Here is a 54694-nt window from a genome sequence, read left to right as displayed (position 1 = left end):
TGGTGCCGAACTCGCGCCGCCGCGGGTCGCGCGCCTCGACCATCAGCACCTGATCGTCGTCGCGGATGATCCGGCCGTAGCGCGACAGGTCCTGGGTGGGGTTGAGCAGCACCGAGAGCGGCGAATCGTTGATTGGCCAGCGCTGCACCTGGCGCACGTCATAGTCGATGAAGGCGAGCGCGCGGCCGTCGCCGACGATCAGGATGTTGGCGCCCTGATAGTCGAAGCGGATCCGGCCCGGCCGCTTGACGGTGAGCGTGCCCGAGAGGCTGCGGCCGCGCCGGTCGGTCTGGGTGAAGCTGGCGGTCATCGTCTCGACCGCGCGCAAATGGGCCTGGACTTGGGCAAGCCCGGTCTGGGGTGCCTGCGCGGCGAGCGGTGCCGGAGCGGCGGTGAGCGCAAGCGGCGCGGCCAACAAAGCGAGAGCGCGAAGGCGCATCATAGTTCCTTCTTCGAATCCGGGATCGGCGCGCATGTGGAGCTTTTCGCTTGAATGTCCAGTGAACCCGGCGGTTCCCTGCGCTCAGGCCAGCGGCCGGCCCTCGGTATCGACCAGCACCTCGCGGCGGCCGACATGGTCGGGGGCGCTCACCACGCCCTCCTTCTCCATCCGCTCGATCAGCCGGGCGGCATTGTTGTAGCCGACGCGGAGCTGGCGCTGGAGATAGGAGGTCGAGGCCTTCTGGCTCTCGGCGACGACCTGGATCGCCTTGCGGAACAATGCGGTCTCGGCGTCGTCCTCGCCGGTCGGCTGGCCCTCGAACATATAGCCGCCATCCTCGGGCTCCTCGGTCACGGCCTGGATGTAGGAGGGCCGGCCCTGGGTGCGCCAATGGTCCGCCACGGCGCGCACCTCCTCGTCGGACACGAACGGGCCGTGGACGCGGGCGATCTGCTTGCCGCCGGGCATGTAGAGCATGTCGCCCTTGCCGAGCAGCTGCTCGGCGCCCTGCTCGCCCAAAATGGTGCGCGAATCGATCTTGGAGGTGACGGCGAAGCTGATCCGCGTCGGCAGGTTCGCCTTGATGACGCCGGTGATCACGTCGACCGACGGGCGCTGGGTGGCCATGATCAGATGCATGCCGGCGGCGCGGGCCTTCTGGGCGAGGCGCTGGATCAGGAACTCGACCTCCTTGCCGGCGGTCATCATCAGATCGGCAAGCTCGTCGACGACGACGACGACCTGCGGCAGCACCTCATAGTCCAGCTCCTCCATCTCATATTGGGGCTGGCCGGTCTCGGCGTCGTAGCCGGTCTGGACCCGGCGGCCGAGCGGCTGGCCCTTCATCTTCGCCTCGCGCACCTTGGCGTTGAACGAGGACAGCTGCCGGACGCCGACCGAGGCCATCATCCGATAGCGGTCCTCCATCTGCTCGACGGTCCATTTGAGCGCCCGGATCGCCTTGGCCGGCTCGGTGACGACCGGCGCCAGCAAATGCGGGATGTCGTCATAGACGCTGAGCTCCAGCATCTTGGGGTCGATCAGGATCATTTTGCACTGCTCGGGCGTCAGCCGGTAGAGCAATGACAGGATCATGCAGTTGAGGCCGACCGACTTGCCGGAGCCGGTGGTGCCGGCGACGAGCAGATGCGGCATCGGCGCGAGATCGGCGACGACCGGATCGCCAGCGATATTCTTGCCGAGGATGATCGGCAGCGAGGCGACCTGATCCTCGAAGGCCGGGCTGCCCATCAGCTCGGACAGCACCACCGATTCGCGCTTGGCGTTGGGCAGCTCGATGCCGATCACCGATCGGCCCGGGATGGTGGCGACGCGCGCCGAGAGCGCCGACATATTGCGAGCGATGTCGTCGGCGAGCTGGATGACGCGGCTCGCCTTGATCCCGCTCGCGGGCTCCAGCTCGTACATGGTGACGACCGGTCCGGGGCGGACCTCGACGATCTCGCCCTTCACCGAGAAATCGTCGAGCACGCTCTCCAGCAGCCGGGCGTTGCGCTCCAGCGCCGCCTTGTCGAACACGATATTGACCGCCGGCGGCGCCGGATTGAGCAGGTCGACCGAGGGCAGCGTGTAGCTGTCGCCGAGCGCGAGCGAGGGCTGGCGCTCGCGCAACGGACGGCGCGGGGCGCCTCTTTCGGGTTCGGCGATCAGCGGCGCGCGGGGCGCGGCGGCGGGCTCGACCGGCGCACGGGGCGACCGGCGGGCGACGGCCGGGGCCGCCTCCTCCCTTTCACCGCGCCGCAGTCGCCGGGCCGCCAGCCAGGCGCGCTCTTCGCCGGTGAGACCGAGGCCGTAGAGCCAGGCAGTGAAGCCGCCGGCCGCGAACAGCACGACCAGGGCGATGCGGAATGGCTCGACGATGCCGGATTCGCCCAGCTGCGCCAGCCCCATCTCGATCGCCGAAGCAAGGCCGAGGCCGAGCGCCCCACCCCAGCCGGCCGGCAGCCCGCTGACCGCGCCGCCGACCATCAGCCCGGCGGCAAGGCCGACCAGCAGCGCGCCGAACAGAGTGAGGAAGAGCGAGCGGCCCCAGCGGCCGGCCGGCCCGCCGCGCAGCATCCTCAGGCCAAGCGCGAAGGGCAGCGGCAGCATCAACGCGACCGGCAGGCCGAACAGGCTGAGCAGAAGATCCGCCGTCCAGGCGCCCGGCACGCCCATCCAGTTGCCGACCGGTCCGGCGGCGGCGGTGTTGGGCGACGGGTCGCTCGGCTGGTAGCTGACCAGCGCCACCAGCGCGGCGAGCGCGACGATGATCAGCGCCAGGCCGCCGAGGAAGCTGCCCGAGCGGCGCGCGGCGGCGCGGCCGCCCTCACGCAGCCGGTCGAGCCGTCCGCCGCTCTCGTTGCGGGCTCTGGTCGCCATGTTCGTGCCCCAAATGTTCCCCTGACGCCCTAATGCGCCCGCGCGGACTCCCGGGTCAAGCGCTTGGCGGCGAACCGCAGCGGGGATAGGGGAGAGGGCATGCGGCGGACGGACGTGATCATACTCGGCGGCGGCCTGGTCGGCCTGACTCTTGCCATCGCGCTCGACCGGCATGGCGTTTCCACCGTCGTGATCGATCCCGGCGATCCCGCCAAGCAGGTCGCGCCCAGCTATGACGGCCGGGCGACGGCGGTGTCGAGCTCGTCCTGGCGGATGCTGGAGGCGATCGGCGTCGCCGAGCGGCTGGCGGGCGAGACGCGGGCGATCGGCGCGATCCGGGTCAGCGACGGGCTGAAGCCGGGCGGCATAGTGTTTGAGCCCAGGGACGCCGACCCGCTCGGCATCATGGTCGAGAACCGGCTGCTGCGCGCCGCATTGCGCGAAACCGCGCTGGCCGCCGGGCGGCTGACTTTGCTGATGCCGGCCATGCCGGTGCAAGTGGAGCGCGACGCTGCGCGCGCGCGGGTGACGCTGGCCGATGGCGAGATCGTCGCGGCGCCCCTTGTGGTCGGCTCGGAGGGGCGCAATTCCCCGTCGCGCGAACAGGCCGGCATTGCGCTGGCGCAATGGCGCTACGATCATGCCGCGATCGTCGCCACGGTCGCCCACGAGCGCGACCATGAGAGCGTCGCCTGCGAAATCTTCTATCCCGACGGGCCGTTCGCGATCCTGCCGATGCCGGACGCTGAGGCTGGCGAGCACCGCTCGGCGATCGTCTGGTCGGTGTCGGCGCGCGACGGACCCGCGGTGAAGGCGCTGCCGGACCGGGCGCTGGCGCACGAGATCGAGAAACGGATGGGCGGCTTTCTCGGGCAGGTGACGCTGGCGGGCCCGCGCTTTTCCTATCCGCTCGGCTTCCATCATTCGGCGCGGATTACGGCGGAGCGTTTCGCGCTCGCCGGCGACGCCGCGCACGGCATCCATCCGATCGCCGGCCAGGGGCTCAACCTCGGCTTTCGCGACGCGGCGGCGCTGGTCGAGGTGCTGGTCGAGGGCGCGCGACTCGGCCTGGACCTCGGCGACGCCCAGCTCATGGCGCGCTACGAGCGCTGGCGCAGCCTCGACACCTTGATGGTCGCAATGGCGACCGACAGCCTGACCCGGCTCTACGGTATGCCGGGCCGCGCCGCCTCGGCGGTGCGCCGGCTCGGCATGGCGGCGGAGAACCGGATCGGGCCGCTGAAGGACAGGCTGATGGCGGAGGCGCGGGGCGAATCCGGCGATCTGCCGCTGCTGCTGCGTGGCCTGCCGATCTGACCTGCGCTTCGGTCTGGCTCCACGCGCCGTTCGTCCGACCTACTCTTCGAAGTGGCCCGTGGCGTCACGATCGCGGTCGTATCGTCTCGTGAGCGGAAACGGGGGCAGCCAGGACTCGCGACGGACGATCCAGCTTTCATAGCTTGGCATCAGCTGGTCCGGGGCATCCAGGGATCCCAGATTCACTTCAATTTCGTCCGCGCTGCGTGCAAAAACGGAGGAGCCGCAGCGGGGACAGAAAAAACGCCCGGCATAGTCGCATGTTTCGCCCTCGATCGTCACCGCATCCCGAGGGAATATCGCGGAAGCGTGAAAAAGGGCGCCGTGATGCTTGCGGCAGTCGAGACAGTGACAAAGGCCGACCCGGTATGGGAGCCCCGACGCTACGATCCGGACGTTGCCGCACAGGCAACCGCCGGTGAACCGGTCCATGCTGCGTCCTCTCTGGTATCTTCACCGACCTCGCGCTCGATCTTCTCCCCGGCGCCGCTGTGGCGCACCATCAGGAAGGTGCCGGACCAATCGCCGGGGATCGTCCAGCGGCCCTGAATCTCGTCGCCGCCGGGCTGGACGATGCCTTCATAATGCGGGGTCGGCCGGTCGAGATCGTCGTAGAGCTTGACGAAACGAACATTGACGCCGTCCCGGCTGCCGTCGATCACCGCATGCTGAGTGCCGTCGCCCGGCTCGAAAAACTCGCGCGGCTGGACGATGACGCCGCTGATCAGCCCACCGGCGTCGTGGATGGTGGCCTCGAAGGTATTGGGCGGGAACTGGGCCGGATAATGATACATGCCGGTCCACCTGCCGCTGAGATCGGTCTCGCCGCCGCTCATTGCCCAAAGCTCACTGCAATGTTTCCGGCCCGTCCGCGCCGCCGGGCGCCATGCGCTGGAACTGCATGAACTGAACGAGCAGGTCGGCCCGGACAGGAAGATCGGCCGCCTCCAGCAGCGCCTGTTTCGAGCTCACGTCGAGCGGCGCGATCTGGGCGATGCCGTTCACCAGCATCTCGTCGTCGAGCTTGCCGACCGATTCCCAATTGACCGCGTAGCCGAGCGAATCGGCATAGGCACGGGCCTCGCGCTCGATCTCGGCGCGCTGGACGATACCGAGCACGTCCTCGCCGCCTTCGAAGCCGGAGCGATCGGCGTCCACCTGGCGGTAGGGCGTCTCGACCCGCGCCTCGCGCGCGATCCGGAAGCGGCTGAGGCCCTCGAGGACGATATTGTAGCGGCCGTCCTCCAGCTCCTCGCAGGCGTCGATCCGGCCGATGCAGCCGATGTCGAACAAGGCCGGCGTGGTGTCGTCATCCGGGCCCGGCCGGGGCTGGATCATCGCGATCAATTTGTCGCTGGCCAGCGCGTCGCGTACCATCGCCCGGTAGCGCGGCTCAAAGATATGCAGCGGCAGCTGGCTGCCGGGAAAGAGCAAGGCCCCGGCGAGCGGGAAGATCGGCACGCGAAGAAGCGCGCCGTCCACTAGGGCCTGCCCTTGGGGCTGGAGATGGTCGGGATCGTCCGGAGAAGCCGGCTTCCCCGGACGACCGCAAAGCGGCGGGCTGTCCTTTGCCGCCCGGACGTCGTTGTTCGTCGGTTACGATGAACGTTCATCGCTCCCTCCTCTCGCCTAGCCGGACAACAAATGCCAGCCCGTCACGACCGTCTCCAGCCCCAAGGGCAGGTTCTTAGCCGAACAGGATCGCGGAAAGCCGCCGCCGCTGCGCCGCCGCCCATGGGTCTTCAAGGCCCGTCGCTTCGAGCAACTGGAGCAATCGCTGGCGCGCCGCGCTCTCATTCCACTCCCGGTCGCGGGCGATACTTTCCAGCAGCTGATCGGCGGCGCCGTCGCGATCGCCGCGCGCCATCAATGCGCCGGCAAGATCATAACGCGCCTGATGGTCGTCGGGATCGGCGGCGATCCTGGCCCGCAGTTCGGCATCGTCGCCGGCCGGCGCGATCTCGGCCACCGCCAGCGCCGAGCGGGCACGGGCGACCGCCGGGTCCTTCGCGGCGGCTTCGGGCAGCGCGTCCAGCGTCGCGCGCGCCTCGCCCGCCTGGCCGGCGGCGATCAGCGCGCGCACAAGGCCGGCGACGGCTTCGGGATTCTCGGGCGCCATGTCGATGATCTGCTTGAAGATGTTCGCCGCCCGCTCGGCATCGCCCTCGCCCAGCACCTGCTCGCCCATCGCGATCAGCGGCTCGATCTCGGCTTCCAGTTGCTGCGCCTCGCCCTGCACCGGGAGCTGCGCGAGCAGCTGGTCGATCGCGCCCTTGAGCTGGCTCTCGCTGCGCCCTGTGCTCAGGTCGGCGACCGGCTGGCCCTGGAACATCGCATAGACGGTCGGGATCGATTGGACGCGAAGCTGGGCGGCAAGGAACTTGTCCTTGTCGGCGTCGATCCTGACCAGCCGGACGCCCTTGTCGGCATAGTCCGCCGCGACCTTCTCCAGGACAGGCCCGAGCTGCGTGGAGAGGCTGCTCCGCGCCGACCAGAAATCGAGGATGACGAGGTTGGTCATGCTCGGCTCGACGACGTCGCGCCGAAAGGCCTCGGTCGCCGCGCGCTCCGTCTCGCTCATGCCCAGCGTCGCCATGTCTTCAAATCTCCTTGTCCCGCGCCCTATGTGGGATGCGGGGGTGCTCTGCCAAGCCTTGGGGCTTGCCGGGTTGAAAGGCCCATGCTAGCAGCCCGCGCCTTACCCGGACCGGCCCCGCCGGTCACGCCGAGAGCGGGCGTAGCTCAGGGGTAGAGCACAACCTTGCCAAGGTTGGGGTCGAGGGTTCGAATCCCTTCGCCCGCTCCAGCGCGACACGCGCAGATCCAGCGAAAGCAAGCAGCCCTGTGGTGCGCCCGGCAGACGCGGTCGATCAGCGCGCTTGATTGCCGACCGGCGCGGCGGCCGGTGCCGGCTGGGCCTGAGCGGGCGGCGCAGCCTGTGCCTGAGCCGGTGCCAGCCGCGGCTCCACCAGCGCCGCCGTCTCTATCGCATCGAGCGCGCGCCGCGCGGTCACATAGCGTCGCGCGCGCATGATCCAGTCGCGGCCATGCTCGCGGCCCGGCATGCGCAGCACCTCGGCGAGCGCGACCTCGGCCTGGCCGGCTTCGAGCCGGCTGGTGGCGCGACGCAGCCGCTCGGCCGGCTCCGGCGAGGGCGTATTCTCGCGCCGCACGGTGATCAGGCTGCCGAGCTCGACCATGAAGGCGTCCCACCAGCCCTGCTCGGGGCCGGCGCCGATCAGCGCCGGGCCGATCTCCTGCAGCCCGACCTGCAATTCCTGCAGCGTCACCGGCTCGCGCGCCGCGGCGATGATCATCCCCACCGCCTGCGGCTGGCTCTCGCCGAAACGCTGACGGAGCAATGCCTCCAGGAAGCCCAATGAGACGCCGCGATCAATCGCGCGGCGCGCGGCGAAGGCGACGAGCAGCCCCTCCGCCCGATCGGCGTCGCCGCTCGCCGTCCGCGCCTCGCTGCCGACCTGGCCGAGCCTTTGCTCCAGCGCCGCCACGCGGCGCGCGATCTCGGGGTCGATGACGATCGGCGTCTGGCCCGACGGCGCGACGGCCGGCGCGGCCCGCTGTGGCGTGGGCGCGGTCGTCTCGGGCTGCGGCGCGGCCATGACGACCGACGGCGGCTCGGGCGCGATGCCGAGCACGCGCGCCCCGGCTTCCCAGCGGGAAAGCAGCCAGCCCATCGCGCCCAACCCGAGCAGGAAGCAGAGCAGAGGCACGCCGAGCCAGACCAGCCAGCGGCGGCGCGGCGGCTCCTCGGCGGCGGGCGGAACGGGATCGTAGACGGCGGGCATCAGTCTTCCTGCGCCACTGTCTGGCACAGCTTGGCGGCAAGGGCCAGCAAGGCATGGTCGCGGGGCTCGGCCGCGACCGCCACCTGCCGCCAGCCGCTCCCGGCCGCGCGCGCGGTCCGCGGGCTGATCGCGGCCACTGCGATGCGGGACCGATCGCCCACGAGCGCGCCGAACAGGCGCGCGGCGCGGGCGGAATGGAGCAGCGCCACCGCGTCTCCCGCCAAAGCGGCTTCCGCGTGCGGCGGGAGCGCTTCGACAGCCTGGGCTTCATAAACGGGAATACGGACGATCCGCATCTCGGCCGGTTCCAGCGTGACATGATCCGCGCCGCAAGGGTGAAGCGCGCGCGCGATCCCCCCAGCCTCCATCGTCATCAGCAGGGCGACGCCATCCTCGGGGCCGATCCGCACATCGGTGAAACCGGCGTCGCTGGCTGCCGCCGCGGTCGCCTCGCCCACCGCGTAACAAGGCAGGCCGAGAAAGGCGGAAAGACCGGCCCCGGCGCGCCGCGCCGCATTGGCGCTGGTCAGCATGATCGCGTCGAACTCGCCGGCGGCAGGCGGCTCCCAGGCAAGCGCGTGCACCGTGAATAGCGGCGCGACGATCGGGTACAGGCCCAGCGTTTGGGCGCGCGCGGCGGTTTCGTTGGCGCCCGGCTGCGGCCGAAGGATGAGGAGCGGAAGCGTCACCGGCCGAACATCGCGCGCAAGGCCGGGCTGGCCCGGACGAGCAGGTCGCTGGCGAGATCAGCCGGTGTTGCGCCATCCGCCAGACGGATCGATCCGACGCAGACCTCGCGCCCGTCCGCGCTCAGAATTTCGGCGTCGAGCCGCACCGCGCCGCTATCGATCTCGGCGCGGGCGGCTACGGCGGAATGGCAATCCCCTCCCAAAGCGGCGAGCAGGGCGCGTTCCGCGTGGACGCAGCGGCTGGTCGCCTCATCGTCGATCGCGGCGAGCAATGGCCGCAGGTCCGCGCGCGCCGCCAGCATCTCGACCCCGATCGCGCCCTGCGCCGGCGCCGAAAGCAGATCATCGAGCGGCGCGCCGTCCGCGATGCCGAGCCGGTCCAATCCCGCAGCGGCGAGCAAGATCGCCGCGATCTCGCCCCGCGCGACTTTGGCCAGCCGCGTCTGGACGTTGCCTCGGATCGGCACGATGCTGAGGTCTGGCCGCCGCGCCAGCAGCTGCGCGGCGCGGCGCGGCGAGGAGGTGCCGACCACTGCGCCGTCAGGCAGATCGGCAATCCGCCCCGCCCCGATCAGCCGGTCGCGCGGATCGGCGCGCGGCAGCATCGCGGCGATGGCGAGGTCGTCCGGCCGGATCGTCTCGACATCCTTCATCGAATGGACCGAAACATCGGTCCGCCCGTCGAGCAGGGTCTGATCGAGTTCCTTGGTCCACAAAGCCTTGCCGCCAATCTCGGCGAGCGGTCGGTCCTGCACGACATCGCCGGTGGTGGTGATCGGCACGATCTTGATCGCCGCCTCATCCCAGCCATGCGCGGCGCGGAGCGCAGCCGCGACCATCTCCGCCTGCGCCAAGGCGAGCGGCGAACCGCGGGTGCCGATGCGCAAGGGTCGGTCGGGTATCCGGGTCATGCCGCGCTTGTGCTAGACGCACAGCGGGTGGCAGGGAAGCGGTCGTGAGCCTGATCCTCGGCATCGAATCGAGCTGCGACGAGACCGCGGCGGCGCTGGTGACGTCGGACCGGCGCATCCTCGCGCACCGGCTGGCGGGGCAGGCGGCGGCGCACGCGCCTTATGGCGGCGTCGTGCCGGAGATCGCGGCGCGCGCCCATGTCGAGATTCTGCCGCGGCTGATCGAGGAATCGCTGGCCGAGGCGGGGGTGTCCCTCGGCGACGTCGACGGCATCGCCGCGACCGCGGGCCCAGGGCTGATCGGCGGCGTGATGGTGGGGCTGGTGACGGCGAAAGGGCTGGCGCTGGCGGGCGGCAAGCCGCTGGTCGCGGTCAATCATCTCGAGGGCCATGCGCTGTCGCCTATGCTCGCCGATCCGGACCTCGCTTTCCCCTATCTGCTGCTGCTCGTGTCGGGCGGCCATTGCCAGCTGCTGCTGGTCAAGGGCGTCGGCGATTACCGCCGCCTGGCGACGACGATCGACGACGCCGCCGGCGAGGCGTTCGACAAGACTGCGAAATTGCTCGGCCTCGGCCAGCCCGGCGGGCCGGCGGTCGAGGCGGCGGCGCAGGCCGGCGATTCCGGCGCGGTGCCGCTGCCTCGGCCCCTGGTCGGCTCGGGCGAGCCGCATTTTTCCTTCGCCGGTCTGAAAAGCGCGGTGCTGCGCGCCAAGGAAAGCGGCCGCCATGCCGACGCCGACATCGCCGCCTCCTTCCAGCAGGCGGTGGTGGATTGCCTGGTCGATCGCACCCGGCTCGCGCTGGCGGCGGCGGACGAGGCGAGTGCGCTCGTCGTCGCCGGCGGCGTCGCGGCGAACCAGCGCATCCGCTCGGCGCTGCAGGCGCTCGCGACCGATCATGGCCTGCTTTTCGTCGCGCCGCCGCTCTGGTTGTGCACCGACAATGCCGCGATGATCGGCTGGGCCGGCGCGCTACGTTACGAGGCCGGCCTCACCGATCCGCTCGACGCGCCGGCCCGCGCCCGTTGGCCGCTCGATCCCGAGGCCGAACGGGCGCGGGGCGCGGGGGTGAAGGCATGAGGATCGGCGTCATCGGCGGCGGCGCCTGGGGGACGGCGCTGGCCCAGGTCGCGGCGGCCGGTGGCGAAGAGGTCTTGCTCTGGGCGCGCGAGTCGGAGGTCGTCGTATCGATCAACGCGACCCGTGAAAACACCCTGTTCCTGCCCGGCCTGACTCTCTCGCCGGCGATCCGTGCCGTGGCCGATCTCGCCGATCTTGCCGATCGCGATGCCTTGCTGGTCGTGACCCCGGCCCAGCATCTGCGTGCGGTGCTCGCCGGCCTGCCGCCTTCCGACGCGGCATTGGTGCTTTGCGCCAAGGGGATAGAGGCCGGCAGCGGCCTGCTGATGCACGAGGTCGCGCACGAAGCGCGGCCGCAAGCGCCGCTCGCCGTGCTGTCCGGGCCGACGTTCGCGCATGAGGTGGCGGCCGGGCTGCCGGCGGCCGTGACCCTGGCGAGCGCCGACGCCGCGCTGGCGGAGCGACTGGCGGCGCGCCTCGCCCGGCCGCATTTCCGGCCCTACCAGTCGCTCGACGTGCCCGGCGCCGAGGTCGGCGGCGCGGTCAAGAACGTGCTCGCCATCGCCTGCGGCGTGGTCGAGGGGCGCGGGCTGGGGCTGAACGCCCGCGCCGCTTTGATCTCGCGCGGTTTCGCCGAGATGACCCGCTTCGGCCTCGCCAAGGGCGCGCAGATCGAGACGCTCGCCGGCCTCGCCGGGCTCGGCGATCTCGTCCTCACCTGCTCGTCGGAAAATTCGCGCAATTTCAGCCTCGGCAAAGGGGTCGGCGCCGGCGGGCGCGCCGCCGATCTGCTTGGGCAGCGGCGCACGGTGGCGGAGGGCGCGGCGACAGCGCCGGTGCTGGCCGAGGCGGCGGCGAGGCTCGGCGTCGACATGCCGATCGTCGATGCGGTCAATGCGCTGCTGTCGGAAAGGGTTTCGGTGGACGCGGTTGTCGAGCGCCTGCTGGCGCGGCCGCTCAGGAGCGAGGGCGTCTGATTGTCAGCCCGCAGCGACGAGCGTGAGCCCGGCAATGAGGACGACCAAGCCGGCGAGGAGCCAGATCCACCGGGGCGGCGGCCATGACATCCAGAAGATGGTGTCGCGCAATCGGCCCATATCGCTTCCCCCGGCCCGCTCAGAAATCCCAGGCGATGCCTTTGTTCTCCCAATCGCCATAGCGGGTCGGCTCGCGCCCCTTGGGCCCGCCGCTCTCGTTCGAGGCTTCGGCCGGCGCTGGCTCGGGCACCGGCGGGCTTTCCGAGAGATAGTCGGGCGCTTTCACGTGCGGCGGGCGCGATCCGGGCTTCATTCCCGGACGTTTCGGCGCAAGAGAGGCTGATGGCAAGACCGCGCACCCGATCCGCCCCGCGCATGGCCGACCCGCCCGGCGTTCCGGCGCGGCGCGCGGCGCTGCGCCTGATCGATGCGGTGCTGCGCCAGGGCCTGCCGCTCGAGGCGGCGCTGGACCGCGCTGCCGCCGATCTCAAGAAGCCCGAGGATCGCGGCCTCGCGCACGCCATCGCGGCCGAGGCGCTGCGCCGCCTTCCCGATCTCGATGCGCTGATCGATCGCGCCACAGCGAAGCGGCTGCCGGACGATGCCAAGGCGCGCACGACGCTCCGGATCGCGCTCGTCCAGGCGCTGGCGATGGGGATGCCTCCCCACGCCGCGATCGCCACCGCTTTGCCCCTGGTCGATGGCGGACCGCGCCGGCTGGTCCATGGCGTGTTCGGGACGGTGATGCGCAAGGGCTGGACGCTGCCCGATCCGCCGCACCTGCCCGAAGGCGTGGCCGCGCGCTGGCGCGACGCATGGGGCGAAGAGGTGGTCGAGGCGGCACGCTGGCTGATCGCCGCCCCGCCGCCGGTCGATCTCTCTTTCCCGGCCGCGCCGGGGGACAGTCTATTGACTGTCCCCGCCTCGAAGGGGGCACCGAATATGGTGTCCCCCCAGGGCTTAAGCCTGCTGCCTGGCCATCTCCGCCTGCCCGCAGGAACCCGCGTGCCGGACATCGAGGGCTATGCGGAGGGCGGCTGGTGGGTTCAGGACATCGCCGCCTCGCTTCCGGCGCGGATGCTCGGGCCGGGCGATGGCCGGACCGCGCTCGATCTGTGCGCCGCGCCGGGCGGCAAGGCGATGCAGCTCGCCGCCGCCGGCTGGCGGGTGACCGCGGTGGATGCGTCGGAGAGTCGTCTTGCGCGACTTTCCGCCAATCTGGCGCGGACCGGGCTGGAGGCGGAGATCGTCACGGCTGACGTCATGACGTGGACGCCGCCGGGCCCGATCGACGCGATCCTGCTCGACGCGCCCTGCTCGGCGACCGGGATCTATCGTCGCCATCCCGACGTGCTGCACCGCGTCCGCCCTGCGGCCATCGCCGCGCTGGCCGGGATGCAGCGCGCGATGCTGGCCCGCGCCGCCCGTTGGCTCCGGCCCGGCGGCGGCCTCGTCTACGCGGTCTGCTCGCTCGAGCCCGAAGAAGGCGAGCAGGTGATCGAAGCCTTCCTCGCCGCGACCCCGGGCTTCCATCTTGCCGACCAACGCCGCGTCCTGCCCGGCGAATGGCTGGATGAGGGCGGCGCGGACGGCTTCTTCACGGCACGGCTCGTCCGCGATTAGCGGGGGATAACTCCGCCCTTTTCTTGCGGGGCGACTCGCGGCGTCATAGGGTTAACCCGTGCAGCAGCCGGTCCGCATCGCGCCTTCGATCCTCTCGGCCGATTTCGCCCTTCTCGGCGAGGAGGTCCGCGCGATCGACGCCGCCGGCGCGGACTGGATCCACGTCGACGTGATGGACGGTCATTTCGTGCCGAACCTGACGATCGGCCCGGCGGTGGTGAAGGCGCTGCGCCCGCACACGGCCAAGCCGTTCGACGTCCATCTGATGGTGTCGCCGGTCGACAACTGGCTGGAGCCGTTTGCGGAGGCCGGCGCGGATACGATCACCGTCCATCCCGAGGCGGGGCCGCATCTCCACCGCACGATCCAGCGGATCAAGGCGCTCGGCAAGCGCGCCGGCGTCTCGCTCAATCCGGCGACGCCGGCCAAGGCGCTCGATTATGTGCTGGAGGAGGTCGATCTCGTGCTGGTGATGAGCGTCAATCCCGGCTTCGGCGGGCAGGGGTTCATCGATAGCCAGCTCGCCAAGATCGAGGCGATCCGCAATCGGATCGACAAGCTCGGCAAGGCGATCGACCTCGAAGTGGACGGCGGCGTGGATCGCGAGACCGCGCCCCGCGCCATCGCCGCCGGCGCCGACGCGCTGGTGGCCGGCACCGCGACCTTCCGGGGCGGGCCGGACGCCTATGCCGCGAACATCGCGGCGCTGCGCGGGCCATGAGCCGGATGGACCCGGTCGAAGTCGACGACGGCGAGACCGAGATCGCGCCGGGCCGCAGGCTGATCCGGGTCGACGACGCCGGCCAAAGCTGGTTCGGCCGGATGGGCTACCGGCTCCAGCGCTTCATGTGGCGCACGCCGATCCATCAGGTGCGGCTGCGCGGCAAGATGCCGTTGCGGCTCGTCGCGGTGCCGAAGGATCCGGTGGCGGGCGACAAGGCGCGCGGCGAGGCCTTGCTGGCCGGCCGTTTCGTCTGGCGGGACGGGGAGCGGGGGCTCGACGAGCTGGATTTCGCCGACGCCAGTCTCCCCGCCGATCTGGTCGATCACCTCCAGTCCTTTGCCTGGCTGCGCGATCTGGCCGCCGCGGCCACGCGCGAGCACGGCATGAAGACGGCCGAGGCGGTGATGCGCCGCTGGCTGGCCGTGCATGGCGAGCAGGTGTCGGAGCCGGCCTGGCGCGCCGATCTCGCCGGCCGGCGCACGCTCTTCTGGCTCGCTTACGCCCCCTATATCCTCTCGGCCCGCGATCCGGTCTATCGCTCGGCGGTGTTGCGCGCGCTTGCCCGCGGCGCGCGCCATCTGGAGCGGACGGCCGACCGCGCGCCTCTCGGCGTCGGCCGGATCGCCAGCTGGGCCGGGGTGATCGCTTCGGCTTTGGTGCTCCAAGGCGGGCCGGCGCGGCTGGCGTCGGGCGAGGCCGGCCTGGCGCGCGCGCTTCGCCTCTCGCTGCACGACGATGGCGGCCTGATCAGCCGCTCGCCGATCCAGCAGGTCGATCTTGTCGAGACTTTGGGCCAGCTGCGCGCCGTCTATTTCGCCGCCCGGCGCGACGTGCCGGGCTGGCTCGGCGAGGCGCTGGGCGCCGCCGCGGCGGCCTTGCTCGCGGCGACCCTCGGCGACGAGGCGCTGTCGAGCTGGCAGGGCGGCAACATGGCCGATCGCCGCCGCGTCGCCGCCGCGCTGGACGCGGCCGGCGGCGAGGTGAGGCCGCTCCGGCGCGCGCGGGGCTGGGGCTATCAGCATCTGCAAGCGCGCACGACTGTCCTCGTCTTCGATGCCGCTCCACCGCCGCCCAAGCGCGCGCTCGCCGGCGGCGCGGCCTCGACCCTGGCGTTCGAACTCAGCGACGGCCCGCACCGGCTGATCGTCAATTGCGGCGGAGAAGGGACGGCGCGCGGCGCGTTGCCCATGGAACTCGCTTTCGCGCTCAGGACCACCGCCGCATGCTCGACGCTGACGCTGGGCGACAAGAACTCGACCGCGATCCACGAGGATGGCTCACTGGGCAAGGGCGTGGGCGAGGTCGAGGCGTCGCGCGACGACACCGGCGGCGCGCCGCGCGCCGAGGCGTGTCATGACGGCTATGCGCGGCGCTTCGGCCTGGTCCACGAGCGGCGGCTTGCCCTCAGCGCCGACGGCCGCCAGCTTTCCGGCGAGGACCGGCTGTTTCCCGCGGCGCGGCGGCGGCGGAAGTTGGACGTCATTCCGGTCGCGGTGCGCTTCCATCTCCACCCGGCGGTCGAGGCGATCACCACCGCCGACGGCCAGGGGGCGTTGCTTCGCCTGGCTGGCGGCGGGGTCTGGCAGTTCCGCTGCCGCGGCGGCCGGCTGGAGATCGAGGACAGCGTCTGGATCGACGGCGCGGCCCGCCCGCACGCCACCCTGATGCTGGCGATCGCGAGCGAAGCGCCGGCCGACGGCATGACCATCTCCTGGGAGCTGGCGCGGGCGCGCTGATCAGTTCGGGCGTCGGATCAGGTTGGTCTGGCCCGGCGGAACATGATCGATGACGATGATCCGTACCGGCTCCGCGCCCACGACCTGAGCCTCATGCCATTGGCCGATCGCTTCGATCACCGCCTCGCCAGGCCCGAACTCGCGGACCAGTCCCGCCTCCTCGTAGCGGACCCGAAGCCGGCCGCTCTCGACGATCGCATAGCGCGGCCAGGGATGGCGGTGCATCGGCAATGCGCCGCCGGCCGGAATTTCGGTGCGCGAAATCACGACCTCGAGCGCGGGCGCCGGCATGGCGATCGGCTGACCGGTGATTGTCGAGGAGGCGCGATTGAGAATGGTGGTTTGCGGTGGCGAAGCCTCCTGGCCGGCGGCCGAGACCGCGACCGGCAGCGCCATCAGCAAATATGTGGCGCCTAGCATCTTGCTCATCGTCCTCTCCCTCGACATGGCTCGTCGCTGCTTTGAAGGGACGAGAAGTGACCGAGGTCAAGATCAGGCGCGCTTTGCTGTCGGTGTCGGACAAGACCGGGCTGGTCGAGTTGGGCCAGGCGCTTGCGCGCCATGGCGTCGAGCTGGTTTCTACCGGCGGCACCGCCAAGGCGCTGCGCGAGGCCGGTCTCGATGTGCGCGACGTCTCCGATCTCACCGGCTTTCCGGAGATGATGGACGGGCGGGTGAAGACGCTTCACCCAAAGGTCCATGGCGGCCTGCTTGGCGTACGCGACGATCCGGCCCATGCGGCGGCGATGGCCGAGCATGGCATCGGCGCGATCGATCTGGTGGTCGTGAACCTCTATCCCTTCGTCCAGACCGTGGCGCGCGGCGCGGATCGCGACGCGATCATCGAGAATATCGATATCGGCGGACCGTCGATGGTCCGCTCGGCGGCGAAAAACCACGCCTTCGTCACCATCGTCACCGATCCGGCCGACTATGGCGATCTGATCGCGGCGCTGGATGCGAATGACGGCATGACGTCACTCGATCTTCGCAAACGACTGGCAGCGAAGGCTTTTTCGGCGACCGCGACTTATGATGCGATGATCGCGAGCTGGTTCGGCTTCGCCGACCAGCGCCAGCTTTTCCCGGAAACGCTGCCGCTGATCCTGAAGCGGGGCGCCGAGTTGCGCTATGGCGAGAACCCGCACCAGCAGGCGGCCTTTTACGCCCATGTCGGTCCCGCCGCACCCGGCATCGGACAGGCCGCCCAGGTCCAGGGCAAGGCGCTCAGCTACAACAATTACAATGACGCCGATGCGGCGCTGGAGCTGGTTGCCGAGTTCCGCGACGCGCCCCCGACCTGCGTCATCGTCAAGCACGCCAATCCGTGCGGCGTCGCGACCGCCGCGACGCTGGCCGAGGCCTATCGGGCCGCGTTCGAATGCGACCCCGTCTCCGCTTTCGGCGGTATTATCGCGCTGAATCGGCCGCTCGACGGCCAGACCGCTGAAGCGATCGCCGCCATCTTCACCGAAGTCGTCGTCGCACCCGATGCCAACGAGGCGGCGCGCGCCGTCTTCGCGGCGAAGAAGAATCTGCGCCTGCTGCTCACCGGTGCGCTGCCTGATCCGGAGCGGGGCGGGCTGGCCATCAGGTCGATCACCGGCGGCTGGCTGGTCCAGTCGCGCGACAATGGCCGGATCGATCCGGCGGCGCTGCGCGTGGTGACGAAGCGCGCGCCGACCGCGCAGGAACGCGCCGATTGCCTGTTCGCCTGGACAGTCGCCAAGCATGTGAAGTCGAACGCGATCGTCTATGCGAAGCATGGCGCCACCGCCGGGATCGGCGCCGGGCAGATGAACCGGCTCGAATCCGCCCGTATCGCCGCCTGGAAGGCGAAGGAAGCGGCGGAGAAAGCGGGCTGGAGCGCCCCGCGCACGATCGGCTCCGCGGTTGCCTCGGACGCCTTCTTCCCCTTCGCCGACGGGCTGCTGGCCGCTGCGGAGGCGGGCGCGACGGCGGCGATTCAGCCGGGCGGCTCGATCCGCGACGAAGAGGTGATCGCCGCCGCCGACGCAGCGGAGCTCGCGATGCTCTTCACCGGCATGCGCCACTTCCGCCACTGACCCTGAGGCAAAAGAAAGGGCGATTATATACTTTGCAAACACGGACAGGTTTTGCTATGAGAATCGGGCAAGGAGCAAGCCCGAATGTCCGTTCTTTCCCGCCCTGAATTTCACGACGAAGCCAAGGCTTTCGAGCACCTAGAGCGCATCATCTGGGCGGACGGTCGAGCCTGCCCGCATTGCGGCGGCGTGGACCGGATCACGAAGGTGACGGCCAATCCTGAGAAGCGCATCCGGCTCGGCCTGTGGCGCTGCGGCGACTGCAAAAAGCAGTTCACGGTCAAGGTCGGGACCGTTTTCGAGCACGCCCGCCTCCCGCTGAACAAGGCCCTTCAGGCGGTCTATTTGATGACCAGTTCCAAGAAGGGCATTTCGGCCCATCAGCTTCATCGCATCCTAGAGGTCACTTACAAAACCGCTTGGTTCCTCGCCCATCGCATCCGCGAAGCCATGCGCTCGGGCGACCTTGCCCCGTTTGGCGGCGCTGGCGGGATCGTCGAGGTCGACGAGACTTTCATCGGCCAGAAGAAGGGCGCTGAGAAGAAGCGCGCCTTCCACCATAAGATGAAGGTGCTGGCGCTGGTTGACCGCTCGACCGGGCGGAGCCGGGCGATGGTGGTGGACAACGTTTCCGCCGCTCACATCGTGCCGATCGTCCGCGACAACATCGCTGCTGAGGCGCACGTCATTACCGACGAAGCCAACCAGTATCGGCACCTTCAGAACGATTTCGCCGCCCATGATTTCGTCTCGCATGGCCGGGGCGAATATGGCCGGGGCGAGGTCCACACCAACACCATCGAAGGCTATTCTCGATCTTCAAGCGGGGCATGAAGGGCGTCTATCAGCACTGCGGCGAGAAGCATCTTCACCGTTATCTGGCCGAGTTCGATTTCCGATATTCTAACCGTGCCGCCAACGGGATCGACGATCACGAGCGTTCCGTTGAGGCCATGCGCGGGATCGTCGGCAAGCGTCTCACCTATAGCAGCACTAGTCGGGGAGCCGCTTAAGCCGGAGGCGGTCGGGCGCAGTCGGAAGGGCTATCAGCGCTGGCACACCAAGTCGCACCGGCAGCCCGAGCCTAGACGTGGACGCCAGTTGAAGCTGCCGCTATGATCGACACCGACTAGCAGTCCGTCGCACCAGCGATTGAAGCCGTCGATCCCGATAGGGCTCGGCGGCTTCTCGCTGTCGGTGGACCTACCGGGAATCGAACCCGGAGCGTCTGGACTAGCAGTTCCGCCGCCGCACCAAGCTAGGCCCGCAGACGGGGCGTAGCTGGGCGAAAATTCGCGGGCTAAATCGCGGCGTTATTCGCGGATCATTTTCCGCGAATTGGCGGTTTTCCGCGCTTTCCGGGGCCTCGTAATTCGCGGAACTTTGCGAGGAACACGTCGCGCCCGATGCCATTGTCCGGATAACAGGCGCGGATCGCAGCAAGCGCCTTCATCTCGGTTGCGCCATCTGCCCACGTTTCTAGGTAGAGGCGAGCGAACCGCTCCATTTCGGCGGCCGCAAGGGGCTTGCCCCGTTCTATCTCCTCATCACTATCTTCTACCGGCTCGGCTTGCAGATAGCCCTCAAACTCTCGGGCGAAGCTCGTCGGCTCGATCCGCACGTCCTTGAATGTGGCGATAATCGTGGGACTCTCGTCGCGGGGCCGATCGTCCAGGGTGACAACATAGACCAGTTGAATCGGTGGCGTGTCGTCGAAGGTTATGTCGCCGGTCACCCAGAAGTCGCGGTCGCCAATATTGAAAGGCTCGGCCCAAAATCTCGGGTCAATGGGGCTTAGGCTGATGCGCTGGACCCCTCGGCGATCTCGGATGATGGCACTGCGCGCATTAGCAATGATCGAGCCATCCGCGATCCGCCCGATTATCGCGTTTCGCTTCGTCTTGAACGGCCAATCGGCCGGCAGCCGCTCTAGGGCGTCCTTCGGCTTCAGCCATTGCGCAAAGTCAGCATCCGATGGCCTGTCCGCCATTCACCCCCGCTCCGGTCGGGCTCCGGTGTGATGGCGCGCTTGTCGGATGGCCGTCCTATCCCCGCAAATGCGCGTTTGGACCAACCGGCCTCGAAATGCTAGAAGGCGGGCATGGACACGCCGACGCCCAGCCAAAGCGACAAGTTCAAGGCCGCCGCCCGCGAGCATGAGTGCGACGAAGACGAGGCGCGCTGGGATGAGCGGCTGAAAAGGATCGCGACACAAAAGCCCAAGGACGACAAACCAGAGTGACTTCCGCGTTGCAAGTCCGGCTCGCCAATCCCAACGACGCCTCCTCAATCTGGAGCATAATCGGCCCAACGATCCGCGCGGGAGAAACCTACGCTCTGGATCGAGACATGCCGGAAGATGAAGCGCTGGCCTATTGGCTGGCGCAAGATCGGGAAACCTTCGTGGCCGAAGTGGGAAAAGGGATATTCGGCACCTACTACCTGCGCCCCAATCAGGGCGGCGGGGGCAATCATATCTGTAACTGCGGGTATATGACGAGCGCCGCCGCCTCTGGCCGTGGCATTGCTCGCGCGATGTGCCTGCACTCTCTGGAGCGTGCGCGGGAGCGAGGCTTCAAGGGTATGCAGTTCAACTTCGTGGTGAGTACGAATGAACGCGCGGTCCGATTATGGGAGGCGCTCGGCTTCGGAATCGTCGGGCGTCTACCCCTCGCATTTCGTCACCCGTCACTCGGTTACGTGGATGCGCTTGTGATGTTCCAAGCTCTGTAGGTGTGTTTGCAATCTATACAATCGCCAAAGAAAGGGGCCCCGCCGTCGCCGGCGAGGCCCCTGCTTTTTCCGTTCGCTGCCGGCTCAGAAGCGGAAGCGGCCGGTAATGCCGAACGTCCGCGGCTCGGCCAAGAAGCTGGCGAACAGCTGGTTGGCGGTGCCGAAACCTCCGGGCCCCTGGAACGCCTGCACCTGGGCGCGGCTGTTGCCGCCCTGGAAAGGCGCGTTGAACGCCACCTGCTGATAGTCGGTGTCGAACAGGTTTTGCGCCCACAGCTCGACCGACCAGCGCTGGTTGGGGCCGCGGATGCCGATGCGGGCATTGACCAGCTCGTAGGCGTCCTGCTCCTTCTCGGGGAACAGGTCGGAGCCGGTGTTGTAGTTCGAGCTCAATCGCGCATCGACGTAGAATAGCGCCGAAAGGTTCGTCCCGGGGATCGGCGGCGTCCAGGCGATCGATCCGGTCACGACCGTCGAAGGCGCGTTGGACAGATTGTCGCCGGGCAGCAGGAACAAGGCCGAATCGAGCGGCGTGCCGGTGTCCCGGCCGACCAGATCGTCGCGGTAGCGCGTGTTGGCCCATGTGACGCCGCCAGTGATCTGGAGGTGCGGCGCCGGATTGATCACCGCCTCCACCTCGATGCCGGTGGTCAGCACGCCGGGCGCGACATCGTCCGCCGCGCAGGCGCCGGTCGTGTTGCTGGCGTCGGAATCGGTCGTGCCCAGATCGGCGCCACAGCCATTGATGTTCTGGACCAGGAAGACCGAGCCGTTGAACGTGTTCAGCTGGAAGTTGCTGAACCTCTGGTGGAAGGCCGCGATGTTGATGAGCCAGTTGCGGCCGGTATATTTGAAGCCGAGCTCGAAGGCGTCCACCGTCTCCGCGTCGAACTGGAGGTTGGCGGTGTTGAAGCCGGCGTTGCGGCCGCCGAACTGGCGTGGATCGCCCGGCGCGAAGATCGGCGAGCCGAGCGCCGAACGATCGAGGTTGAAGCCGCCCGCCTTATAGCCATGGCTGTAGCTGGCGTAGAGCAGGACCCGGTTGTTCGGCCGGAAGGAAAGCACGCCGGTGCCCGTCCATTCGTCCTCGTCGCGCTCGTCGACCAGGTTGAGCGCGTTCAGCGAGCTCGACGAATTTCCCTGGCAGGTCAGGTTGACGATGCCCGCGGCGAGCGGCTGAAGCGCCGCCGGAAGCGCCGCCGCGCCGCCGGTGAGGAAGGGGGAGAAGAAGGCCTGCTGCGTCGGGCAGATCGTGTTGTTGTTGTTGAAGGTGGCCGAGAAATCCTTGTTCTCGCTGGTGTAGCGGAGGCCGATCGTGAGGGCGAGCTGATCGGTGATGTTGAAGATGTTGTGGGTGAAGATCGCCCAGTTGCGGCTGTCCTGGAAATAATTGGCGTTGTTGTCGCCGACATTGTTGACCGTGCTGAGGCGATCGAGTCCGGCGAGGATGATCGGCGCCGCGGCGCCGAACGCGCCGGTCAGGGTCGCACGGCCGGCGGGACTCATGCAGCCCGGCAACGCGGGGTTGCGCAGCGCCGGGTTCGGACTGACGTTGGCGACCAGCCGGCAGGAGGCGAAGGCGCCATATTGGGTGCCGAAGCGCAGATTGTCGCGGACCTGCAGGTCTTCGCTGGCGAAATAGGCGCCGACCAGCCAGTCGAGCCGGCCGCCGAACGCCTGGCCCTGGAGCCGAAGCTCCTGGGTGAAGGTCTCGAAGCGACGGAAGGCGTTGCCGTCGTCTGCCCGGAACAGGATGTCGACATTGTTATAATCGACGTCGCCCGGTTGCTCGGAACGGTAGCGCCGATAGGCGGTGATCGAGGTCAGCCGCGCGCCGCCCAGATCCCAGTCGACCTGGGCCGACGCGCCCCAGTCGCGCGTGTCGCCTTCATAGGTGCGGCCGGGCGTAATCGAGATCAGCCGGTTGTACGGGTTGCCGACGGAAGGCAGGACCCCGCCCAGGCTGGCCAAGATGTCGACGATCCGGTTGCCGCTCGGCGAGCCGCCTTCGCCGGGCAGCCGATAGGCGAAGTCGCCGTTGACGACAGTCGGCGTCGGATCATAGGTTTCGCGCGTCTCGACATAGACCGCGCCGCAGCAGGATTCCTCGCGTCGCGAATAGTCGCCGATGATCCGGATCGAGAGATCGTCGCTCGGTTCGAACAGGAGCTGGCCGCGAACGAAAAAACGGTCGCGATTGTTGACCTGGCTCTCTGTCCCGCCGGTCGGATTGACGACGTCGTAAAAGCCGTCGCGGCGGACATAGACCGCGTCCAGCCGGGCGGCGAGCTGCTGGGTGATCGGTCCGGTAATCGCCGCCTGCCCGCGGATATAATCATAATTGCCGTAGGTCACTTCGGCCATGCCGCCGAACTCGAACCGGGGCCGCTGCGTGATGACGTGCAGCAGGCCGGCCGAGGCGTTGCGGCCGAACAAAGTGCCCTGCGGGCCGCGCAACACCTCGATGCGCTCCACTTCGCCCAGCTCGTTGAGGCCGATGCCCGAGCGCGAACGGTAGACGCCGTCGATGAATACCGCGACCGAGCTTTCGAGGCCCGGATTGTCGCCGACGGTGCCGATGCCGCGGATACGCACCGAGCCGTTCGCCTCGGTGCCGGTCGAGGAGACGAGCAGCGACGGGGCGAGCTGGTTGAGCTGCCTGATGTCGTTCGCGCCGCTGTTCTGCAGCGATTCCGAGTTCACCGCGGAGACGGCGAGCGGCACGTCCTGGAGGGGCTGGCGGCGGCCTTGGGCGGTGACGACGATCGCGTCGTCATTCTCGGCGGTCTGCGCCGGCTGCGCTCCACCCTGCGCATAAGCCGGAGTCGCCAGCGCGGTCAGGCCTGCGGACAGCAGCCAAAAGGTCTTCGACATGCACCCCTCCCAAGATATTGGTTTGTTTGCGGCGAGGCTAATCCGCTTGGGATCGTTCCGCCAGCCGAAAAACGGCAGTTTCCCGCCATGCTCGATGCCCTTATTGCAAAGGAGCAACAGGTTGGTTGCAATAGGAAACCTTAATTTCCGCCTGCCGCTACGGCAAGGCCACTTCCTCCGCGGCATGACTTGCGGTCGGATTGGCGGGCGCTAAGGCCGATCAGGACGACCAAGCGCTTCGGCGATCAGCTTGCGCGTATTGTCGATCCCGTAAAGCGCGATGAAGCTGCCCATGCGCGGCCCCTGACTGGTGCCGAGCAGGGTTTCGTAGAGCGCCTTGAACCAGTCGCGCAGATTTTCGAACGGGTGCGCCTTGCCGACCTCGTAGACTTCGGCCTGGATCGTTTCGGCGTCGCCGTCCTCGGCCAAGGCCGCGAGGCGGGCATCGAGATCGCGGAGCGCCGTCGCCTCCACCTCGCTCGGTGGCCGGTGGACGAGCGAGTCGGCGATGAAGTCGCGAAAATAAGCGAGCGCGAAGTCGAGCCTCCGGTCGAGTTCGGGATGCGTCTCGGGTGAGGCTTCGGGGCAGTAGCGGCGGACGAAGCCCCACAGCAAAGCCTTGTCGTCGGTCGAGGCGACGGCGACGAGGTTCAGAAGCAGCGCGAAGCTGATCGGCATCCGTGCGGGTGGCGGGGCACCGGCGTGAACATGGTGGACCGGGTTGCCGAGCTTCTTGTCGATCTCCTGCGCCGGGTAGGCGGCGAGGAACTGGTCATATTCGTCGACCGCCTTGGGGATGACCGAGAAGCTGAGCTGCTTTGCCTTCCTCGGGTCGCGATAAATGTAGAAAGCGAGGCTCTCCTCGGGCGCGTAGGCCAGCCATTGGTCGATGGTCACGCCATTGCCCTTGGTCTTGGAGATCTTCTCGCCATTCTCGTCGAGGAACATCTCGAAATGGAAGCCCTCGGGCGGCCGCCCGCCGAGGATCCGGGCGATCTTCGAGCTCTGCGTCACCGAATCGATCAGATCCTTGCCCGACATCTCGTAATCGACGTCGAGCGCGACCCAGCGCATCGCCCAATCGACCTTCCATTGCAGCTTGGCGCCACCGGAGAGGATCGATTGCTCGATCCGCCCGCCCTCGTCCTCGAACGCCACCAGGCCGGCCTTCGGATCGAGAACCTCGATCGGAACTTGCAGCACCGCACCGCTTGTGGGGCTGATCGGCAGCACCGGCGAATAGGTCTTGCGCCGCTCCTCGCCGAGCGTCGGCAGCATCACGCCCATGATCGCGTCATAGTGGCGCAGTACCGACTTCAGCGTCTCGTCGAACCGGCCGGCGCGATAGCATTCCGACGAAGCGATAAACTCGTAATCGAACCCGAACCGGTCGAGAAACTGGCGCAGCAGCGCATTATTGTGGTCGGCATAGCTCGCATGGCCGCAGCCGAACGGGTCCGGCACCTTGCTCAGCGGCTGATCGAGATGCGCGTGCATCATATCCTGATGCGGCACGCCCGGCGGCACCTTGCGCATCCCGTCCATGTCGTCGGAAAAGGCGATCAGCCGGCTCGGCCAGTCGACCAGCTCGGTCAGCGCGTGGCGGACCATCAGGGTGCGCGCCACCTCCTGGAAGGTGCCGAGATGCGGCACGCCCGAGGGGCCGTAGCCGGTCTCGAACACGATCCCGCTCGCCGGCGGCCCGTCCGGATGGCGCTTCAGCAGCTTGCGTGCCTCTTCATATGGCCAGGCCTTGCTGACCTTTGCGGCTTCGCTGAGGATGTCGCCGAGCGCCACTGTTGTCCTTTCGTTCCGGCCGGTCCATGCGAGGCGGATGGCGGGCTCATTGCCCTATCCGGCGCTGCACGCAACCCATGCGGGCATCTGGCTGGCCCATGGCGACGGCCGGATTGAGGCGATCGGGCGCGGCGCGGCGATCGCACGGGCGGCGGAAACGCCGCTGATCCTGCTCAACGCGCCGCTGGTCGGCAGCCGGCTCGGCTATCCGGAGCTGAACGGGCTCGATCTGCTCGAATTGTTCGCCGTCGTCCATCCGGCCCGCTTCGCCGTTCCGACGCCGAAGGGGATCGCGGACGCGCTCGACCTTCCCGTGCCGGCGGATGATGCGGCGGCTGCTTCTTTCCTGCGCGATGCGGCGGCGAAGCTGCTGGCGACGCTGGAGGGCGATTGGCCGGAGCGCGAGGGCGCCTGGGCTTCGGCGCAGGCGCTGCACCGGCTGCGCTGGTCCTGGGCGGCGGCGGTTTCGGCCCGGCTGGCTCGCCCGGAACGCGACGAGCGCTGGCTCTTCTCGCGCCTGCCGGAATGGGAGGAGGCAAACGCACGCGGCCAGCCGCGCCCGGTGCGAGTGGAAGGCGAGGCGGCCCTGGCCAGATTGGAGACGCTCGTCGGCGCGAAGGCCGAGCCGCGCGAGGGCCAGCGCGCTTTCTCCGCGGCCGCCACGCAAGTCTTCGCGCCGCGTTCCGACCGCCACCGGCCGAATCTGCTGCTCGCCGAGGCCGGCACGGGGATCGGCAAGACGCTGGCCTATCTCGCTCCCGCTTCGCTGTGGGCGGCGGAGGCGAACGGGGCGGTCTGGGTGTCGACCTACACCAAGGCGTTGCAGCGCCAGCTCGACCGCGAGGGTGCGCGTCTTTTCCCCGATCCCGAGGAGCGCAAGCGGCGGATCGTGATCCGCAAGGGGCGGGAGAATTACCTCTGCCTGCTCAACCTGGAGGACGCGTTGCAGGGCGGCTTCGCCGGCCGCGCCGCAATCCTTGCCCAGCTCGTCGCGCGCTGGGCCGCTTACACGAAGGATGGCGACATGGCGGGCGGCGATCTGCCCGGCTGGCTGACCTCGCTCTTCCGCCGGGCCGGCGCCACCGCGCTGACCGACCGCCGCGGCGAATGCGTCTATGCCGGCTGCCCGCATTACCGGAAATGCTTCATCGAACGCGCGACGCGGGCCAGCCGCGACGCCGACCTTGTCATCGCGAACCATGCGTTGATGATGGTCAATGCGGCCCGGGCGCGAGAGGAAGGCGTGGCGAGCCGGATCGTTTTCGACGAGGGCCATCATCTCTTTCAGGCGGCCGATTCGACCTTCGCCGCGGCCCTCACCGGGCAGGAGACGATCGAGCTCCGCCGCTGGATCATGGGGCCGGAGGGCAAGAGCCGCGGCCGGCGGCGCGGCCTCGCGGCGCGGCTGATGGACGTCGCCTCTTATGACGAAGCCGGCGCGGCGGCGCTGGACGCGGCGGTTGTGGCGGCGGGCGCGCTGCCTTCGGACGGCTGGCTCCAGCGTCTCGCCGAGGGCGCGCCCTTCGGACCGGCAGAAGCGCTGCTCTCAGCGGTCCGTGCGCAGGTCTATGCCCGCGCCACCGCGCAGGACGCGGGCTATGGGTTGGAAACCGAGCTCGCCGAGCCGGACGCGAGTTTGATCGAGGCCGCGGCAGGGACCGCTGAGGCGCTGGAGCGGCTGCACCGGCCATTGGTGGCGCTGGGCGGCCGGCTTGAAGCGGTGATCGAGGCGGCGCCGGACTGGCTCGACGCGCAGGCGCGGGCGCGGGTCGAGGGGGCGATCGGCGGCCTCGCCTGGCGCTGCCAGACGCTGGCCGGCTGGATCGCGCTCGCGGCCCGGATCGGTGGGCCGGCCGATCCGGATTTCGTCGATTGGCTCGCGGTCGACCGGGTCGAGGGGCGCGAATATGATGTCGGCCTCCACCGCCACTGGCTCGACCCGACCCGGCCGCTCGCCGAAACGGTGCTGAAGCCGGCCCATGGCGTGCTCGTCACCTCCGCGACCCTGCGCGATGGCGAGGATTGGGCGAGCGCCGAGGCGCGCACCGGCGCGGCGCATCTCGGCGCCCCGGTCGAGCGCTTCGCCACGCCGAGCCCGTTTGACTATCCCACGAACAGTGAAGTGCTGATCGTCACGGATATCAGGAAGGGGGATATACCGGCGCTGGCCGGTGCCTATGCCCGGCTGATCGAGGCGGCCGACGGCGGCGCGCTCGGCCTGTTCAGCGCGATCCAGCGGCTGCGCGCGGTGCAGGCGCGGATCGGCGACCGGCTCGCCCGCGCCGGCCTGCCGCTCTTCGCCCAGCATGTGGACCCGATCGACACCGGCACCTTGGTCGACATCTTCCGCGACGATCCGCGCGCCAGCCTGCTCGGCACCGATGCGCTGCGTGACGGCGTCGACGTACCCGGCGAATCGCTCCGGTTGGTGATCATGGAAGGCGTCCCCTGGCCGCGCCCGACGGTGCTCCACGCGGCCCGGCGGGCGGCGGCCGGCTCAGGCTATGACGACCGGCTGGTGCGCGGTCGGCTCGCCCAGGCCTTCGGCCGGCTGATCCGCCGGCAGGACGATCGCGGCGTCTTTGTTCTGCTCTCCGCTGCCACCCCGTCGCGCCTGCTTGGGGCCTTCCCGCCTGGCGTGCGGGTCACGCGGCTGCCGCTCGACGAAGCGATTGCGCGCGTGAGGGCGCTGCTCGCGCCGGCCGATGCGGCGGCCGATAGCGTCGAAGCATGAAGACGCTGTTCCTACTCCGTCACGCCAAGTCGGACTATCCGGCGGGCGTGCGAGACTTCGACCGTCCGCTCAACTCGCGCGGGCGAGGGGCGGCGCTGGCGATGGGGCGTGAACTTCGTCGTCTCGGCCTCGCCGCCGACCATATCCTCGCCTCGCCGGCGGCGCGGGTGGTGGAGACGCTGGCGCTGGTCGCCGAGGGCTATGGCGGCCGGATGGCGGTGAATTTCCACGAGGATCTCTATCTCGCGCCGCCGGAAACGCTCCTCGCCTTCATCCGCGAGACGGCAAATCGGTACCAGCGGCTGCTCATCGTCGGCCACAATCCGGGCTTCCAGCAACTCGCCTTGCGGCTCGGCATGGCAGGCCCGGAGCATGATGCGATCACCGCCAAATATCCGACAGGCGCGCTGACCGAGATCGAATTGCCCATCGAGCGCTGGTCGTCGCTCAAAAAGCCGGGCCGGATCGTCCTTTTCCTCCGGCCGCGCGATCTGCAGGACGGGTCCGAAGCGGACGAGGATTAGGCGTCGGCGGCGAGCGCGTCCGCCAGTGTGCGGCGGATCGTGCGCAGCTCCTCCAGCGGGAAGGCGGCGTGCTGGGCGGACGGCGTCGCCGCGACCGGCTCCGGCGCCGCTTCGCCGTTGCTCTTCCGGTTGAGCAATTGCTGGACGCCGCGGATCGTATAGCCTTCCTCGCTCAGCAGGCGGTGAATGCGGCGCGCCAGCGCGACATCGTCCGGCCGGTAATAGCGGCGGTTGCCGGCCCGCTGCAGCGGCTTCAGCTGCGGGAAACGCGTCTCCCAATAGCGCAGGATATGCTGCGGCAAGCCAAGCTCGGCGGCGAGCTCGCCGATCGTCCGGAAGGCCTGGTCGCTCTTGCCTCCGAGGCTCGCCACAGGAGCGCCCTCGCCCCTAATCGCCCTGGGCGATCCGCTCGCGCATGATCTGGCTAGCGCGGAAGGTCAGCACCCGCCGCGGCGCGATCGGCACCTCGACTCCGGTCTTGGGATTGCGGCCGATCCGCTGGCCCTTGTCGCGCAGGATGAAGCTGCCGAAGCCCGAGACCTTGACGTTCTGCCCGTTCGCCAGCGCCGCGCACATATGGTGCAGGACGCGCTCGACGATGCCGGCCGAATCGGTCCGCGACAGGCCGATTTCGCGATGGACGAGGTCGGCGAGGTCGGCGCGGGTCAATGTGCCCGCATTGGGCTTTCGGATCATCCCTGCGTCCGCCATCACAGTCCCCCTGAAGCGTCTTCCCGTTGCAATAGAGCAGCTTGAGCGGCAGCGCAACGCGGCTGTTACGCCGCCGCAATGAGGGACCGATGGTCGGTCTGGGTCCTTAATAGCGGACGACCGCCGCACCCCAGGTGAAGCCACCGCCCATCGCCTCCAGCACGAGCAGGTCGCCGGCCTTGATCCGCCCGTCGCGCACCGCCGTGTCGAGTGCCAAGGGAACGGACGCGGCGGACGTGTTGGCGTGCCGGTCGACGGTGACGATCACCTTTTCCGGCGCAAGGCCGAGCTTCTTCGCGGTGGCGTCGAGGATGCGCTTGTTGGCCTGGTGCGGGACCACCCAGTCGATCTCGCCAATCTCGAGCCCCGCCGCGGCGAGCGTCTCGCCGAGCACGTTGGCGAGGTTGACGACCGCATGGCGGAAGACCTCGCGGCCCTGCATGCGCAGCTTGCCGACCGTGCCGGTGGTCGAGACGCCGCCATCGACATAGAGGAGGTCACCCTGCCGCCCGTCGGCATGAAGCCGGGTCGCGAGGATGCCCTGATTCTCGCCTTCCACCGCCGAGAGCACGACCGCGCCGGCGCCGTCGCCAAACAGCACGCAGGTCGCCCGGTCCTCCCAGTCGAGGATGCGGCTGAACGTCTCGGAGCCGATCACCAGCGCATGATCGGCCATGCCGCCCTTCACCATATTGTCGGCGACTGACAGTGCGTAGAGAAAGCCGGTGCACACCGCCTGCACGTCGAAGGCGATGCAGTCGTTGATGCCGAGCATCGCCTGCACGCGCGTCGCGCTGGCCGGGAAGGTCTGGTCGGGCGTCGCCGTGGCGAGGACGATGAGGCCGATTTGGTCCGCCTCCAGCCCGGCCGCGGCAAGCGCTTTCTGCGAGGCCTCGGTGGCGAGCGTCGCCGTCGTCTCGCCGTCGCCGGCGATGTGGCGCGCTTCTATGCCGGTGCGCTCGACGATCCATTCGTGGGTCGTGTCGACCCGCTCCGCCAGCTCGGCATTGGTCACCCGCCGCGCCGGCAGCGCCGATCCGGTGCCGGCGATCCGCGAGCGCCTCATGCCGCCTCTCCCTCGGCGGCGCGGGCCGAGACGTTGGCCAGATCCTCGGTGATCTTGCGGGTGATGTCCTCGCGCACCATTCGCGCCGCGACGCGGATCGCGTTGGCGACGCCCTTGTCGGTCGCGCTGCCATGGCTCTTCACGACGAGGCCGTTGAGGCCGAGGAAGACCGCGCCGTTGTGGTTGTTCGGGTCGAGATGGTGGCGGAGCAATTCGGTCGCCGGGCGCGAGATCAGGAAGCCGATCTTCGAGCGCACCGAGCTGGTGAAGGCGCGCCTGAGCAGGTCGGTGACGAACCGCGCCGTCCCCTCGAGCGATTTCAGGGCGATATTGCCGGAGAAGCCGTCGGTGACGATCACATCCACGTCGCCGCGCGACAATTTGTCGCCCTCGACGAAGCCCTCGAAGCGCATGTGCAGATGGTCCGACGCGCGCAGGATCGCGGCCGCGGCCTTGAGCTCGTCCGTGCCTTTCAGCTCCTCGGTGCCGATATTGAGCAGCTGCACCCGCGGCCGCTCCAGCTCCAGCACCACCCGCGCATAGGCCGCGCCCATGACCGCGAACTGGACGAGATTGTCGGTGGCGCAGTCGGGGTTGGCGCCGAGATCGAGCATCACCACGTCATTGTCGCCCAATGTCGGCAGCAAGGCGGCGAGCGCCGGGCGGTGGATGCCCGGCATGGTGCGAAGCGCGAGCTTCGCCATCGCCATCAGCGCGCCGGTATTGCCGCCGGAGACCGCCGCCTGGGCATCGCCCTCCTTCACCGCCGCGATGGCGCGGCCCATCGAGGTCGTCTTCGCGCGGCGGATCGCCTGGCTCGGCCTGTCGTCGCCGGAGATGACGTCGGGGCAGTGCACGATCTCGCTGACGCGGGCGAGCGAGTCATGCCGATCGAGCACCGGCCTGACCGCCGCCTCGTCGCCGAACAGCAGGAAGCGAAGGTCGTCGCGCCGGGCCAAAGCCAGCGCCGCGCCGGCGAGCATCACGTCGGGGCCGGTATCGCCGCCCATCGCGTCGATGGCGATCCGCGGCGCGGTTCCCAATCCAGCTCTCCCCTGAAGATGCGGGGCTGTCTTACGCCTCGGTCTTCAGGATTTCACGCCCCTTATAATGTCCGCAGCTCTGGCAGACATTGTGCGGCAGGCGAAGCTCGCCGCAATTGGGGCATTCCTGGAACTGGGTGACCTTCAGCGCGTCGTGGCTGCGGCGCATGTTGCGTTTCGACGGCGAGGTTTTTCTCTTGGGGACGGCCATGTGCCTGTTCTCTCAAAATCTTCAGATCGACGATGCGAGCGCCGGGGCTGGGCGGCGGTATGGCCGCCGGCTGCTGGCCGTCTGCTCTCGCGCGAAGCGGCGGGCTATAGCGATTTCGGCTCCGGTTGCAAGCATCGCCCCGCCGTGCGAAGCGGCGCGGCGCGAGGGAGCAAGCCCATGATCCTGCAGATCACCCTGACCATGGCCGGCGCGGCCGCCATCCTCCACGTCTGGCTGAGCCTGCGCGTCAGCCGCTTGCGGCGCCCGCTCAAGATCGGCTTCGGCGACGGCGGCAACGAAATCCTGCTGCGCCGGATGAGGGCTCACGCCAATTTCGCCGAGAACGTGCCGATCTTCCTGATCCTGCTTGCGGTGCTCGAGCTGGCGAGCGGCGGCAACCTCATCCTCTGGACCGCCGCGATCCTGTTCATCCTGGCGCGCATCGCCCACGCCTTCGGCATGGACCGGCCGGGGGCGAATCCCCTGCGGGTCGGCGGCATCGGCGTCAGCTGGCTCGTCCTCATCGGCCTCGGCCTCCACGCCATCCTGATCGCCTATCAGGCGCCGCCGATCTCGACCGGCGTGACGCTTCCGGCGGCGCGGAGCGCGGCGGTCGCCGGCTAGAACCGCACGCCGAGCCGGGCGTAGACGAAGCGGCCGTTGAAGCCGAACGGCGAGAAGGCCGACCAGGGCGCGACATAGTTGGTCGCCGGATAGTTGCGCGCCGCGCCCGTCACCGGATCGACGCCGCGCCCGGTGGGCACGATTGTCGGATATTCGTCGAAGATGTTGTTGGAGCCGATCGCCACACTGACATGCTCGCCGAGCCGCAGCCGTGCTTCGAGGTCGGCGACCCATTTCGCCTCGAGCTGGACGTCGAGGAAGGGATCGAGGCCGGCGGCGAGGACCCGGCCATAGCGATTCGCGCGCGCAGTCAGCTCGAAACGCCCGCGTTCGAAGTCGATGCCGAAATTGATCCGGCTGCGCGGCTGGCCGTCGGTCAGGCGTATCTGCTCCTGCCGGCCGAACAGGATGAGGCCGGGAACGTTCGCGAGCGGCCCCGGCGCGGCGAGAATGCGCTGAAGATCGGTTTCGTTGTAATTGTAGCCCGCGGTGAAGGTCAGCCGTCCCAAATTGCCCGCCATCCAGCGATAGGTGGCGATCGCGTCGAAGCCGCGCGTCCTCGTATCGACGCCGTTGACGAAGAAGCGCGCTGCGTTGGTGCTGCGAAAGCCCGCATTGTTGAGGATTTGGGCGATCGTCCGGCCGGGATCGGCCCCGCTGGGATTGCCGGCGGCGTCGCGCGTTGCGGTCAGATTGTCGGTGACGACGATGCGATCGTCGATGTCGACCTGGTAGACGTCGAGCGTGACGTTGAGCCCCTGGATCATGTTGAACACGAGGCCGGCCGAATAGGAGATCGAAGTCTCCGGCTCGAGCGGGGTCGCCCCCAGCGCGATGGCGATCGGGTTGTCCACGGGGAGGGTCACCGTCTCCAGCAGCACACCGCCGACATTGTTGGTCGCCTGGGCGGCGAAGAATTGCTGCTGCAGCGAGGGCGCCCGGAAGCCGGTCGAGATTGCGCCGCGTAGCGCAAGGCCCTGGACCGGCTCGAACCGAGCCGCGATCTTGCCGTTAATGTCAGAGCCGAAGTCGTTATAATCCTCGTAGCGGCCCGCGATCTGGACGGTGAAGTTGTCCGAAACGTCGGCGTCCAGCTCGGCATAAGCGGAGATATTGTGCCGCTCGCGCCGCTGATTGACGGCTTGACCGCCGATCACGGGCGCGAAACCGGGGAAGCCCTGCGCTCCTGAGGCGCCGCCGAACGCGCCGCCGATATAGGAATTGGGCTCGCCCGACCGGACGCGGAACGTCTCCTCGCGATATTCGAGGCCGGCCGCGAGGGTTAGGTTCTCGAAAAAGGACACCGCGAGCTGTCTGGTCAGGTCAAGGTTGAACAAGGTGTGGGTGTAGCGCAGCCCACCGCTGTCGAAGCGCTGCGGCGAGGTGGGCCCGAGCGAGCGGTTGAGCGTGTTGGTGATCGTGAAGTCGAAGGCGTTGCGGGCGCGGGTCGCCGAAAGGTCGTAACGGAAGCCGCCCAGCTCGCCGCGCAAGCCCAGGGTGCCGGAGGCATCCTCAAGCTCGGTGTTGATATTGGGCAGGAAGCCGTTCGGGTAGATGGCCGGGATGTTTCGAGCGTCGTTGGCGAGCCGGTAGAAGGCGCCGCTATTGCCGTCGCGGGTGGCGTAACTGATGAAGCCGTAGAGCTCGATCGCTTCGCCCAGCGGCAGGCCCGCATTGACGAATAGCCGCATGTCGTCGGTGCGCGCGTCACCATAGCGATGGCTGAGGCGGTTGAACGTGAACTCGCGCGGATCGGTGACGCCGCCGACGAGATTATACTGGCGGCGCGGATCATAGCCGGTGCGGTTGGTCGCAGCGCGATCCTGGTAATCGGCGGCGATGGTAATGTGGCCCTCCGGGCCCAGCGGAATGCCGACCAGCCCTGCAATCGTATAGGTTTCGCCGTCCGTCACCCGCCGGTCGCGACCGGTATTGATCAAAACGAGCGTGCCGTCCGGCGCTATCACCGGCTCTCCGCCCGCTCCCGTCGCCACGCCCGTGACTTCCGGAATGCCCTCGACGCTGCTGCGATACTGGCCGGCGGTGACGGCGAAACGTGCCCCTTCACGCAGGGTGGACATCTGGAAATTGATCACGCCCGCGATCGCGTCCGAGCCGTATTGCGCGGCCGCGCCGTCGCGCAGCACCTCGACTCGGCTGATCGCGATGGCGGGGATGAGATTGAGGTCTACCGCCGCCGATCCGCGTCCGACCGAGCCGTTGATGTTGAGCAGGGCGGTCGGATGGCGCCGCCGGCCGTTGATCAGCACCAGGGTCTGATCGGGACTCAAGCCGCGCAACGTGGCGGGACGCACCGTATCCGTGCCGTCGGTGATCGACGGCTGCGGGAAGTTGAATGACGGGACCAACTGGTTGAGCAGCCGATTCGTCTCGGTATAGCCGCTCTGGCTCAGCGCGTCGGACGTGATGACATCGATCGGCACCGGGCTGTCGGCAACTGTCCGATCGGTGCGGCGCGTGCCGGTGACGATGATCGCTTGGTCGTCGGCCGCGGCCGTTTCGGCAGGCGGCTGAGCGAGCGCCGGGGAGCCGACCGAAAGGCCAAGCAGAGAAAGCGTCGAAAGCAGCTGCGCGCGAGATAGGTTCATCGTTCAACCCCCATGTTCCTGACTGCGGAATCCGCTTCGCCCAGCTTCGCGCGTTTGCCGCGAGGGCAAAAGCGAATTCCGGTGCGGCGAACGCGGTTCTCGCGGACGAGTGGTCGCCACGCCACACTTCGCTTCAGCCGGCGAGCACCCGGTCGGCGACGAACGGGTTTGTCCGCCGCTCCTGGCCGAAAGTGCTCATCGGGCCGTGGCCGGGGACGAAGGCAGTGTCGTCGCCCAAAGGCCAGAGCCGCTGGGTGATCGCGTCGAGCAGATCCTGGTGATTGCCCATCGGGAAGTCGGTGCGGCCGATCGAGCCCTGGAACAGCACGTCGCCGACGATCGCCAGCCTGGATGCCGGATGGTGGAAGACCACATGGCCCGGCGTGTGGCCGGGACAGTGATAGACGTCGAGGGTAAGCGCGCCGACCGTGACCTGATCGCCGTTGACCAGCCAGCGGTCGCTTTCAAACGTCTTGCCGCGAATGCCGTAGGCGCGCCCGTCATCCTCCAGCCGGCTGATCCAGAAGCGGTCCGCCTCGTGCGGCCCCTCGATCTTCACGCCGAGCTCGTCGGCGAGGATCTTGGCCGATCCGCAATGGTCGATATGGCCATGGGTGAGGAGCAGCTTTTCGATCGTCACCTCATGCTTGGCCGCGGCGGCCTTCAGCCGGTCGAGATCGCCGCCCGGATCGGTGAAGGCGCCGCGCATCGTCCGCGTGCACCAGATCAGGCAGCAATTCTGCTGCAGCGGCGTCACCGGCAGGATCGCGGCTTTGAGCGGGGGCGTCGTCATCGCCGCCAGATGGCGTGATGGACGGGAGGATACAAGCGCGCGCCGCGCCTCTGGGCCGCCGGGACCGTCATTGCGAGCGCAGCGAAGCAATCCAGCTGGGCGGCAGAGGAAACTGGATTGCTTCGTCGCTTCGCTCCTCGCAATGACGATGATGAAATGATGCCGAGAACGACCCCGCCGCTCCTCGCCTGCCTCTTTGCTGCGGCATTGTCGTCCTGCACCTTCCAGGGTGGCGGCATCGCGCCGTTCAATCCCGCGCCGGTCGCGCCGGCCGAGCCCGATCTGGACGTCCCCTATGTGCCGACGCCGCGGCCGGTGGTGGAGGCGATGCTCGATCTCGCTGAGCTCGGCCCAAGCGACACTCTGATCGATCTCGGCTCGGGCGACGGGCGGATCGTCGTCGCGGCGGCGCGGCGCGGCGCCCGGGCGCTCGGCGTCGACATCGATCCGGTGCGCGTGTCGGAAGGCTATGCCGCCGCCCAGCTCGCCGGTGTCCAGACGCGGGCCACGTTCCGCCGCCAGGATATTTTCGATACGCCGATCCGCGAGGCGAACGTCGTCACCGCCTATTTGCTGCCGGCAATCAACCTGCGCCTCAGGCCCCGGCTGCTGACCGAATTGCGGCCCGGCACAAGGGTCGTCACCCACGCCTTCACGATGGGCGACTGGCAGCCGGACGCCCATCGCGTCATCGGCGGGCGGAATATCTATTTGTGGATCGTCCCCGCCGTGGTCGGCGGCGACTGGACGTTGACCGACGGCGGCGCGACCATGGCCATGGCGCTCGACCAGCGCTTCCAGCAGGTGACCGGCACGCTTGCCGGGAGCGGCCGGACGATGGTGCTGCGCGACGCGACGCTGCGCGGCGCAAATTTCAGCTTCACCGTCGATATGCCGGCCGGCCCGCGCACCTATCGCGGCCTCGTCGAAGGCGATTCGATCGTCCCCGACCCAGCTGGCGGACCGGCCGGCTGGCGCGCCCGGCGCGCAAGCTGAGGCTGCGATGATCGAGCAATATGGCGCGCTCGCCTATCGCGTCGAGCCGGACGGCCAGGTTCGGGTGCTGCTCGTCACCTCGCGCGAGACCGGGCGCTGGATCGTGCCCAAGGGCAATCGCGTCGCCGGGCTGAGCCGGGCCGAATCGGCGGCGCGCGAGGCCCATGAGGAGGGCGGCGTCGAAGGCGAGGTCGCGCCGGAGCCGATCGGCACCTATCGCTACGTCAAGCAGAAGCGCGGCGGGGCCGTGACGCCGGCCAGCGTCCTCATCTATCCGATGCGGGTGGCGCGCCAGCTCGGCGACTGGCCCGAGAAGGGCCAACGCGAATGCCGCTGGTTCACCATCGCCGACGCCGCGGCGTCGGTCGCCGAGCGCAGCTTGCGGCAGCTGATCCTGTCGTTCGAGCCGCCGCCCGGCCCGGACTATTCGCCGGCGCTGGCGCGGCTTAAAGGCGTGGCGCGATTCGGGGGATTCGGGATGCTCAAGGCCTTGCGTGCCATCATGCCGAGGGAGGATCGCTTCTTCGACATGTTCCAGCGTCACGCGGACATCATCGTCCAGGGCGCCGACGCGATGGAGAAGATGCTCGCCGGCACAGTCGGGATCGCCGAATCCTGCCGCGACATCGCCCATCACGAGCATGCCGCCGACGACGTGACCCGCGACGTGCTGGTCGCCGTGCGCCGTTCCTTCATCACGCCGTTCGACCGCAGCGCGATCACCGCGCTCACCTCGGCGATGGACACCGCGCTTGACGAGATGTGGCAAACGGCCAAGGCGATCACCCTGTTCGAGGTCGACCGGTTCGAGCCCCAGATGCTGGAGATGAGCCGCCAGGCGCAGGAGGCGGCGCGGCTGGTGCGCGAGGCGATTCCCCTGCTCAGGAATGTCGGCCGCAACGGCCACCGGCTGCACGAGATCACCGAGCAGATCGTCCATCTCGAAGGCAAGGCGGACGAGCTGCACGACGAGGGCCTCAAGGCGCTCTATCAGGCGCATAAGGAGCAGCCGATGGCGTTCGTCGTCGGCCGGGAGGTGTACGCTCATATCGAGCGCGTTCTCGACCGGCTGGAGGATGTCGCCGACGAGATTCAGGGCATCGTGATCGACCACGCCTGATGGACGGGGCGCTTCCCTTCACTCTGCTGGTCGCGCTGATCGGCGTCGCGCTGGCGTTCGATTTCCTGAACGGCCTGCACGACGCGGCCAATTCGATCGCCACCGTCGTGTCGACCCGCGTCCTTTCGCCGCAGCTCGCCGTCGTCTGGGCGGCCTTCTTCAACTTCATCGCCTTCCTGTTTTTCGGCCTCCATGTCGCCGACACGATCGGCAAGGGCATCGTCACCGTCGACGTGATCACGCCGGCGGTGATCTTCGGCGCGCTGACCGGCGCCATCGTCTGGAACCTGCTGACCTGGTGGCTCGGCATCCCGTCGAGCAGCAGCCATGCCTTGGTGGGCGGCCTGGTCGGCGCGGGCATATCGGCCGGCGGCGTCGGCGCGATCGTCGCCTCGGGCGTGCTCAAGACCGCGGCGTTCATCTTCCTCGCGCCTTTGTTCGGGATGGTGCTGGCGATCCTGCTGGTGATCCTCACCTCGTGGCTGTTCAAGCCGGTCGCGCCGATCACCGCGGACCGCACTTTCCGCCGGCTGCAGCTGCTCTCGGCCGCCGCTTATTCGCTCGGCCACGGCGCCAACGACGCGCAGAAGACGATGGGGATCATCGCCGTGCTGCTGTTCAGCCAGGGCTATCTGGGCGGCAACTTCCATGTCCCCTTCTGGGTGGTGATCACTTGCCAGGCGGCGATGGGGCTGGGCACGCTGATGGGCGGCTGGCGGATCGTCCATACGATGGGCTCGAAGATCACCCGCCTGACGCCGCATCAGGGCTTTTGCGCGGAAACCGGCGGCGCCATGATGCTGTTCGGCGCGACCTGGTTCGGCATTCCGGTTTCGACCACGCACACGATCACCGGCTCGATCATGGGCGTCGGCGCCGCGCGGCGGACCTCGGCGGTGCGCTGGGGCGTCGCCGGCAATATCGTCATCGCCTGGTTCGTCACCATCCCGGCGAGCGCGGCGATCGCCGCTCTCACCTACGGCGTTACGCGACTGTTCTAGCGGTCAGCATTCCACCACGTTGACCGCGAGCCCGCCGAGGCTGGTTTCCTTGTAGCGCTCGTTCATATCGAGGCCGGTCTTGCGCATCGTCTCGATCACCTGGTCGAGGCTGACCCGGTGCGACCCGTCGCCGACCAGAGCGAGACGCGAGGCCTCGATCGCCTTCACCGCGCCGACCGCGTTGCGCTCGATGCACGGCACCTGGACCAGCCCGCCGACCGGATCGCAGGTGAGGCCGAGATTGTGCTCCATGCCGATCTCGGCGGCATTCTCGACCTGCCCCGGCGTGCCGCCCAGCGCCGCGGTCAGGCCCGCCGCCGCCATCGAGCAGGCGACGCCGACCTCGCCCTGGCAGCCGACCTCGGCGCCGGAGATCGAGGCATTCTCCTTGAACAAGGAGCCGATCGCGGCCGCGGTCAGCAGGAAGACGCGCGTCCCGTTCTGCGTCGCCCGCGGGGTGAAGCGTTGATAGTAACGCAGCACCGCCGGCACGATGCCTGCCGCGCCATTGGTCGGCGCGGTGACGACCTTGCCGCCGGCCGCATTCTCTTCGTTCACGGCCAGCGCCCAGAGGTTGACCCAGTCGATGACCGTCAGCGGGTCCTGCAGCGCCCGTTCGGCCCGCTCGGTGAGCAGCCGGTAGAGGCCGGGCGCGCGGCGTTTCACGTTAAGGCCGCCGGGGAGGATGCCTGTCTGCCCGATGCCCCGGTCGATACAGGCCGCCATCGCCGCGTCGATCGCGTCGAGCCGGATGTCGATCTCCTCGTCGGAGAGGCCGGCACGCTCGTTGGCGCGCGCGATATCGGCGATCGCCAGCTCTTCGCGCCCGGCGATCGCCAGCAGCTGCTCGCCCGAACTGAACGGAAAGGGCATATCCCAGCCGCCTTCGGGCGGCGCGTTGCGGGCGACATCGCTTTCGTCGACCACCGCGCCGCCGCCGACCGAATAATAGACCGCGCTTTCGCTCTCGCCGTCCGCCGTCGTCGCGGTGAAGCGCATGCCGTTGCTATGGTGGGGCAGCTTCTCGCGCTGGTTGAAGCGCAGGTCGCGCGCCTCGTCGAACGCGATCGCATGGCTGCCGCCCAGCTTCAGCCGGCCGGTTTCGCGGATCGCGAACACCAGCCGCTCGGCGGCGTCGGGGTCGATCCGGTCCGGCCGCTCTCCGGCGAGGCCGAGCAGGACGGCGCGGTCGGTCGCATGGCCTTTGCCGGTCAGCGCCAGCGAGCCGTAAAGATCGCATTCGACCCGCTCGACCCGCTCCAGCAGGTTCTTTTCGCGCAGCGCCTCGACAAAGCGGCAGGCGGCCGTCATCGGGCCCATCGTGTGCGAACTCGACGGGCCGACCCCGATCTTGAACAGGTCGAACGTGCTGCAGACCAAGCGGCCTCTCCTCGGCGCGCGACATGAACCCCGGAGCCTGAAGTGACAAGGCCGGACGGCCCCTTCGTTTTGCTCGACGATGCGCGGCCGGGCGGCGAGACATGGCTGCACGCCGCGCCGCGCGAGATCGTCGCGGCGCGCGAGCCGGCCGAGGTCCGCGATGGCCTCGCGCGACTGCGGGGGAAAAGCGCGGCGGGCTTCATCGCCTATGCGGCGGGCTATGCGCTGGAGCCGAAGCTCGCGCCGCTCGCCGGCGCGCTTGGCGACGATGCGCCGCCTTTGCTCTGGTTCGGCCTGTTCGACCGGATCGAGCGGATCGATCCGGCGACCTTTCTGCCGGACCCGGCGGGCGGCTGGCTGAGCCGGCCCCGGCCGCTGGTCGAGGCGGCGGATTATCGCGCCGCCGTCCGCCGAATCCTCGACCATGTCCTGGCCGGCGACGTCTATCAGGCGAACCTCACCTTCCAGGCCGAGGTCATGGCGCTCGGCGATCCGCTCGCGCTCTATGCCGGGCTACGGCGCCGCGCCCGCGCCGGGCATGGCGCGCTCGTGTTCACCGGCGATCACTGGCTGCTCAGCGGGTCGCCCGAGCTCTTTTTCACGCTCAAGGACGGCCGGGTGACGACCCGGCCCATGAAGGGCACCGCGCCGCCGGGTTCCGACCCCGCGGCGCTCAGCGGCGACGCCAAGAACCGCGCGGAAAATCTGATGATCGTCGATCTGCTGCGCAACGATCTGTCGAAGCTCGCCCGGCCAGGCAGCGTGAAGGTGCCGGCGCTGTTCGAGGTCGAGACGTATCCGACGGTGCTGCAGATGATCTCGACCGTCACCGCCGAGCTGGAGGACGGCCGCGACGCGATCGACCTTCTCGAAGCGATCTTTCCCTGCGGTTCGATCACCGGCGCGCCGAAGATCAGGGCGATGGAGATCATCGCCGGACTCGAGCCGGAGCCGCGCGGCGTCTATTGCGGCGCGATCGGCGCGCTTGAAGCGGACGGCGCGGCGCGCTTCAATGTGGCGATCCGCACCCTGACGCTGCGCGCCGGCGAAACGCAAGCGCGCATCGGGCTGGGATCGGGCATCGTCGCCGACAGCGATCCGGACGGCGAGTGGCGTGAGTGTCTGGCGAAGGGAGCGTTCGTGGCGAGCAGGCAGAGGTTCGATCTGATCGAGACGATGGCCTTCGATCCGCTCACCGGCCTCGCGCGGCTGGACCGGCATCTCGAGCGGATGAAGCGCAGCGCCGAGGCGTTCGATTTCCGCTTCGACCGGCACGAGGCGCGCAACGAGCTGCAGGCCGCGACCTTCCGCGCCGCCCCCAGCCTGGTCCGCCTGGCGCTGTCGCCGAGCGGCGCGATGGCGATCGAGATCAGGCCGCTGCCGGTCGCGCCGGAAGCGCCGGCGGTCGTGGCCCTGGCGCCGCTGCCCGTTTCGCCGCAGGACTTCCGCCTTCGTCACAAAACGAGCGACCGCGCTCACTACGATGAGGCGAGAGCCAATACCGGCGCTTTCGAGCTGCTGTTCGTCGATCCGGACGGCTTCTTGACCGAGGGCAGCTTCACCAGCCTGTTCGTGGAGCGCGACGGCAAACTGCTCACCCCGCCGCTGGCGCGCGGCTTGCTTCCCGGCGTGTTGCGCGAGGAGCTGATCGAAAGGACGCGCGCGGTCGAGGCCGATCTCCGGCCCGGCGATCTCGCCGGCGGCTTCTGGATCGGCAACAGCGCGCGCGGGCTGATTCGCGCCCGGCTGGCAAGCGCCGGTTCAGGCGTTGCCAGCTAAGGCAAGCGCATGGCGATCGACCGGCGCACCTTCCTCGGCGTTTCCGGCGCGGCCCTGTGCGCGGGCGTCGCTCTGTTCGTCGGCGGTCGCCAGGTCGAGGCGCAGCGCGACAACTTCCCGTTCCGGCTGACCGACGCCGAATGGCGCCGCCGGCTCAACCCACAGCAATATGCGGTGCTGCGCGGCCATGCGACCGAGCGGGCGGGAACGAGCCCGCTCGACCGCGAGCATCGCCGCGGCACCTTCCATTGCGCGGGCTGCAGCCATCCGCTCTTCTCCTCGGCGACGAAGTTCGACAGCGGCACCGGCTGGCCGAGTTTCTTCCGGCCGCTGCCGCGCGCCGTGGGCACGAGCACCGACCGCAGCCTGGGCATGGCGCGGACGGAGGTCCATTGCGCCCGCTGCGGCGGCCATCTCGGCCATGTCTTCCCGGACGGCCCGCCACCGACCGGCCAGCGTTACTGCATGAACGGCGTCGCGATGACCTTCCGCGCCGCTTAATCCTCCCCTCGAATTCGAGGGGAGGATCATTAGGCCGCGAGAGGAAATCTCAGCAGCTTGTCCTGCACCGGCACCAGCGCCTCGGCCGGCGCGCCGAGCGCGCGGACAATCTCCGGGTGGCGTGCGTCGAGGCCGCCGGTCAGGCTGCCGAAAGCGGGCAGGATCAATTTGCTTGTCGTCGCGACGAAGCAGCGGCGCGAGACCGATCGGCCGCGATGCGTAATGCGTAGCTTGGGGTGGAAATGGCCGGAAAGCTCGGGCCGCGTCTCGCGGGGCTCCGCTTCGTGGCGAAGCACCAGTCCATCGACGATCGCCTCATCGAGCAACGCGCCTCCGCACTGGTCGGCAAATCCCGGGTCGTGGTTGCCGACGATCCAGGTCCAGCGTGTCGTCGCGGTCAGTGCCAGCAGCATGCCGCGCGGGCGTTCGGGCAGCCGGTCGCAGCCGTGGCGGTCGTGGAAGCTGTCGCCCAGGCACCAGATTTCCTCGGCCGCGAAGGCCGCCGCCAGCGCCGCGACGTCGCTCAAAGTGGCGAGCGAATCGTAAGGCGGCAGCATCTGCCCGCTTTGGGCGAACCAGCTCGCTTTCTCGAGATGAAGATCGGCGAGCAGCAGTGCGCGCCGCGCCGGCCAGAAGAGAGCGCCTTGGGGCAAAGCCGCCAGTTCATGACCGCAGAACGAAAAGCGAACCATCGCGCCGCTATAAAAGCGCCGCGCTCCGGTTCAAGCACTCATCGGCTGGTGGAGGCGGGCGCGGGCGCCGGGGCGGCAACCGCCTCGCGACCGCCTTGCGCCGCCAGCACGACCAGACCGCCGAGCAGGAAGCCCTGGCCGATCAGCACATAGGGGTTGCGTATTGCGGCCAGCAGTCTCGACACCGGGCTTTCCTCCGGTCGAGACGCTAGGATCGACCCCGTAAACGGATCGTAAAAAGCCCGGCGCCGCGCGGGCGCCGGGCCTCCATTCAGCCGGTCGGACGGTCAGGCGGGCTGAGTCTCGTCCGCCGGCGCGGCGCCGCCGATGTCGATCCGGCGCGGCTTCATCGCCTCCGGGATCTCGCGCACCAGCTCGATCGTGAGCAGGCCGTCGCTGAGGTCGGCGCTCGTCACGCGGACGAAGTCGGCGAGCTCGAAGCGCCGCTCGAAGGCGCGGGTGGCGATGCCGACATGCAGGAAGCTGCCGTCGCGGTTGCGATTCTCCGCCTTGCGGCCGGTGATCGTCAGCATGTTCTGCTGATTGACGATGTCCAGCTCGTCGCGGCGGAAGCCGGCGACGGCGAGCGTGATGCGATAGGCGTCGTCGCTCAGCTTCTCGATGTCGAACGGCGGGTAATTGTCCTCGCCGGCGCGGCCCGTGCTTTCCAGGAAATCGAACAGCCGGTCGAAACCGACGGTCGCGCGGCGATAAGGGGTGAAATCAAGGCCTCTCATCATGTCCTCCATTGAGCAACGGTGTCAGACGGCCCCGGTCGGGCGCCGTCGCGGCGGATGGCGCTGGCCGCGGCCAAGCCAATCCCCGCATCAGGAATCTAGGCCGAGAAAAAGGGCCTTCAAGACCCTTGGATTGCCGGCAAGGCGGCCCGGATGGCGTTTGCCAAAGCCGCAATGCCGAAGGGCTTTTTGAGCAACGGCACGTCGGCGAAACCGGCGTCGAGCTGGTCGCTCTGCGCGAAGCCGGTGACGAAGATGATCGGCAATGCGGGAAACTTCCGGCGGGCGGCGCGCGCCACCTCGGCGCCATTCATGCCGGGCATCGCGAAATCGACCAGCATCAGGTCCGGCGCGCCATCGTCGAGCGCGGCGAGCGCCGCCGGACCGTCCACCGCCTCGCGCACGGCATGGCCGAGATCGGTCACCGCGCCCGCGAGGAAGGCGCGCACGTCCGGGTCGTCATCGACGATCAGGATGCGCGCCGCCGGCATGCGCGGCGTCGGTCCGCCGGGCGCGGCCCGCTCCTCGTCGGCCGCCGCCTGCCCGGCTTGCGGCAGGATGACGTGGACGGTCGTGCCTGTCGCCTCGTCGCTTTCGATCCTCAGCGTCCCTCCGGCCTGGCGGGCGATGCCATAAACCTGGGCGAGGCCCAGCCCGGTGCCCTGGCCGAACGGCTTGGTCGTGAAGAAGGGCTCGATCGCGCGCGACGCCACCTCGGGCGGCATGCCCGAGCCGGTGTCGGCGACGCTGATCCGGACATAATCGCCTTCGGGCAGATCGGGGCAGGCGGGCTCGCAGGTCAGGTCGGTCGAGATGGCGAGCACGCCGCCGTCCGGCATCGCGTCGCGGGCGTTGATCGCGAGGTTGAGGATCGCGTTCTCGAGCTGGTTCTCGTCGCACAAAGCCGGCGCGCCGGCGGCGAGCGCCATCCTGATTTCGATGCCCGCGCCGATCGAATGGCTCAGGATCTGGCCGAGATTGGCGATCACAGCGTCGACCGCGACCGGCGCCATCCTGAGCTGCTGGATGCGCGAGAAGGCGAGCAATTGGGTGGTGAGCTTGGCGCCGCGCCGGCTCGAGTCGAGCGCGCCCTCGGCCAACCGCTTCAGCCGGTCGTCGTCGAGCGCCCCGACGATCATCTCCAGCCCGCCGATCACCGGCGTCAGCAGATTGTTGAAATCGTGGGCGATGCCGCCGGTCAGCCGGCCGACCGCCTCCATCTTCTGCGCCTGGCGGAGCGCCTCTTCGGCCCGCTCGCGCTCGCCCATCTCGGCCTGCACCCGGTCGAGCGCCGCCTGGAGGTCCGCGGTGCGTGCCGCGACCGCCCGCTCCAGCCGGTCGTTGATCTCGCGCAGCGTCTCCTCGGCCTCTTTCCATTCGCTGATGTCGTAGGCGACGCCGATGAAGCCGATATGCTCGCCGCCCGGCCCCCAGCGCGGCTGCGAGATCGAGCGCAGCCAGCGCCAGCCGCCGTCGCCGCGCCGGAACCGTCCCTCCAGCACGAAGCGCTCAAGGCTCGCCTCGCCGGCGAGCGATTCGGCGAGGATGCGCGGCGCGTCCTCGGGATGAATGATGTCGCGCCAGTCGTAGGTGACGGCCTCTTCGTAGGTGATGCCGAGGAAATCGACATAAGCGCGGTTGACGAAGCTGCGGGTGCGATCGAGCCTGGTCACCCACATCGGCACCGGCGCGGAATCGGCGATCAGCCGGAAGCGCTCCTCGCTTTCGCGCAGCCGCAGGGCCGCCTGCTCGTCGCCGCTGACCGCGGTGACCACGCCGAAGATGCCGGCAATCTCGCCGTCCTCGCCACGGATCGGGTTGTAGCAGGAGGTGATCCAGGCGGTGTGCACTTCGCCGTCGCGCCGCAGCGGCCGGGGCGCCGATTCCATGAACACCGTTTCGCCGGCCATCACCCGCGCCGCATTGTCGCCGACCACGTCCCAGATGTCGGCCCAGACGTTTCTGAGCGGCTTTCCCAGCGCCGGCCGCCGGTCGCCCAGGATCTCGCCATAACTGTCATTGTGGATGACGATGAGGTCCGGGCCCCAGCCGATCAGCATCGGGATGTTCGAGTGAAGGACGATGCTGGCGGCGGTCTTCAGCGATTGCGGCCATTGCGCGCGCGGGCCGAGCGGCGTCTTCGCCCAGTCGTGGTCGCGCGCCGCCGCTCCGGTCATCCCGGCGAAGGATGGCGCGGGGTTGGTCGCGGGCGGGACGGACTCCATCGGACGTGACACTCCACGCACCTTCCCGCCCCGAAGCAAGACTAATCCGGTGCCGTCGCGGTGAAAAGCCCGGTTCAGCGCCGCGCGGCGGCCTCCTCGACCCGACGCATCACCCGCACCAGATTGCCGCCCATGACCTTGGCGATGTCGCGCTCCGACAGGCCCTCGCGGCGGAGGCGCGCGGTGATCCGCGGCAGCAGCGAAATGTCCTCCATGCCGATCGCGCCGCCGCCGCCATCCCAGTCCGCGCCGAGACCGACATGATCGACGCCCATCACCCGGATCGCGTGCATCACGCTCGCCATGAACATGTCGAAGGTGATCGAGGTGCGCGGCGTGCGCGCGTCCTGCGCGGCGACGTCGGCGAGCAGCTGGCGGCGCTCGGCCGGCGACAGGCTGCCCCAGCGTTCCTGCCGGCGGTCGAGCGCGTTGCGCGCGTCGCTATTGTCGTTCGGCCCGAGGAAAAGCGTGTTCATGAACATCACGCCGCCCGATTGAGCGAGCTGGCGCATCCGTTCGTCGTTTATGTTGCGCCGATGATCGTAGAGATCGCGCGGGCCGTGATGCGAAAGGACGATCGGCGCGCGGCTCAGCTGGATCATCTGGTCGATCGTCGCGTCCGCCGAATGGCTGCCGTCGATGATGATCCCGAGCCGGTTCATCTCCGCAACCCATTGCCGGCCGAGCGCCGAGAGCCCGTTCGAACGCGGCGCCTCGCTGGCCGAGTCGGCGAACTGGTTGTGGCCGTTGTGGACCGGGCCGGCCATCCTGAGGCCGAGGCGGTAGAAGGTGGTCAGCAGCGTCAGATCCTCGCCGAGCGGCCAGCTGTTCTCCATGCTGATGAGGGCGATCCGCCGCCCCTCGCGGTGCAGCCGCTCGATGTCGGCGGCGGTGAGCGCGAGGCTCATATGCTCCCGATTTTCGCCGATCACCCGGCGGATCGCGGCGGCGCGGACCAAAGCGGCGTCGCGGGCCAACGCGTAGCCGGCCGGGGTGAGATCGCCCTGGCGGGTGTAGATGACGAAGAAGCCGCCATCGAGCCCGCCCTCCACCATCCGCGGCAGATCGACCTGGCTGTTGTCCCATTCGTTGCGGTGGCGCTCCGAGAAATCCCAGCTGCCGTCGTCCATCCGCGCCGGCGTGTCGAGATGGGTGTCGAGGACCAGCATCCGCTCATGCATCTCGCGCACATCCGGCGTCACGTCGCTCTGCGCCGAGGCGGGAATGGCGAGCGCCAGGGCCAGAACGGGCGCGAGCAGGATACGCATGAAATGTCTCCTTGTGGGCGCGCGCATAGAGCGGAGACGGCCGGCCCCGGTCAAGCGTCGAGGCGCATCGCCTCCGCCGCGAGCGTCTCGGCCTCGATCAGCAGCAGGTCGTCGGTCGTCCCCTGCGCGACCCGCTCGCGGCCGATCATGATCAACACCGGCACCGCCATCGGAGAGACACGGTCGAGCGGGACATGCAGCATCGTGTGCTGCGCCCGGTCGAGCAGACGGGTGAGGCGGCCGACATCGGTCATCTTCTCGCGCGCGTCGGCCCAGGCGGCCTTCAGCAGCAGATGATCGGGCTCGTAGCGGCGGAGCACATCGTAGATGAGGTCGGTCGAGAAGGTGACCTGCCTGCCGGACTTGCGCTTGCCGGGATGGTGGCGATCGACCAGCCCGCCGATCACCGCCACCTCGCGAAAGGCGCGCTTCAGCAGGTGCGAGCCCTCGACCCATTCGACAAACTCCTTCTCCAGGATGTCGGCGGAGAAGAGGGGCTTCGGATCGTCGATCGGCTCCAGCCCAAAGCAGGCGAGCGCATAGTCGTTGGCGACGAAGCCGAGCGGCTTCAGCCCCGCGCTCTCCATCCGCTTGGTGATCAGCATGCCGAGCGACTGGTGCGCGTTCCAGCCCTCGAAGCTGTACGCGGCCATGTAATGGACGCCCTCATGCGGGAAGGTTTCGACCAGCAATTGGTCCGGCGCCGGGATGACCGAGCGATAATCCTGCACGCGCAACCATTCGCGCACCGGATCGGGGAAGCGCGGCCATTGCGCGCGGTCGTGGAGGAAGGCGCGGACCCGCTCGGCGAGATTGGTGCTGATCGCGATCCGCGCGCCCATATAGGTCGGGATCCGCGCCGATTTGCTGGTCGCGTGGACGATCAGGTCGATGCCAAGGATTCGTTCAACCTCCAGCACCAGGCCGGAGAAGAAAAAGGTGTCGCCGGGGCTCAAAGTCTCGGCGAAATTGTCCTCGACCGTGCCGAGCTGGCGACCATTCTTGAAGCGCACATTGTAGAGCGGCGCATCGACGATGATCCCGGCGTTCATCCGGTGCTGCTGGATGAACCTGGGATGCGAGACGCGCCAGCGTCCGTCCGGCCCCTTGGTGATCCGGCGGAAGCGGTCATAGGCCTTGAGCGCATAGCCGCCGCTCTCGATGAAGGAGAGGATTGCGCGGAAAAGCTCTTCGGAGAGGCCCGCATAAGGCGCGGATGATCGCACCTGTTCCAGCAGCTCCTCCTCGCTGAACGGCGTGGCGCAGGCGACGGCCATTATGTGCTGGGCGAGCACATCAAGCGCGCCGGGACGGAAGGCTTCGGTGTCCAGCTCGCCATCCTCGATCGCGTCGAGCGCCGCGCGCGCCTCGAGATATTCGAAGCGGTTGCCGGGAACGACGATCGCCTCGGAGGGCTCATCGAGCCGATGGTTGGCGCGGCCGATCCGCTGGGTGAGGCGCGACGAGCCCTTGGGCGCGCCCATCTGAATGACGAGATCGACATCGCCCCAATCGACGCCGAGATCGAGGCTGGCGGTGCAGACCAAAGCGCGCAATTCGCCACGCGCCATCGCCTCTTCCACCTTGCGCCGCGCTTCCAGCGCCAGCGAGCCGTGATGGATGCCGATCGGCAGATGCGCCTCGTTGATCGCCCAGAGATCCTGGAAGATCAGCTCGGCGAGGCTGCGGGTGTTGCAGAAGATGAGCGTCGTCCGGTGCCGCTCGATCTCGCGCATCACATTTGCCGCGGCCCAGCGTCCCGAATGGCCGGCCCAGGGAATCCTGTCGCCTTCGGGCAGCAGGATCGAAAGCCGGGCGTCCGCGCCCGGATCGCCGAGCACGACATCGACGCTCTCGATATCGCCATGCGGCGCGAGCCAGCCCTGATAGGCTTCGGGATCGGCGACCGTCGCGGAAAGGGCGACGCGGCGCAGGCCTGGGGCCAGCGTCTGCAGCCGGGCCATGGCGAGACTGAGCAGGTCGCCGCGCTTGCCGCTGGCGAACGCATGCACCTCGTCGATGACGATGGTCGAGAGGTGCGCGAACAGCAAGGCGCTGTCCTCGTGGGAGAGGAGCAGGCTGAGCGACTCGGGCGTCGTCAGCAGCATTTGCGGCGGCCGCACCCGCTGCCGCGCCTTGCGATCGGAGGGCGTGTCGCCCGTGCGCGTCTCGACCCTGATATCAAGGCCCATCTCCGCGATCGGCGTCAGCAGGTTGCGCTGAACGTCCACCGCGAGCGCCTTCAGCGGCGAAACGTAGAGCGTGTGCAGCCCGTCGGTCGGCCGCTCGATCAGCTCGACCAGGCTGGGGAGGAAACCCGCCATCGTCTTGCCCGCCCCGGTCGGCGCGACGAGCAGGGCGCTCCGCCCGGCCCGCGCCGCCGCCAGCATCTCGAACTGATGGCGTCTCGGCGCCCAGCCGCGGCTGGCGAACCAATCGTTCAGGACAGCCGGCAGCGCCCCCGTCATCTCCCCTCCCTTGCAAGGGAGGGGATCGAGGGGTGGGTGCGCGCGTCCGCGCGCCAATACGAACCTTCTTTGCCCAGCGACGGAACAGGCTTGCGGCGTCGAGCCGCCAGCCTGCTGACCCACCCCCAGCCCCTCCCTTGAAAGGGAGGGGAGACGGAAGACTCGGAACTGTTCGCCATCGCGGCCATATAGGCTCCCATGGCCCGTCTCGGTTCCTGGATCGAGCCTCATCCGGAAGGCATCTATGTCCGGCCCGCCGACGCCTGGATCGATCCGGCGCAGCCCAAGCCCAGGGCGCTGGTGACGCACGGCCATGCCGATCATGCGCGCGGCGGCCATGGCGAGGTCTGGGCGACGCCGGAAACGCTGGCGATCATGGATTGTCGCTACGGGCCGCAGAACGGACGGCCCATGGCCTATGGCGAATCGCTGAAGCTGCGCGATGTCACGGCCAGCTTCGTGCCCGCCGGCCACGTGCTTGGCTCCGCCCAGATCGTGCTCGAGCACCAAAGCGAGCGGATCGTCATCTCCGGCGATTACAAGCGCCGGCCGGACCCGACCTGCGCGCCGTTCCAGCCCGTGCCGTGCGACATCTTCATCACCGAGGCGACCTTCGGCCTGCCGGTCTTCCGCCATCCGGCGACCGGGGAGGAGGTCGACCGGCTCCTCCAACGTCTCCACGACAATCCCGATCGCTGCATCCTGGTCGGCGCCTATGCGCTCGGCAAGGCGCAACGGCTGATCATGGAGCTTCGCGGCCGCGGGCACCGCGATCCGATCTACATTCACGGCGCGCTGCAGCGGCTTTGCGATCTTTACGCGCAATTCGGTGTCGAACTTGGCGAACTGCGCCCCGCCACCGACGCGTCAAAGGACGAGCTGAAGGGCCGCATCGTCCTCGCGCCGCCCGGCGCGCTCAATGATCGCTGGTCGCGCCGCCTGCCCGATCCGATCACCGCCATGGCCTCGGGCTGGATGCGGGTGCGCCAGCGGGCCCGGCAGCGGCTGGTCGAGATGCCGCTGATCGTCTCCGACCATGCCGACTGGGACGAGCTGACCCGGACGATCGGCGAGGTCGCGCCGAAGGAGGTCTGGATCACCCATGGCCGTGAGGAGGCGCTGAAGCATTGGTGCATGACGCGCCAGATCAAGGCGCGGGAGCTCAATCTCGTCGGCTATGAGGACGAGGACGACTGAACGAGGGGATGATGCGACGGTGCGCATTGACGGAGGCGCCCTTGCACCGGCAAGAGGCCCTGGAAGGAAAAATGATGACGAAGCGGCTCGAAAAGCTAATTGAGAAAGCCAAAACTGTTCGCATGTCGAACGCCGACCGTGAGGCTCAGCGTCGCAGTTTCGCCTACGGTAACGCGCATATCGAAAATGAACGCGTTACCAAGAAGATGGTTGATGAGGCGGCGGATCGCATCAGAAAGGCATGACCGACGAACGACATAGCGAGGCCGAAGAACCGTCGCTGATCGAGGATGAGATTGAGCGTGCCCAGCGGGAAGCAGAGAATGCTGTCCGCCAGTTCGATGCGGTGCTCGATATGATCGACTCTGTCGAACGCGACGACCGGCCCTTCAAGCTGCGCGTTTCCGCGGTCCAGTCTCTCCATCGGCTCGCCCTAGACGGTTTGTCACGATACGCGGGCAACTGGCGGCCCAGCGCGGTCAAGATCGGCCAAAGCAAGCATGTACCGCCACGAGAGCATCTGGTCTCAGGTCTGGTTGAGGAGATGTGCGATTGGGTGAATGATGAATGGGAGCGACGGACCGCCTTGGAGCTTAGCGCCTATGTGATGTGGCGTCTCAACTGGATTCACCCCTTCGACGACGGCAATGGCCGCACCTCTCGAGCCGTCGCGTATCTCGTCCTATGTGCGAAAGTTAAATCCCGACTGCCGGGGCGGGTAACAATTCCCGAGCTAATCGCGCAGAACAAAACGCCCTATTATGCAGCGCTTGAGGCCATCGACGGCAGCTGTGACGGAAATCGATTCGATCTCACGCCGATGACCGATCTTCTGGAAAGTTACCTTGCCGACCAGCTGATGAATGCGTGGGAAGCGGCTACGTCGGCCGAAACCGATCCGTCCACCACACGCAAATTCCATTAGCCTCAATTCTGACTGGTACTTAACCAGATCGCTAAACCCAACGCCGAAAAAGATAGCAGCCCCCAGCGCACCTGCCGCTCGCGGGCCAAATCGCCGGTGCGGTCGAGGACGAGGCTGCTCGCCGGCATGATCAGCAGCAGCAAGCCGACCGACATGACCGATCCGGCGAGATAGCCGGCGCGGACGAAGGCGAGGGTCGCCAGCGCCGCCCAGGCGAGGCAGAAGATCAAGGCCTCGGCGTGCAGCTTCGGCGTCAATGGCCGGCCTGCGGGCCGCGCGCGAGGCCGGAAAGTGCGAGCTGGCCGTCGATCTGGCCGAGCAGCCGATCGAGCGCGGCCTGGTCCTTCGCCTCGGCGCGGGCGACCAGCACGTCCTGGGTGTTCGACGCGCGCAGCAGCCACCAGCCGTCCGGCGTGTTTACCCGAGCGCCGTCGGTGCGGTCGACGGTCGCGCCCGACGCCGCGAGCCGGTCCAGCACCTCGTCCACCACCGCGAATTTGCGGCTCTCGTCGACCTGAAAGCGCATCTCCGGCGTATTGACCAGGTCGGGCATCGCGGAGCGCAGCGCGGTCAATGAGCCGCCGAGCTGCGTCACGGCGCGGATCAGCCGCACCGCGGCGTAAAGCGCGTCGTCGAAACCGTAATAATCCTGGGCGAAGAAGATATGGCCGCTCATCTCGCCGGCCAGCGGGGCGCCGGTCTCCTTCATCTTCGACTTGATCAGGCTGTGGCCGGTCTTCCACATGCAGGGCTCGCCGCCGAGCTCGGCGACGCGGTCGAATAAAGCCTGGCTCGCCTTCACGTCGGCGATGATCGTCGCGCCCGGCTCGGCCTTCAGCACCGGCTCGGCGAGGATCGACAGCAGCTGGTCGCCCCAGACGACGCGGCCGGTGCCGTCCACCGCGCCGATCCGGTCGCCGTCGCCATCGAAGGCGAGGCCGAAGTCGAGGCGCTTCTCCCCCACCAGCGCCTTCAAATCGGCGAGGTTCTTCTCCTCTGTCGGGTCGGGGTGATGGTTGGGGAAGCGGCTGTCGACGTCGGTGTAGAGCGTGTGATGCTCTCCCGGCAGCCGCGCGACGAGCTTGTCGACCACCGGCCCGGCGGCGCCGTTGCCGGCGTCCCAGCCGATCCGGAACGCCGCGCCGTCGAAGCCCTTCAACAGCCGATCGACGTAACGGTCCATGATCTCGACATCCTCGGCGCCGCCGGTGCCGCTTTCCCAATCGCCGGCCGCGGCCATCCGCCCGGCCTCCTGGATGCGGGCGCCGAAAAAGGCGTCGCCGCCCAGCACCATCTTGAAGCCATTATAGTCGGCCGGATTGTGGCTGCCGGTAATCATGATTCCGCCGTCGACGCCCAGTTCGGCCGCGGCATAATAAAGCATCGGCGTCGGCCCGAGCCCGACCCGGACGACGCTCACGCCGCTCTCGTTGAGGCCGCGCACCAAGGCGGCCTCCATCATCGGCGAGCTTTCCCGCCCGTCGCGCCCGACCGCGACTTTCACGCCGCCGGCACGGCGGACGAGGGTGCCGAAGCTGCGGCCCAGCGCATAAGCGTCGGCTTCGGACAGTGTTTTGCCGACGACGCCGCGAATGTCATATTCGCGCAGCGACGTCGGATCGAAAACATGGCTCATCGTCTTTTCAGTTCGTTCAAGAGGGTGTCGCGGGCGGCGTTGACCCGCCGCGCGAGATCGGCCGAACCACCGGCGTCGGGATGGACCTTGGCGATCAGCCGGCGATGCGCCTCGCGCACCTCCTCGACACTCGCCCGGGCCGAAATCTGCAGGATGGCGCGCGCCTCGGCCGGCCGCATCGCGCTCGCCGCCACCGCGCGCCGCCGCCACCAAAGATAGAGGATGGCGACGAGGCCGAGCAGGATGGCAAGCTTGGCGATCATTCGGCCGCCTGCAGCGGGGCCATGCTTGGCGCGGCTTCGGGCAGGCCGAGGCCGGCGATCATTTCGCGCAATTCCTGCCGGGCGGCGATATGGGCGATGCCCGCCTGGCCGATCTGGGGCAGATCGAGCAAGGTGAGGCCCTTGGGGAAGAGCTCGCGATAGATCACCCGCTCGCTCAGGCCGGGAATCACCCGGAAGCCGACCCGGCGCGATAATTCATCGAGCGCCGCGCCGACCCGGCGCATATTGTGCGCCTCGACATATTGCAGCCGGTTCCGGAGCACGACCCAGTCGACGCTCCGTCCCTGCGTTTTGGCGCGCTCGGTCCGGCTGTTCCAGACCAGCTCGGCGTAGAAGCTCGGCCGGCGCACCCTGTAGGTCTCGGCATCGACCTCGCCGATCAGGTCGAGATCGACGAAGCTGTCGTTGATCGGCGTCACCAGGATGTCCGCCATCACCATCGCCGCGCGCGCCTGCGGATCGTCGCGGCCGGGCGTGTCGATCACCACCGCCTCCGCGCCATCGCCGATTCGGGCGACCGCTTCGGCGAGGCTCTCGCCTTTGGCCGGATCGAAAGTCGCATAAGCCGGCATCGGCAGGTCGATGCCGAGCCGCCGCAAGGTCGCGGCGCGATTGTCGAGATAGCGGCCCAGGGTGCGCTGGCGCGTGTCGAGGTCGATCGCTGCGACCTTGCGCCCTTCGGCGGCGAGCGCGACGGCGCAGTGCACCGCGGTCGTCGACTTGCCGGTGCCGCCCTTTTCATTGGCGAAAACGAGGAAATGCGGCCCGCTGCCGGCCATCGTCTTTAAGCCCCGAACGCTTGATCTTGCACCCGCGCGCGGCCAGAAGCCCGCGCTCTTGACGTCGCTCTATCGGAGGCCCCCCGGCGGTGCAAATCATCCGTGACATCGCTGAACTCCGGGCGGAGATCGACGCGCTGCGGGCGAAAGGCGGCGCGGTGGCGCTGGTGCCGACGATGGGCGCGCTCCATGCCGGGCATATGGCCTTGGTCGCCGAGGCGCGGGCCCGCGCCGA

General features: G+C 68.5%; 53 protein-coding genes, 1 tRNA gene and 1 pseudogene. 23 read left to right on the top strand and 32 right to left on the bottom strand.

The features are described from left to right. Together ACT4N3_RS04285 and ACT4N3_RS04280 are read right to left on the bottom strand one after the other, a co-directional pair. Positions 1-439 (bottom strand): LolA family protein (locus ACT4N3_RS04285; protein WP_444853972.1); only part of this gene is annotated, 439 nt, incomplete at its 3' end. A gap of 84 nt (positions 440-523) precedes the next feature. After that, positions 524-2824, bottom strand: coding sequence for a DNA translocase FtsK 4TM domain-containing protein (locus ACT4N3_RS04280; protein WP_444853971.1), 2301 nt, complete (start codon positions 2822-2824; stop codon positions 524-526). A gap of 99 nt (positions 2825-2923) precedes the next feature. Here ACT4N3_RS04280 and ACT4N3_RS04275 point away from each other — a divergent pair, with 99 nt between their 5' ends. Beyond that, a complete protein-coding gene (locus ACT4N3_RS04275) occupies positions 2924-4141 on the top strand; it encodes an FAD-dependent oxidoreductase (RefSeq protein ID WP_444853970.1) in 1218 nt (405 codons plus the stop codon). Between the two features lie 39 nt (positions 4142-4180). Here the strand turns inward: ACT4N3_RS04275 and ACT4N3_RS04270 are convergent, their stop codons facing one another. The 4 genes from ACT4N3_RS04270 to ACT4N3_RS04255 form a co-directional block, all read right to left on the bottom strand. Then, positions 4181-4573: a GFA family protein gene (locus ACT4N3_RS04270; RefSeq protein ID WP_444853969.1), complete on the bottom strand. Its 393-nt coding sequence runs from the start codon at positions 4571-4573 to the stop codon at positions 4181-4183. After that, entirely contained in the window at positions 4525-4977 is a 453-nt protein-coding gene (locus tag ACT4N3_RS04265; RefSeq protein ID WP_444853968.1) for a hypothetical protein, read from the bottom strand. Before ACT4N3_RS04265 ends, ACT4N3_RS04270 begins: the two co-directional genes overlap by 49 nt. Before the next feature lie 10 nt (positions 4978-4987). Further along, entirely contained in the window at positions 4988-5623 is a 636-nt protein-coding gene (locus tag ACT4N3_RS04260) for an LON peptidase substrate-binding domain-containing protein (protein WP_444853967.1), read from the bottom strand. 205 nt (positions 5624-5828) lie between these two features. Then, positions 5829-6737, bottom strand: coding sequence for a tetratricopeptide repeat protein (locus tag ACT4N3_RS04255; protein ID WP_444853966.1), 909 nt, complete (start codon positions 6735-6737; stop codon positions 5829-5831). Positions 6738-6872: 135 nt separating this feature from the next. On the opposite strand from ACT4N3_RS04255, the gene ACT4N3_RS04250 reads away from it, so the two are divergent. After that, positions 6873-6947 (top strand) — tRNA-Gly (locus tag ACT4N3_RS04250). Between the two features lie 64 nt (positions 6948-7011). On the opposite strand, the gene ACT4N3_RS04245 is transcribed toward ACT4N3_RS04250, so the two are convergent. Genes ACT4N3_RS04245 through hemC form a run of 3 tightly spaced genes read right to left on the bottom strand, consistent with a single transcriptional unit; the run spans position 7012 to position 9547 of the window. Continuing rightward, positions 7012-7947, bottom strand: a complete 936-nt coding sequence (locus ACT4N3_RS04245) for a hypothetical protein (RefSeq protein WP_444853965.1) — start codon at positions 7945-7947, stop codon at positions 7012-7014. Then, the gene (locus tag ACT4N3_RS04240; protein WP_444853964.1) at positions 7947-8636 is read right to left on the bottom strand and encodes a uroporphyrinogen-III synthase; all 690 of its coding nucleotides are present in this window, start codon (positions 8634-8636) and stop codon (positions 7947-7949) included. The genes ACT4N3_RS04245 and ACT4N3_RS04240 overlap by 1 nt, the downstream gene beginning before the upstream one ends. Continuing rightward, entirely contained in the window at positions 8633-9547 is a 915-nt protein-coding gene (gene hemC / locus ACT4N3_RS04235; RefSeq protein ID WP_444853963.1) for a hydroxymethylbilane synthase, read from the bottom strand. Before hemC ends, ACT4N3_RS04240 begins: the two co-directional genes overlap by 4 nt. A gap of 44 nt (positions 9548-9591) precedes the next feature. Here hemC and tsaD point away from each other — a divergent pair, with 44 nt between their 5' ends. Both tsaD and ACT4N3_RS04225 read left to right on the top strand, forming a co-directional pair. After that, positions 9592-10626, top strand: coding sequence for a tRNA (adenosine(37)-N6)-threonylcarbamoyltransferase complex transferase subunit TsaD (gene tsaD / locus ACT4N3_RS04230; RefSeq protein ID WP_444853962.1), 1035 nt, complete (start codon positions 9592-9594; stop codon positions 10624-10626). Then, positions 10623-11603 (top strand): NAD(P)H-dependent glycerol-3-phosphate dehydrogenase, encoded by a 981-nt coding sequence (locus ACT4N3_RS04225; RefSeq protein ID WP_444853961.1) that lies wholly within the window; start codon positions 10623-10625, stop codon positions 11601-11603. The genes tsaD and ACT4N3_RS04225 overlap by 4 nt, the downstream gene beginning before the upstream one ends. 139 nt (positions 11604-11742) lie before the next feature. On the opposite strand, the gene ACT4N3_RS04220 is transcribed toward ACT4N3_RS04225, so the two are convergent. Further along, a complete protein-coding gene (locus ACT4N3_RS04220; protein WP_444853960.1) occupies positions 11743-11916 on the bottom strand; it encodes a DUF1674 domain-containing protein in 174 nt (57 codons plus the stop codon). 29 nt (positions 11917-11945) lie between these two features. Here ACT4N3_RS04220 and ACT4N3_RS04215 point away from each other — a divergent pair, with 29 nt between their 5' ends. From ACT4N3_RS04215 to ACT4N3_RS04205, 3 genes are read left to right on the top strand one after another with little or no spacing between them, the layout of a single operon-like run. Next, positions 11946-13226: an RsmB/NOP family class I SAM-dependent RNA methyltransferase gene (locus tag ACT4N3_RS04215; RefSeq protein WP_444853959.1), complete on the top strand. Its 1281-nt coding sequence runs from the start codon at positions 11946-11948 to the stop codon at positions 13224-13226. A 58-nt stretch (positions 13227-13284) separates the two neighbouring features. Then, on the top strand, positions 13285-13947 hold the full coding sequence (rpe, locus tag ACT4N3_RS04210; protein WP_444853958.1) for a ribulose-phosphate 3-epimerase: 663 nt from the start codon (positions 13285-13287) through the stop codon (positions 13945-13947). Positions 13948-13952: 5 nt separating this feature from the next. Continuing rightward, positions 13953-15686, top strand: coding sequence for a heparinase II/III family protein (locus tag ACT4N3_RS04205; protein ID WP_444853957.1), 1734 nt, complete (start codon positions 13953-13955; stop codon positions 15684-15686). On the opposite strand, the gene ACT4N3_RS04200 is transcribed toward ACT4N3_RS04205, so the two are convergent. Further along, the gene (locus ACT4N3_RS04200; RefSeq protein WP_444853956.1) at positions 15687-16115 is read right to left on the bottom strand and encodes a cupin domain-containing protein; all 429 of its coding nucleotides are present in this window, start codon (positions 16113-16115) and stop codon (positions 15687-15689) included. 47 nt (positions 16116-16162) lie between these two features. On the opposite strand from ACT4N3_RS04200, the gene purH reads away from it, so the two are divergent. Then, positions 16163-17752, top strand: coding sequence for a bifunctional phosphoribosylaminoimidazolecarboxamide formyltransferase/IMP cyclohydrolase (gene purH / locus ACT4N3_RS04195; protein WP_444853955.1), 1590 nt, complete (start codon positions 16163-16165; stop codon positions 17750-17752). Positions 17753-17836: 84 nt separating this feature from the next. Then, a pseudogene (locus tag ACT4N3_RS04190) lies at positions 17837-18765 on the top strand (IS1595 family transposase). Between the two features lie 311 nt (positions 18766-19076). Here ACT4N3_RS04190 and ACT4N3_RS04185 read toward each other — a convergent pair. After that, positions 19077-19742, bottom strand: a complete 666-nt coding sequence (locus tag ACT4N3_RS04185) for a hypothetical protein (RefSeq protein ID WP_444853954.1) — start codon at positions 19740-19742, stop codon at positions 19077-19079. Between the two features lie 111 nt (positions 19743-19853). On the opposite strand from ACT4N3_RS04185, the gene ACT4N3_RS04180 reads away from it, so the two are divergent. Both ACT4N3_RS04180 and ACT4N3_RS04175 read left to right on the top strand, forming a co-directional pair. Continuing rightward, entirely contained in the window at positions 19854-19994 is a 141-nt protein-coding gene (locus tag ACT4N3_RS04180) for a hypothetical protein (RefSeq protein WP_444853953.1), read from the top strand. Continuing rightward, positions 19991-20485, top strand: coding sequence for a GNAT family N-acetyltransferase (locus ACT4N3_RS04175; protein ID WP_444853952.1), 495 nt, complete (start codon positions 19991-19993; stop codon positions 20483-20485). The genes ACT4N3_RS04180 and ACT4N3_RS04175 overlap by 4 nt, the downstream gene beginning before the upstream one ends. Positions 20486-20569: 84 nt before the next feature. On the opposite strand, the gene ACT4N3_RS04170 is transcribed toward ACT4N3_RS04175, so the two are convergent. Both ACT4N3_RS04170 and ACT4N3_RS04165 read right to left on the bottom strand, forming a co-directional pair. Next, entirely contained in the window at positions 20570-23359 is a 2790-nt protein-coding gene (locus ACT4N3_RS04170; protein ID WP_444853951.1) for a TonB-dependent receptor, read from the bottom strand. Positions 23360-23569: 210 nt separating this feature from the next. Continuing rightward, a complete protein-coding gene (locus tag ACT4N3_RS04165; RefSeq protein ID WP_444853950.1) occupies positions 23570-25156 on the bottom strand; it encodes a lysine--tRNA ligase in 1587 nt (528 codons plus the stop codon). A 37-nt stretch (positions 25157-25193) separates the two neighbouring features. On the opposite strand from ACT4N3_RS04165, the gene ACT4N3_RS04160 reads away from it, so the two are divergent. Next, complete coding sequence (locus ACT4N3_RS04160) at positions 25194-27890, top strand: ATP-dependent DNA helicase (RefSeq protein ID WP_444853949.1); 2697 nt, start codon at positions 25194-25196, stop codon at positions 27888-27890. After that, positions 27887-28414: a SixA phosphatase family protein gene (locus ACT4N3_RS04155; protein WP_444853948.1), complete on the top strand. Its 528-nt coding sequence runs from the start codon at positions 27887-27889 to the stop codon at positions 28412-28414. The genes ACT4N3_RS04160 and ACT4N3_RS04155 overlap by 4 nt, the downstream gene beginning before the upstream one ends. On the opposite strand, the gene ACT4N3_RS04150 is transcribed toward ACT4N3_RS04155, so the two are convergent. From ACT4N3_RS04150 to rpmF, 5 genes are all read right to left on the bottom strand, one after another. After that, positions 28411-28785: a MerR family transcriptional regulator gene (locus ACT4N3_RS04150; protein WP_444853947.1), complete on the bottom strand. Its 375-nt coding sequence runs from the start codon at positions 28783-28785 to the stop codon at positions 28411-28413. The genes ACT4N3_RS04155 and ACT4N3_RS04150 overlap by 4 nt on opposite strands. A 16-nt stretch (positions 28786-28801) precedes the next feature. Further along, the gene (locus tag ACT4N3_RS04145; protein ID WP_444853946.1) at positions 28802-29125 is read right to left on the bottom strand and encodes an integration host factor subunit alpha; all 324 of its coding nucleotides are present in this window, start codon (positions 29123-29125) and stop codon (positions 28802-28804) included. Between the two features lie 106 nt (positions 29126-29231). Then, positions 29232-30191 carry a beta-ketoacyl-ACP synthase III gene (locus ACT4N3_RS04140; RefSeq protein WP_444853945.1) on the bottom strand — a complete coding sequence of 320 codons (960 nt, stop codon included), beginning with the start codon at positions 30189-30191 and terminating at the stop codon, positions 29232-29234. Further along, entirely contained in the window at positions 30188-31234 is a 1047-nt protein-coding gene (plsX, locus tag ACT4N3_RS04135) for a phosphate acyltransferase PlsX (RefSeq protein WP_444853944.1), read from the bottom strand. Before plsX ends, ACT4N3_RS04140 begins: the two co-directional genes overlap by 4 nt. A 31-nt stretch (positions 31235-31265) precedes the next feature. Beyond that, positions 31266-31445 (bottom strand): 50S ribosomal protein L32, encoded by a 180-nt coding sequence (gene rpmF / locus ACT4N3_RS04130; protein ID WP_444853943.1) that lies wholly within the window; start codon positions 31443-31445, stop codon positions 31266-31268. 177 nt (positions 31446-31622) lie between these two features. Here rpmF and ACT4N3_RS04125 point away from each other — a divergent pair, with 177 nt between their 5' ends. After that, the gene (locus ACT4N3_RS04125; RefSeq protein ID WP_444853942.1) at positions 31623-32069 is read left to right on the top strand and encodes an MAPEG family protein; all 447 of its coding nucleotides are present in this window, start codon (positions 31623-31625) and stop codon (positions 32067-32069) included. On the opposite strand, the gene ACT4N3_RS04120 is transcribed toward ACT4N3_RS04125, so the two are convergent. Both ACT4N3_RS04120 and ACT4N3_RS04115 read right to left on the bottom strand, forming a co-directional pair. Further along, complete coding sequence (locus ACT4N3_RS04120) at positions 32066-34678, bottom strand: TonB-dependent receptor plug domain-containing protein (RefSeq protein WP_444853941.1); 2613 nt, start codon at positions 34676-34678, stop codon at positions 32066-32068. The genes ACT4N3_RS04125 and ACT4N3_RS04120 overlap by 4 nt on opposite strands. A 133-nt stretch (positions 34679-34811) precedes the next feature. Further along, the gene (locus tag ACT4N3_RS04115) at positions 34812-35471 is read right to left on the bottom strand and encodes an MBL fold metallo-hydrolase (protein WP_444853940.1); all 660 of its coding nucleotides are present in this window, start codon (positions 35469-35471) and stop codon (positions 34812-34814) included. Positions 35472-35630: 159 nt separating this feature from the next. Between ACT4N3_RS04115 and ACT4N3_RS04110 the strand changes: the two genes are divergently transcribed. Genes ACT4N3_RS04110 through ACT4N3_RS04100 form a run of 3 tightly spaced genes read left to right on the top strand, consistent with a single transcriptional unit; the run spans position 35631 to position 38588 of the window. Further along, on the top strand, positions 35631-36467 hold the full coding sequence (locus ACT4N3_RS04110) for an SAM-dependent methyltransferase (protein ID WP_444853939.1): 837 nt from the start codon (positions 35631-35633) through the stop codon (positions 36465-36467). Positions 36468-36474: 7 nt separating this feature from the next. Continuing rightward, complete coding sequence (locus ACT4N3_RS04105; protein ID WP_444853938.1) at positions 36475-37587, top strand: DUF47 family protein; 1113 nt, start codon at positions 36475-36477, stop codon at positions 37585-37587. Beyond that, the gene (locus ACT4N3_RS04100; protein WP_444853937.1) at positions 37587-38588 is read left to right on the top strand and encodes an anion permease; all 1002 of its coding nucleotides are present in this window, start codon (positions 37587-37589) and stop codon (positions 38586-38588) included. The genes ACT4N3_RS04105 and ACT4N3_RS04100 overlap by 1 nt, the downstream gene beginning before the upstream one ends. 3 nt (positions 38589-38591) lie before the next feature. On the opposite strand, the gene ACT4N3_RS04095 is transcribed toward ACT4N3_RS04100, so the two are convergent. Continuing rightward, a complete protein-coding gene (locus tag ACT4N3_RS04095) occupies positions 38592-39968 on the bottom strand; it encodes an L-serine ammonia-lyase (protein ID WP_444853936.1) in 1377 nt (458 codons plus the stop codon). Positions 39969-40010: 42 nt separating this feature from the next. Here ACT4N3_RS04095 and pabB point away from each other — a divergent pair, with 42 nt between their 5' ends. After that, entirely contained in the window at positions 40011-41747 is a 1737-nt protein-coding gene (gene pabB, locus ACT4N3_RS04090) for an aminodeoxychorismate synthase component I (RefSeq protein ID WP_444853935.1), read from the top strand. Positions 41748-41756: 9 nt separating this feature from the next. Then, positions 41757-42248, top strand: a complete 492-nt coding sequence (gene msrB, locus ACT4N3_RS04085) for a peptide-methionine (R)-S-oxide reductase MsrB (protein ID WP_444853934.1) — start codon at positions 41757-41759, stop codon at positions 42246-42248. A 29-nt stretch (positions 42249-42277) separates the two neighbouring features. Here the strand turns inward: msrB and pdeM are convergent, their stop codons facing one another. The 6 genes from pdeM to ACT4N3_RS04055 all read right to left on the bottom strand — a co-directional run bounded on the left by pdeM (position 42278) and on the right by ACT4N3_RS04055 (position 49638). After that, a complete protein-coding gene (gene pdeM, locus ACT4N3_RS04080) occupies positions 42278-42940 on the bottom strand; it encodes a ligase-associated DNA damage response endonuclease PdeM (protein WP_444853933.1) in 663 nt (220 codons plus the stop codon). A gap of 38 nt (positions 42941-42978) precedes the next feature. Beyond that, the gene (locus ACT4N3_RS04075) at positions 42979-43125 is read right to left on the bottom strand and encodes a hypothetical protein (RefSeq protein ID WP_444853932.1); all 147 of its coding nucleotides are present in this window, start codon (positions 43123-43125) and stop codon (positions 42979-42981) included. Between the two features lie 102 nt (positions 43126-43227). Further along, a complete protein-coding gene (locus tag ACT4N3_RS04070) occupies positions 43228-43677 on the bottom strand; it encodes an Hsp20 family protein (protein WP_444853931.1) in 450 nt (149 codons plus the stop codon). 119 nt (positions 43678-43796) lie between these two features. Continuing rightward, entirely contained in the window at positions 43797-45902 is a 2106-nt protein-coding gene (locus ACT4N3_RS04065) for a PAS domain S-box protein (protein ID WP_444853930.1), read from the bottom strand. Between the two features lie 74 nt (positions 45903-45976). After that, positions 45977-47170 carry a dipeptidase gene (locus ACT4N3_RS04060; RefSeq protein ID WP_444853929.1) on the bottom strand — a complete coding sequence of 398 codons (1194 nt, stop codon included), beginning with the start codon at positions 47168-47170 and terminating at the stop codon, positions 45977-45979. A 50-nt stretch (positions 47171-47220) separates the two neighbouring features. Beyond that, positions 47221-49638, bottom strand: a complete 2418-nt coding sequence (locus ACT4N3_RS04055) for a ligase-associated DNA damage response DEXH box helicase (RefSeq protein ID WP_444853928.1) — start codon at positions 49636-49638, stop codon at positions 47221-47223. A gap of 198 nt (positions 49639-49836) precedes the next feature. On the opposite strand from ACT4N3_RS04055, the gene ACT4N3_RS04050 reads away from it, so the two are divergent. The 3 genes from ACT4N3_RS04050 to ACT4N3_RS04040 all read left to right on the top strand — a co-directional run bounded on the left by ACT4N3_RS04050 (position 49837) and on the right by ACT4N3_RS04040 (position 51760). Further along, on the top strand, positions 49837-50835 hold the full coding sequence (locus ACT4N3_RS04050; RefSeq protein ID WP_444853927.1) for a ligase-associated DNA damage response exonuclease: 999 nt from the start codon (positions 49837-49839) through the stop codon (positions 50833-50835). A gap of 74 nt (positions 50836-50909) precedes the next feature. Continuing rightward, positions 50910-51080, top strand: coding sequence for a hypothetical protein (locus ACT4N3_RS04045; protein ID WP_444853926.1), 171 nt, complete (start codon positions 50910-50912; stop codon positions 51078-51080). After that, positions 51077-51760: a Fic family protein gene (locus ACT4N3_RS04040; RefSeq protein WP_444853925.1), complete on the top strand. Its 684-nt coding sequence runs from the start codon at positions 51077-51079 to the stop codon at positions 51758-51760. Before ACT4N3_RS04045 ends, ACT4N3_RS04040 begins: the two co-directional genes overlap by 4 nt. Before the next feature lie 2 nt (positions 51761-51762). Here the strand turns inward: ACT4N3_RS04040 and ACT4N3_RS04035 are convergent, their stop codons facing one another. Genes ACT4N3_RS04035 through ACT4N3_RS04020 form a run of 4 tightly spaced genes read right to left on the bottom strand, consistent with a single transcriptional unit; the run spans position 51763 to position 54459 of the window. Continuing rightward, the gene (locus ACT4N3_RS04035) at positions 51763-52017 is read right to left on the bottom strand and encodes a hypothetical protein (protein ID WP_444853924.1); all 255 of its coding nucleotides are present in this window, start codon (positions 52015-52017) and stop codon (positions 51763-51765) included. Continuing rightward, positions 52014-53396 (bottom strand): phosphoglucomutase/phosphomannomutase PgmG, encoded by a 1383-nt coding sequence (pgmG, locus tag ACT4N3_RS04030; protein ID WP_444853923.1) that lies wholly within the window; start codon positions 53394-53396, stop codon positions 52014-52016. The genes ACT4N3_RS04035 and pgmG overlap by 4 nt, the downstream gene beginning before the upstream one ends. Further along, positions 53393-53659, bottom strand: coding sequence for a DnaJ domain-containing protein (locus tag ACT4N3_RS04025; protein WP_444853922.1), 267 nt, complete (start codon positions 53657-53659; stop codon positions 53393-53395). Before ACT4N3_RS04025 ends, pgmG begins: the two co-directional genes overlap by 4 nt. Next, the gene (locus tag ACT4N3_RS04020; protein ID WP_444853921.1) at positions 53656-54459 is read right to left on the bottom strand and encodes a division plane positioning ATPase MipZ; all 804 of its coding nucleotides are present in this window, start codon (positions 54457-54459) and stop codon (positions 53656-53658) included. Before ACT4N3_RS04020 ends, ACT4N3_RS04025 begins: the two co-directional genes overlap by 4 nt. Before the next feature lie 89 nt (positions 54460-54548). On the opposite strand from ACT4N3_RS04020, the gene ACT4N3_RS04015 reads away from it, so the two are divergent. Further along, the coding region (locus ACT4N3_RS04015) for a pantoate--beta-alanine ligase (RefSeq protein ID WP_444853973.1) at positions 54549-54694 on the top strand (146 nt) is incomplete at its 3' end.

This window comes from Sphingosinicella sp. (genome assembly GCF_052388015.1).
Taxonomy (GTDB): Bacteria; Pseudomonadota; Alphaproteobacteria; order Sphingomonadales; family Sphingomonadaceae; genus Allosphingosinicella.
This window is presented reverse-complemented; position numbering and strand designations above follow the sequence as displayed.

Excerpts from the sequence above, each read along its gene's own strand:
- ACT4N3_RS04280 (WP_444853971.1), bottom strand. The coding sequence starts at position 2,824 with ATGGCGACCAGAGCCCGCAACGAGAGCGGCGGACGGCTCGACCGGCTG.
- ACT4N3_RS04275 (WP_444853970.1), top strand. The coding sequence starts at position 2,924 with ATGCGGCGGACGGACGTGATCATACTCGGCGGCGGCCTGGTCGGCCTG.
- ACT4N3_RS04270 (WP_444853969.1), bottom strand. The coding sequence starts at position 4,573 with ATGGACCGGTTCACCGGCGGTTGCCTGTGCGGCAACGTCCGGATCGTA.
- ACT4N3_RS04265 (WP_444853968.1), bottom strand. The coding sequence starts at position 4,977 with ATGAGCGGCGGCGAGACCGATCTCAGCGGCAGGTGGACCGGCATGTAT.
- ACT4N3_RS04255 (WP_444853966.1), bottom strand. The coding sequence starts at position 6,737 with ATGGCGACGCTGGGCATGAGCGAGACGGAGCGCGCGGCGACCGAGGCC.
- ACT4N3_RS04245 (WP_444853965.1), bottom strand. The coding sequence starts at position 7,947 with ATGCCCGCCGTCTACGATCCCGTTCCGCCCGCCGCCGAGGAGCCGCCG.
- hemC (WP_444853963.1), bottom strand. The coding sequence starts at position 9,547 with ATGACCCGGATACCCGACCGACCCTTGCGCATCGGCACCCGCGGTTCG.
- ACT4N3_RS04225 (WP_444853961.1), top strand. The coding sequence starts at position 10,623 with ATGAGGATCGGCGTCATCGGCGGCGGCGCCTGGGGGACGGCGCTGGCC.
- ACT4N3_RS04220 (WP_444853960.1), bottom strand. The coding sequence starts at position 11,916 with ATGAAGCCCGGATCGCGCCCGCCGCACGTGAAAGCGCCCGACTATCTC.
- ACT4N3_RS04215 (WP_444853959.1), top strand. The coding sequence starts at position 11,946 with ATGGCAAGACCGCGCACCCGATCCGCCCCGCGCATGGCCGACCCGCCC.
- ACT4N3_RS04205 (WP_444853957.1), top strand. The coding sequence starts at position 13,953 with ATGGACCCGGTCGAAGTCGACGACGGCGAGACCGAGATCGCGCCGGGC.
- ACT4N3_RS04200 (WP_444853956.1), bottom strand. The coding sequence starts at position 16,115 with ATGAGCAAGATGCTAGGCGCCACATATTTGCTGATGGCGCTGCCGGTC.
- ACT4N3_RS04185 (WP_444853954.1), bottom strand. The coding sequence starts at position 19,742 with ATGGCGGACAGGCCATCGGATGCTGACTTTGCGCAATGGCTGAAGCCG.
- ACT4N3_RS04180 (WP_444853953.1), top strand. The coding sequence starts at position 19,854 with ATGGACACGCCGACGCCCAGCCAAAGCGACAAGTTCAAGGCCGCCGCC.
- ACT4N3_RS04170 (WP_444853951.1), bottom strand. The coding sequence starts at position 23,359 with ATGTCGAAGACCTTTTGGCTGCTGTCCGCAGGCCTGACCGCGCTGGCG.
- ACT4N3_RS04160 (WP_444853949.1), top strand. The coding sequence starts at position 25,194 with ATGGCGGGCTCATTGCCCTATCCGGCGCTGCACGCAACCCATGCGGGC.
- ACT4N3_RS04155 (WP_444853948.1), top strand. The coding sequence starts at position 27,887 with ATGAAGACGCTGTTCCTACTCCGTCACGCCAAGTCGGACTATCCGGCG.
- ACT4N3_RS04145 (WP_444853946.1), bottom strand. The coding sequence starts at position 29,125 with ATGGCGGACGCAGGGATGATCCGAAAGCCCAATGCGGGCACATTGACC.
- ACT4N3_RS04140 (WP_444853945.1), bottom strand. The coding sequence starts at position 30,191 with ATGAGGCGCTCGCGGATCGCCGGCACCGGATCGGCGCTGCCGGCGCGG.
- rpmF (WP_444853943.1), bottom strand. The coding sequence starts at position 31,445 with ATGGCCGTCCCCAAGAGAAAAACCTCGCCGTCGAAACGCAACATGCGC.
- ACT4N3_RS04125 (WP_444853942.1), top strand. The coding sequence starts at position 31,623 with ATGATCCTGCAGATCACCCTGACCATGGCCGGCGCGGCCGCCATCCTC.
- ACT4N3_RS04120 (WP_444853941.1), bottom strand. The coding sequence starts at position 34,678 with ATGAACCTATCTCGCGCGCAGCTGCTTTCGACGCTTTCTCTGCTTGGC.
- ACT4N3_RS04115 (WP_444853940.1), bottom strand. The coding sequence starts at position 35,471 with ATGACGACGCCCCCGCTCAAAGCCGCGATCCTGCCGGTGACGCCGCTG.
- ACT4N3_RS04110 (WP_444853939.1), top strand. The coding sequence starts at position 35,631 with ATGCCGAGAACGACCCCGCCGCTCCTCGCCTGCCTCTTTGCTGCGGCA.
- ACT4N3_RS04105 (WP_444853938.1), top strand. The coding sequence starts at position 36,475 with ATGATCGAGCAATATGGCGCGCTCGCCTATCGCGTCGAGCCGGACGGC.
- ACT4N3_RS04100 (WP_444853937.1), top strand. The coding sequence starts at position 37,587 with ATGGACGGGGCGCTTCCCTTCACTCTGCTGGTCGCGCTGATCGGCGTC.
- msrB (WP_444853934.1), top strand. The coding sequence starts at position 41,757 with ATGGCGATCGACCGGCGCACCTTCCTCGGCGTTTCCGGCGCGGCCCTG.
- pdeM (WP_444853933.1), bottom strand. The coding sequence starts at position 42,940 with ATGGTTCGCTTTTCGTTCTGCGGTCATGAACTGGCGGCTTTGCCCCAA.
- ACT4N3_RS04070 (WP_444853931.1), bottom strand. The coding sequence starts at position 43,677 with ATGAGAGGCCTTGATTTCACCCCTTATCGCCGCGCGACCGTCGGTTTC.
- ACT4N3_RS04065 (WP_444853930.1), bottom strand. The coding sequence starts at position 45,902 with ATGGAGTCCGTCCCGCCCGCGACCAACCCCGCGCCATCCTTCGCCGGG.
- ACT4N3_RS04060 (WP_444853929.1), bottom strand. The coding sequence starts at position 47,170 with ATGCGTATCCTGCTCGCGCCCGTTCTGGCCCTGGCGCTCGCCATTCCC.
- ACT4N3_RS04055 (WP_444853928.1), bottom strand. The coding sequence starts at position 49,638 with ATGACGGGGGCGCTGCCGGCTGTCCTGAACGATTGGTTCGCCAGCCGC.
- ACT4N3_RS04050 (WP_444853927.1), top strand. The coding sequence starts at position 49,837 with ATGGCCCGTCTCGGTTCCTGGATCGAGCCTCATCCGGAAGGCATCTAT.
- ACT4N3_RS04045 (WP_444853926.1), top strand. The coding sequence starts at position 50,910 with ATGACGAAGCGGCTCGAAAAGCTAATTGAGAAAGCCAAAACTGTTCGC.
- ACT4N3_RS04040 (WP_444853925.1), top strand. The coding sequence starts at position 51,077 with ATGACCGACGAACGACATAGCGAGGCCGAAGAACCGTCGCTGATCGAG.
- pgmG (WP_444853923.1), bottom strand. The coding sequence starts at position 53,396 with ATGAGCCATGTTTTCGATCCGACGTCGCTGCGCGAATATGACATTCGC.
- ACT4N3_RS04025 (WP_444853922.1), bottom strand. The coding sequence starts at position 53,659 with ATGATCGCCAAGCTTGCCATCCTGCTCGGCCTCGTCGCCATCCTCTAT.
- ACT4N3_RS04020 (WP_444853921.1), bottom strand. The coding sequence starts at position 54,459 with ATGGCCGGCAGCGGGCCGCATTTCCTCGTTTTCGCCAATGAAAAGGGC.